We start from the raw sequence: 57,671 nt of genomic DNA, 5'->3' as shown, positions 1-57,671 counted from the left end.
GTCTGCGCAGGCCGGCAACCATGACGAAGCACGTAATGGTCCTGGGTCTGCTGGAGCACCTCACGGATGTCTTGATCGACCTCGGGGATGCTGCGTGTTTCATGGCTGGTCATCCGACAGCGCACCTGCGGTACATAGACGGGTACTACGGGCCCTATTACGAGTTCATCCAGGACGGCCAAGCGGTCAAGACGATCGATGCACGCTTGCTGGAGCTGTTGGTGGCCCCGGGGTCCGTGGACGGAATCCGCGCGGTGGTCGCGAACCTCAAACAACCGGGGGTCGCTTATGCGACAGTGGCCAAGCGCGTTCCTGGCCTGGACTACGTCAGCCGCGTCCAAGTCCCTGCCAACGAGCACTTACGGGACTTCGCGAACGGAGGGCCGCTACCGTTCAGTCAAGCGTGCCTGGATGCGGCGCGAGCCCAGGCCCTGTCGGAGCAAAAGGCCGACTCATCCTCGTCGGAGGCATATGACGGGCGCGAGCAGAACTGACCGCCCGGTAGAGCCTCGTGAGGTCCTCGTGGGCCACGTCCGTGCTCAACGCACGGTGCGCTTGGACTTGTTCCCGCGCAGCACCCGCACCACGTGGCGGACGCGTTCCACGTTGGAGGACACGGCGAGATAGCCGCTGAGTGCCGCTACCGTGGACATCCCACCCACAATCAACGGCGTGTGGTACTTCTTCCACCGCTCGGGGTCCGAGGCGATGATGTGCGCGGTGCCGTTGATGGTCGCGGCGATCACGCCGCCGGCCACGACCTGGTGGCCGATCTTGGCGCCGCTCTTGACCAGGGGATCCAGCTCGTCCGTGCGCAGGTGGACGTCGAAGCCGCCGCGTTCGAGCACCACCAGGAAGCGGCGCACGTACTCGGGCACGTCCACGCCCATCTGCACGGCTTCTTCGATCGTGGAGCGCAACCGGTTGAACAGCATGTCCGGGGAGAGCCGGTTGATGATGAACCGCTCCGCGTAGGGCTGCACGGCCGAGACCAGGTCGAAGCCGGGGTCCAGGCCGGTACCCATGGACTCGGCGGTGACGAGCATGCGCAGCAGCAAAGCGGACTCGCGCGGGAGCTGTAGCTTGTGGTGGCGCAGCACGGAGATCAGGTCCGCCATGAGCTCGCCCACCCGCACCTCTTCGAGCGGTTTGTTGGCGTAGCGGCGCATCATCACGGAGACGTCGCGTTCCAGGTCCCTCTTGGAGACGTCGTGCTGGCCGCTATCGGTCAAGCCCAGCAGTCCGGTCGCGGCGCGGCGCGGGTTGTTCTGCACGACGCCGAGCAGCAGGGTGATCAGGTGGTCCCGGAACTCCTCACTGAGGTTGCCGACCATCCCGAAGTCGATGATCGCGATCCGCCCGTCCGGCTCCACGAACAAGTTGCCGGGGTGAGGATCCGCGTGGAAGAACCCGTCCTCGAACACCATCTTGCAGATCGCGTCCGTGGCCTCCTTGGCCAGCAGGTGACGGTTGACGCCCTGGGCCTCGAGAGCGTCGTAGTCGTTGATCTTGACCCCGAACATCCGCTCCATGGTCAGCACGCGGGAGGTCGTGGCCTCCCAGTAGATCTCGGGGATGTGGATCCGCGGGTGGCCGATGAAGTTCTCGGCCATGCGCTGGGAGTTGCGGGCCTCCTGGATGAAGTCCAGTTCGTCCCGTAGGGAGGCGCTGAACTCCTCCACGAGCCCTTCGAGGTCGTAGTCCTGGGCGGCGGTCCAGTAGCGGGCCACCCACGAGGACATGTCCTGCAGGATCTCCAGGTCGCGATTGACCTCGTCGGTCACGCCGGGGCGGCGGACCTTGACGATGACTTCGTGTCCCTGGAACACGGCGGCGTGGGCCTGACCAATCGAGCCGGTGGCCACGGGCTCGGGGTCCATGTGCGTGAGGATCTCCTCCGCCTGGGAATCCGGTTCGGCCTCGATCATGGCCCGGATCTGCTCCACGGGGATCGGTGGGGTGTCGTCCTGGAGCTTGAGCAGTTCGTCCGCGTAGCCGGGGGGCAGCACGTCCGGGCGGGTCGAGACGAGCTGGCCTAGCTTGATGAACGTGGGTCCCAGTTCCTCCAGGGCCATGCGCAGGTGTTCGGGCTGGGAGTGGATGGTCTGCGGATCGATGAGTTTCACGCGCGCCAGGGGGGCCCGCCACTGCGGTTTCAACCCACCGAGAGCGAAACCGAAACCGTGCTTGGTGAGCACTTCGATGATCTGGAGGAACCGTTCGCGGCGAGAAATCATACGGGTGAAAGAACCCCTTACAGCGTTCTGTGCAGGTAGAAGGCCATGAATCCGGTGGCCACGGCCACGATCAACACGAGCGTCGTGGCCAATGGTTCCACACCCAGCAGGATGATGCTCACGAGTACCAGGATCATGGTGAGCGCGGCGAGCGCGGTGACCAGGGGCTTCAGCCCGCTCGTAAGTCCGCCCACCAGCCGGGCCGCACTGGACCCGCCGGTTGCGCGGCGGGGTTCACGCGCGGGGGCGGGTGCCGCAGGTCGGGTCTGGGCGCCGGGGCGGTTGCGAGCGGCGTCGTCGTCGGTGTGGGCGGCGCTGAAACCGCGGCGCCATTTCTTGGCGTTGCGCCCGCGGTCCGATTCCACGGGCACGTAGGCCGGGGGCACCTCGAAATCCTCGGCGTCCGGCAGCAGCTCGGGGACGTCGTTGGGCAGGTCCGTGAACCACTGCTGGGGGACCTCGGAGGCGCGGGCGGCCTGCAAGGTCATGGACACCTCGAACGAGGAACCACGAATCGTCCCCCACACGGCGGTGAGCAGATCCTGTTCGAACGCGTAGTGGATGATCGGGATGAACTGCTGGGACATCTGGGTAGAGAGCCGACCCACCTGTTTGCGTTCGTAGAGCACGTCCACGGTGTCGACGGTGAGCCCGTGGGAGTTCTTGACCTTGTTGACCTCGAGGGTGAGGATCACGCGGCCCTCACCGGAGGCTGGCACGATCGAGTGCAGATACTCGGCGAACTCCTGTTCGTCCAAAACCTTGATCGAGGAGCCCTGGGGCAGCACGGCCGATTGCGCGGGCGCGGTGTTGAGGGGGAACAGCAGGTCCGGGGGAGCGATGCCGATCGTCGCGCGCGCGGCGACCTCCGCCTGCCCGTCCTGGCGCTGCAACTCGGCCTCCAGGTGCAGCGGGACCACGGGGGTGTAGCCGGAGGCGATCACGCGTGAGAGGGGGTGCCAGTAACGGTGTGCGTCCCCGGAACTGAGGTGGGCCACCTTGTTCCCGCCCACGCGCACGGACACGGTGCGCGGGTCGAAGGGGTTGTCCGGTTCCAGGACCAGCGCGGCCGTCCCGGTCCACGTCTGCGCCCGGCCCACGGAGAGGCCTCCGAACACCCGCATGATCTCGGTGTCGTAGAAGTTCTCGGTGACGACGTCCAAGGACCCTCGGTCGTTGAGCGCGTAATCCCTCATGGTCTCCCTCGCAATAGCGCCGACGCGTGCTCCGCCGCGGCATCACACCACATGCTAACCGTTGATCTCAACGCATCGATGTTCATCCGCTCGGTGGAAAGCGGACCCCCAGGGTTCACCGGGACAGGCACGTCACCTGCAGTTCCACGGCCCTTTCGGCGTCCGCCGCGAGTTCCATGATGATGCGTCGCAGGGCCCCCGGGGCGTCCCGGTGGGCGTCCAACCACGCGTGGGTCTCCCGCACCACGGGGTGTTCCTTCGGGTCAGACGACGCCGCCCGCACCTCGATCGCGCGCGGGTACAGTCCGCGCACCATACGGGTCGCGATCTCCATGGAGTGGGTGTCCCACCATTCGGCGAAGTGGGCGAAGTACTCGGACTCGTAGCGATGCAGCACGGCAGGGGCCGCCAACTGGAAGCCGGAGATCGTGGCGCTCAGCTCGTCATTGGACAGCTCCCCGGCCACGATCCGCTGCCACGCCTCGTCCTTGGCCCGGTCCGAACGGATGGCGGCCACGGCCCGGGTGTAGCCCAACCGGCCGTCGCGGGTGGGATCCTGCGCGTGTTCGGTCTCCAGCTCGGAGACCGTGGCGTGACCCGTGGCGGTGAGCGCGGTGAGAAGGGACCAGCGCAGCTCGGAGGACAGGGGCAGACCGGCCACCGTGCCCTCGTCCCCGAGCCACTCCTGCACCTGACGGGCGTAGCTGCCGTCCCGCGCCGCTTCGCGGGCGAAAGCGCGCGCGAGTACCAGCTGCTCACCGGAACCCGCCTCCGCGGCCAGCAGGGCATTGCGCAGGGCCTCGAAGAATTCACGCCGCGAGGCGGTGCGGTACTGGTAGGGCACGTACTCGCCCAGGGCCTGACCCGCGTGGTCCAGCACGGTCGTGAGGATCGCCGCGTGACGCTCCGCACCGCACTCACGCGCCGCCATGGACACGTACTCCCGCGGGGACAGCCGGGCATCGCGCACCGCGGCCCACACCTGCGAGTGCGCCACCGCTCGCGCGAGCGGGTCCTCGATCGCCCCCACCAGGCGGGTGATGGCCGCAAGCGATTCCGGGTCCGGATGGGCCAGGCAGTACGTGAGGTCAGTGTCGTTGACCAGCAGGAACGACGCGCCGTCCTGGGCCTCGCTGCTCGGGGCGTCGCCTAGACCCGTGACGGGAACGGGCGTGTCCGAGGCCGGCACCCGTACCTCGGTGCGCGCCCTGTTCACCACGGCATCGCCATCCCGCGTGTACCGGCCCACGGTCAGCCCGTGCGGACGCAACGACGCCGCTCGCTGGGTCAGCGTGGCGCTCGCCGCCGCGGTGCCGTCCACTGCGGCGGGGTCGGCGGGGTCACCGGACCCCGCGCCGTCGTGCGTGGCGTGTGCACCCGGCGCCGCGGCGTCGCCGTCCACCGAGCCCGGGAGGCGGACCTCCAGGACGGGGACACCCGTGGTGTGCAACCACTGCTGGGCCCACGCGCGGACGTCGTGATCGCTGGCCTCGTCCAGGACCTCCAGGAAGTCGTCCAGGCTCGTGTTCTCGAACGCGAACCGGCGGAAGTACGCACGGCACGCGTCCATGAACGCTTCCTCACCCACGAACGCCACGAGCTGCTTCAGCACGGAGGCGCCCTTGGCGTAGGTGATGCCGTCGAAGTTCTGCCGCGCGGCCTCCAGGTCCGGGATGTCCGCGACGATCGGGTGCGTGGTGGGCAACTGGTCCTGGCGGTATGCCCACTCCTTACGGGCGAGCGCGAACGTGACCCACGCGTCCGTGTACTCGGTCGCGTGCACGGACGCGTACGCGCCCATGAACTCCGCGAAGGACTCCTTCAACCACAGGTCGTCCCACCACCGCATGGTCACCAGGTCCCCGAACCACATGTGGGACATCTCGTGCAACAGCGTGTTCGCCCGCCCCGCCAACTGCGCCCGCGTGGCACCCGACGGGAACAGGTACGCCTCCGTGAACGTCACGAGCCCCGGGTTCTCCATGGCCCCCAGGTTGTACTCCGGCACGAACGCCTGCTCGTACTTCCCGAACGGGTACGCGAACGCGAACAACCGCGGGAAGAAATCCAGACCCTGCTTGGTGAGCATGAACAGCTCCTGGGTGTCCATGTGCTCGGCGAGCGCCCGCCGGCAGTACAGCGTGAGGGGAATCGTCACGGCCTCGCCCTGGGGGTCGGTGCCGGACCACTCGTCGGTGAACCGGGTGTAGGGCCCCGCCAGGATGGCGGTGATGTAGCTCGAGATCCGCTGGGTGGGGGCGAAGTCGTGGGCCACCGCGCCGGGGACGTCGCAGTCGTCGGTGGTGTTCTGCCCCGTGGGGTCCGCGTTGGACGCCGCGAGCCACTCCGGGGGCGTGATCACGGTGAAGTGGTAGACGGCCTTGAGGTCCGGCTGCTCGAACACGGGGAACACCCGGCGGCAATCGGCGGGCTCGTACTGGGTGTAAAGGTAAACGGAGTCGTCCTGGGGGTCCACATAGCGGTGCATGCCCTCCCCGGAACGGGAGTACAGCGCGCGACCCACCACGTGCAGCTCATTGGCCGTGCCCAGCTCCGGCAACCGGATCCGCGAGCCCTCCACGACGTCGTCCACGTCCAACGACTCGCCGTTGAGTTCCACGGCGCTCACGGTGTCGTGGATGAAGTCGATGAACGTCTCCGCACCGGCCTCCGCGGTGAAGCGCACCGTGACCTCGGTACCGAATGTCGTGGCGCCCGGCTCCCGTGCTCCCGAAAGATCCACCGTGACCCGGTAGTCCTCCACCCGGATCTGCTCCGCGCGCGTCATGGCATCTTCTCTGGTCAGTGAGCTGGCTCCCATGACCCCAGTGTAGGCATCCGCCCGCCCGCGCCCGCTTGCGGCCCGCTGGGCATGCCGGGCAGACGGCGACGCTGCCGTCGGCAACCGCGCGATACGGCGTCGTCGTCCCCGCCCGGGCTCCCGACCGCGCCTACGACGGCGGCCCCGCTCGCGTGAGCGGGGCCGCCGAGTGGGTGTCACGGAACGAGAGCCGGACTCAGTTCTGGAAGCGGTAGTTCTTGGGCGCGATCGTCAACCCCGAATCCGTGACCGTGAGCCCACGGGCGAGGTCGCGCTCGCGGTCCAGGCCCACCGTGAACCCGGGCGGCACGATCACGTTCTTGTCCAGGATGGTGCGGTGCACGGTGGCCCCGGCGCCGATCTGCACGTTCTGCATGAGCACCGATTCGGTCACGCGGGCGTCGTGCTCCACCTTGACCTTGGGGGAGAGCACCGAGGAGCCCACGTGCCCGCCGGTGATCAGCACACCGGGGGAGACGATCGAGTCGAAGGCCACGCCGGCCTGACCGTTGGGCCCGCGCACCGTCCTGGCCGGCGGGGCCATGATCTGGTGGGTGTAGATGGGCCAGTCGTAGTTGTAGAGGTTGAACACCGGCAGCGGACGGATCAGGTCCATGTGAGAGTCGTAGTAGGAATCCAGGGTGCCCACGTCCCGCCAGTACTGGCGGTCGCGGTCGGTGGAACCCGGGACGTCGTTGTGGGTGAAGTCGTAGACCATGGCCTCACCGCGGTCCGCGAAGTGGGGCATGATGTCCCCGCCCATGTCGTGGTTGGTGTCCCCGCGCTCGTTGTCCGCGCGCAGCGCCTCCACGAGGGCGTCCCGGTCGAAGACGTAGTTGCCCATAGACGCGAGGAACGCGTTCGGGTCGTCCGGCAGGGGAGCGGTGGAGTCCGGCTTCTCCACGAACCGGGAGATTCGGGTGGGGTTCTGCGGGTCGGTCTCGATCACACCGAAGGACTTGACCATGTCCATGGGCTGACGCACCCCGGCCACGGTCGCCTTGGCCCCGGACTCGATGTGCTTGCGCACCATGTCCGAGAAGTCCATCCGGTACACGTGGTCTGCGCCCACGACCACCACGATGTCCGGATCGGCGTCGTCGATCAGGTTCATGGACTGGAAGATCGCGTTGGCCGAGCCCAGGAACCATTCCTTGCCGCGGCGCTGCTGCGCGGGCACCGAGGTCACGTAGTTGCCCAGCTGCGTGGACAACCGCCACGTCTCGGACAGGTGCCGGTCCAGGGAGTGGGACTTGTACTGGGTGAGCACCACGATCTGCAGGTACCCCGAGTTCACCAGGTTGGACAGCGCGAAGTCGATCAACCGGTACCCGCCCGCGAACGGTACGGCGGGCTTGGCACGGTCCTCCGTCAACGGCATCAGGCGCTTGCCCTCCCCACCGGCCAGAACGATGGCAAGGACTTTCTTGTGTCGTGACATTCGTACCCCTCACTTCCCGAGCCAGTCAGAGCCCTCGCGGACCACAACACGGCGTCGTCTTTGACTGGTCTTCCCCGTCATTGTGTCCCACTCGGCAAGGCGGAACACCGTGTCGCCGGAAGTTTCGCGAACTTTTGCGCACCTGTGTGCGAGCACCCCCGTGCAGTACGCTCGCAGTGTGCGAGTAGACATCCTGAGCAAAGAGTTCCCGCCGACCATCTACGGGGGAGCGGGGGTGCACGTGGCCGAGTTGTCCCGCGTGCTCGCACCGCTCGTGGACCTCAACATCCGCTGCTTCGGCGAACCTCGGGACCCGGACTTCCATGGCGCCCAGGTGCAAGCGTATCCCGTGCCGGGTGAACTGGCCGATGCCAACGCCGCCGTGCAGACCCTCGGGGTGGACCTCACCATGATCGGGGACATCCAGGGCGCGGATCTGGTGCACTCCCACACGTGGTACGCCAACATGGGTGGGCACCTGTCCTCCCTCATGTACGACATCCCCCACGTGCTCTCCGCCCACTCCCTGGAACCCCTGCGCCCGTGGAAGGCCGAACAGCTCGGCGGCGGGTACCGGGTGTCCAGCTTCGCGGAGAAGACCGCCTACGAGGCCGCCGCCGCGATCATCGCCGTGTCCGACGGCATGCGCCGCGACATCCTCGCCTCCTACCCGGACGTGGACCCCCAGCGTGTACGCACCGTGCACAACGGGATCGACGTCAGCCAGTGGGACCGAGACGAGAACACCGACGTCCTGGACGAGTACGGCATCGACCCCACCAAGCCCTCCGTGGTCTTCGTGGGCCGCGTGACCCGCCAGAAGGGCGTGCCCTACCTCCTGCGCGCCGCCCTGCAGCTGCCGCCCGAGGTGCAACTGGTCCTGTGCGCCGGCGCCGCTGACACCCCCGAGCTCGGCGCCGAGGTCAACGCCCTCATCGACCAGCTCAAGACCGAGCGCGAGGGCGTGGTGCTCATCGAGAAGATGCTGCCCCGCCGCGCCGTGATCCAGATCCTCTCCCACGCCACCGCCTTCGCGTGCCCCTCCGTCTACGAGCCCCTGGGCATCGTCAACCTCGAAGCCATGGCCTGCGGCGCCGCCGTGGTCGCCACTGCCACCGGGGGCATCCCCGAAGTCGTCGTCGACGGCGAGACCGGCCGCCTGGTCCCCATCGAACAGGTCACCGACGGCACCGGCACACCCCTGGACCCCCAGAAGTTCGTGGACGACTTCGCCGCCGCCCTCACCGACGTGGTCTCCGACCCCGACCGCGCTCACCGCATGGGTCAGGCGGGACGCACGCGCGCGGAAGAACACTTCTCGTGGGAGTCCATCGCGCAGCAGACCCTGGAGGTCTACCGCTCGGTGCTGTGAGCTCTCGATGCCTCGAGCCCGGTTGATATGGTGGAAGCGAGGCGTTTGCATCATACATACCAAATGTGAGGGGAATCATGGCCTACGAGATCCAGACCGCTGCCGCTAAATACGAGACGATCGCCCGCTTCCCCGATTACGCCGAGGCCCAGGCCGTCGTGGACACGCTCTCCGACCGCGAGTTCGATGTCTCCACCGTCAAGATCGTGGGCGAGGGCCTGCGCTCCGAGGAATACGTCACAGGTCGCCTGACCAAAGGCCGCGCCGCGCTCGCCGGCCTGGGTTCCGGTGCGTGGCTGGGCCTGTTCATCGGCATCCTGTTCGGCCTGTTCGCCCCGGCGTTCGGCTGGCTGTCCATCATCCTGTGGTCCGTGGTGATCGGTGCCGTGTGGGGCGTGATCTTCGGTTTCGTGGCGCACCTGGCCACCGGTGGAAAGCGAGACTTCATGTCCGTGCGCACCACGGCCGCGGACACCTACCTGGTGCAGGTCCGGGCCGAGCGCGCCCACGAGGCCATCACGGTCCTCAACCGCTGACTCCCTGCCGGTCCGCGCCCTCCGGCGCCCTCTCGACCGGTTTGAATAACTGACGACGACGGGCGGTCACCCTTCCGAGGTGGCCGCCCGTGGTCATGCTTGCGCACCGGCACATCGACTCCGTCGCCGCGCGGGCGGGGCCGCTTCGGCTGCAGAGTATGCGGGTTCGGATCGTCGTTCGCGCAGCAGGGCCCCGGTACAACGGTCAGGCCCGGCCGTCGGAGACGGACCATGGTCCCCAGCCCGTGGTCAGCCGTCGGCCGGGGCCGCAAGCACCCCGGAGAGTAGCGACTCGACGGCGACTGCGAACGCGTCGTGTGTCTCCTGCAGGGAGCGCGAGCGCACGCGGGGGATGGGGGAGCGGGCGACGTGTGTGTCGTTCTTCTCGCTTTCGCATGGCCCACGGCCACGTCCCGGGTGGAGAACCTGCCCGGGGCGGTAGTCGGTTCGCAGGAGCAGGTCGATGCTGTTACCCAGAAGATGCCCGAGCACCTGCTCGAGCTGCACCCGATGGCCAACAGTGAGGACGCGGTCAACGGGATCACGTCGCGGGAGGTGTGCGGCGGGATCGTGCTGGGGGAGCAGCCCGAGATCCTCACGGCGAGTGCGGCCAGCCCGGTGGCGTCCCAGATGCTCACGGGCGTGGAGACGAACATGCAGCGCTGGATCGACCAGCAAGTGATCGCGGGGATGCAACAGGCGCCGCAGAAGATGGCGTCGGGCGGCGGCGCGGCCCCGGTGGCCCTGGGGCTGCGGGACAAAGTGGGGGCGCTGCCTCCGGGGGTTTCGTGCAGGCCCAGCGTGGCTCGGGTGCGGGGCAGACGCCGGGAGCCACGGGGGCGACTCCGCCCACCGTGAGGGTCACGGACGTGGTGCCCCTGTCCGACGACGACCCGCGGGGGAGATCTGGGCACCGATCGGATGGCCGGCGCTGGGAATCATCCTGACGGTGCTGGGGCACCACAAGAAGGAGTGGGCGCTGCGGTCGGCCGAGGGCTGAGGGTGCCGGCGGGAGAGGCCCAGGGACCGTTCCGGCCACTCCACTTTCGGACTACTTTACATAATGTACATTATCGGTCATAGGGGTACGTTAGTAACGACGCGATATGGGGCGAACCCGATTCAGCCTATGGGAGGCCTCAGATGGCCGTGAGCTCAGGCGGCGACTCGGCCCCTCGTCCCATGGGTCACCGCCTGAACGACGCCATGCATAGTTACGGGACGGCGCGTTGCGTGACGCTTTTGTTCAACGGGTCCGGATACACATCTCGGGTTTCTGCTCGTGTATGTACTCAGTCCGGCGAAGTACGCCATGATGAGGGCACGCGACCCATACCGTCGATGCCACGGGTGCAGCCGGCGATTCCCCCGCGGTGTTCTCCGGCCCGCGGGTGAGCCCGGGGCCCGCTCTGGGTGGCTGCCGGATCGTGGAGGTCGCCAGTAAGGCCGGCGCTCTGAAACGTGCAGCCTAAGCATCCGCGGCATGTGGGCAGCCCCTGGAGGTTCGTGCGCTCGCGGGGTGAAGACCCCCCGCTGCGGCGACCTCAGCTGGCCCAGTCCATGAGAGCGTCATAGCGCCTTGGGCCGGTTCTTAAAGTTATAGGTGGAACTCGAACTAAATCCTGCGATTCTCACTGTGAAATTCATCCGTTCGGAAGCTTCCAGAACCCGCCATAAACTGGAGACATGAGCTCGCAACCCCGTCCCGGATCGGACTCCCGCACGTCAGTGGCCTCTCCCCCGCAATCGCCTGGATCAGCTCCTTCCGCCGAGCGAACCACGAGAGCCTGGCCCGTTTTCCTGGCCGTGGACCTGGGTCTGGTGATCGTCTTCGCCGCCATCGGGCGCTCGGCCCACGGTGAGGACGTCCTGGGCATGCTCACCACCGCGTGGCCCTTCCTAGCGGGGACGCTCATCGGGTGGCTCATGGTCCGGGGAGCGCGTCGTCCGGCGGCCGTGGTGCCCACTGGCGTGGTCGTATGGCTGAGCGCCGAACTCGTCGGGATGCTCCTCCGTGTTCTCACAGGCGATGGCACGGCGTGGTCGTTCGTTCTGGTCAGCCTGGCGGTGCTGGGAGTCTTCCTGGTGGGCTACCGCCTCGTCCTGGCGGGCGTGGCCCGAGTTCGTCGTCGCTGATACGGCCAGGACTCCCCTGCCACCGGCCGCTCCGAGACGCCCGCCGCGCCATCGACCCACCGATACAGTGGAGTGACACCGTGGAAAGGAACCCCATGTTCACCGCCATCGTTTTGATCAAGACCTCGTCGGACAGGATTCCCGAGGTCGCCCTGGAGGTCTCGGACATCCGCGGCGTGACCGAGGTCTATTCGGTGACCGGTGAGTGGGACCTGATCGCCGTGGTTCGGGTGCACCAGCACGAACGGCTCGCGGACGTGATCGCCGATCAGCTGTCCAAGGTTGAGGGCGTGGAGTCCACGAACACCAACATCGCCTTCCGCACGTACAGCACGCACGATCTGGATGCGGCCTTCTCCCTGGGGATCGACGACTAACTCCCCCGGCCGTAGCACGAACGACGCCGCTCCTCCGGAAACCGGGCGAGCGGCGTCGTCGTCAGATTGTGCGGTACCGCACGGACGGGCCGGGCGGGAGCGACGACCGGGTGGTCACCGCGCGGCGAACTCGACCCACCGGGTGAGGACGTCTCGCGCCGCACCCGAGTCGATGGACTCGGCCGCACGCCCAATGGCGGCCTCGAAACGCTCGGCGAAGGGAGCATCGGCGCTCTCGTCGATGGCGACGAGCCCGGCGGCGGCATTGAGCAGCACCGCGTTACGCACGTGCCCCTGCAATCCGTCGAGGACGTCGCGCACCACGCCGGCGTTGTAGGCAGCGTCCTGGCCGCGCAGATCCTCGATCGTGGCGCGCGGCATGTCCAGGTCCAGGGGCTCGAGCGTGTGCTCGGTGGTCCGGCCATCCCGCACCTCCCAGATCCGGGACGGCGCCGTGACGGTCAACTCGTCGAGCCCGTCACCGCCGCGGAAGACGAGCGCGCGGTCGCCACGGTTCTGGAACACGCCGGCCATCAGCGGCGCCAGGGCCTCGTCCGCGACGCCGATCGCCGATGCCTTGACCTTGGCCGGATTGGTGATCGGGCCCAGGAAGTTGAATGCAGTGGCGACCCCGAGGGCCTTGCGTGCGGCGGCCGCGAAGCGCATGGACGGGTGGAAGGTCTGCGCGAACAGGAAGGTGATCCCCACCTCGCGTGCGGCGCGCTGGACGCGCTCGACGGGCATGTCCAGCTGTACGCCCAGGGCCTCCAGGACGTCCGCCGATCCCGATTTGGACGACGACGCCCGGTTGCCGTGCTTCACGACCCGCACCCCCGCGCCCGCGCACACCAGGGCGGACATCGTGGAGATGTTGACGCTCGAGAGGCGGTCCCCGCCGGTGCCCACGATGTCCAGCGCCGGGCCGGGAACGGAGATGGGGCGGGCGTGAGCGACCATGGCGTCCGCGAGACCGTTGAGCTCGGCCACGCTCTCCCCCTTGGTGCGCAGCGCCATGAGGAAGCCCGCGACCACGGTGTCGGGGACCTCGCCCGCCATGATGTTGTCCATGGCCCAGTAGGACTGCTCCCATGACAGGTCCTCGCCGCGGGACAAGCTCGTCAACACGTCTGGCCAGTGGTTGTTCGTGCGGGAGGCGTTCGAGGTAGTCACGGCTTCGACTCTATCGCGCCGTCACTCCGCGTGACGCAGTACGGCGGCAGGCCGCGGCCCACCGCGGCCCGGCGGACGGGAGGGTCGTCCAGATCACACCTTGGGGACGCGACACGATGCGCTGCGGAGGCCGTGGTGGTTGGTTCGCCACGAGTTTTGGCGACATAATGTCTCTGTGACAACTGCGACTCATACCCCAGCCAAACCGGTGGGCGCGACCATCACTCGCCCCAACCTCACATCCGTGGGCACCATCGTGTGGTTGTCCTCCGAAGTGATGTTCTTCGCCGGACTCTTCGCCATGTACTTCACTCTGCGCGCCACCTCCCCGGAGGTCTGGCACGAGAACACACAGCTGCTCAACGTGCCCATGGCGTTGGCCAACACCATCGTCCTGGTACTGAGCTCCGTCACGTGCCAGTTCGGTGTCTTCGCCGCCGAGCGGCTCCAGCCCCGGCGCACCGGCGGCATCCTCCAATTCACCAAGTGGGGCATGACCGAGTGGTTCGCCCTGACCTTCCTCATGGGCGCCGTGTTCGTGTCCGTGCAGGTTTACGAGTACGTCGCTCTCGTTTCCGAAGGCGTCACGATCGCCGCGAACGCCTACGGCTCCGCCTTCTACATCACCACCGGTTTCCACGCCCTGCACGTGACCGGTGGCCTGATCGCATTCCTCTTCATCATGGGCCGCGCCTTCGTTGCCAAGCGCTTCGGTCACTACGAGGCCACCTCGGCCATCGTGGTGTCCTACTACTGGCACTTCGTCGACGTGGTCTGGATCGTCCTGTTCGTGCTGGTCTACTTCATCAAGTAGGCCCCCAGGACCGTTCGCCCATTCAAGTTCTAGAACCGAGTAAAAGGAACGTTTGACGTGAAGGCACTCTCACAAAAGCGCCGCCATCCCATGGCAGCCCTCGCGCTGTTGGTCATGGCTTTGCTTCTGACCGGTGGACTCTACGCAGTTGCCACAACCACCAATGAAGCCAAGGCCGACACCACCACGTACTCGGCTCAGGACGTCGAGGAGGGGCAGAAGCTCTTCCTGTCCAACTGCTCCACATGCCACGGCATGCAGGCCCAGGGCACCAACACCGGTCCCTCCCTGATCGGCGTGGGCGCTTCCTCCGTCGACTTCCAGGTGGGGACCGGCCGTATGCCCATGCAGATGCAGGGCCCCCAGGCGCAGGTCAAGCCGCAGCAGTTCAACGACGAACAGACCAAGCAGCTCTCCGCGTACGTGGCTTCCCTGGGCGCCGGCCCCGCCGTCCCAGAGGAGGAGTACCTCGACATCAGCGAGGGCAACTCCGCCAACGGCGCCAAGGTGTTCCTGGCCAACTGCGCCATGTGCCACAACGCCGCTGGCCAGGGCGGTGCCCTGACCCGCGGCAAGTTCGCCCCCTCCCTCATGGGCGTGAGCGAAAAGCACATCTACGAGGCCATGCAGACCGGCCCGCAGAACATGCCGGTGTTCAACGACGCCAACATCACCCCCGAGGAGAAGCGGGACGTCATCACGTACCTGAAGACCCTCGACAACAACACCAACGTGGGTGGCTTCAGCCTCGGCTCCCTGGGCCCCGTGTCCGAGGGGCTGTTCATCTGGACCATCGGCCTGGTGATCGTCATCGGCTTCACCGTGTGGCTGACCTCGCGCTCCGCCTGAGAGCGCCCCGCCGGTACCCACCGGCACCCGAAACAGTATTCACAGCACCAAGAGAAGAATGAGGGACCACATGGGCGACCATCGTGACGGCACTCCCCACAAGAGCGGGGCGGTTGTCACCTCGGACGGAACGGGCACGGAAAACTTCCCCAACCCGGGGCTTCCACCGCACCGCCCCCGCGTGACGGACGTAGATCCCAAGGCCGCGAAGCGAGCTGAACACCAGGTGGTCCTGCTGTTCCTGCTCTCCATCATTGGATCCATCCTGTTCTTCGTGGCGTACTTCGGTATCCGCGTGGACGGTCCTCTGTACGACGCCGTCAACACCGAGCCCACCGCGCAGCTGCGGTTGCAGAACCTGCTGCTGGGCCTCGGCATCGCCCTCGGCATGTTCGGCATCGGTATCGGGGTGGTCCACTGGGCCCGTACCCTCATGCCGGACCACGAGATCGTGGAGATGCGCCACGACCTGCGCCCGGAAGAGGACCGCGCCGAGGCGCAGGGCATCCTGAACACCATCTACGACGAGTCCGGTGTGCGGCGCCGCCCGCTGCTGCGCAACACGCTGATCGGCGCCGCAGTGCTCATGCCCCTCCCCTTCGTGGGTCTGCTCAAGGACCTCGGTCCCACCGACCTCAAGGTCCTGCGCCACACCATGTGGGACGAGGGCGTGCGTCTGGTACGCGACCCCTCCGGTACCCCCATCAAGGCGTCCGACGTGACTCTCGGTTCCGCGTTCCACGTGGTCCCGGAGAACCTCAGCAGCCTGAGCCACGAAGAGGGCTACCTGGACGAGAAGGCCAAGGCCGTGGTCCTGCTCATGCGACTGGCCCCGGAGGACGTCAACGTCTCCCCCGAGCGCAGTGACTGGAACGTGGACGGCATCTTCGCCTACTCCAAGGTCTGCACGCACGTGGGTTGCCCGATCGCCCTGTACGAGCAGCACACGCACCACTTGCTGTGCCCGTGCCACCAGTCCACGTTCGACCTCACGAAAGAGTGCGAGGTCATCTTCGGCCCGGCATCCCGCCCCCTGCCGCAGCTGCCCATTACCGTTGATTCCGACGGCTACCTCGTTGCCCGTAGCGACTTCCACGAGCCCGTGGGACCGACCTACTCGCAGCGCGATCTCGCCGTCCAAGACATGCAGGATGAGGCGAACTAATGTCCACATCAACAGACTTCGAATACCGCCCCACGACCACCACGGGCCGGATCGCCAACTTTGTGGACACGCGCGTGGGCGCCTCCGCGATGGTCAAGGAGTTCGGCCGTAAGGTCTTCCCCGACCACTGGTCCTTCATGTTCGGTGAGGTCGCCCTCTACAGCTTCATCATCCTGTTGCTGTCCGGCACCTTCCTGGCGTTCTGGTTCGACCCCACCATGACGTCCCTGCCCTACACCGGCAGCTACGTCCCCATGCAGGGTGTCGAGATGTCCGGGGCGTACGCCTCCACCCTGCACATCTCGTTCGACATCCGCGGCGGCCTCTTCCTGCGTCAGCTGCACCACTGGTCCGCGCTGCTGTTCGTCATGGCGCTGTCCGTGCACATGCTGCGCGTGTTCTTCACCGGCGCGTTCCGCCGCCCGCGTGAGCTGAACTGGGTCGTGGGTTGCGTGCTCTTCATCTTGGCGATCGTGGCCGGCTTCTCCGGCTACTCGCTCCCCGACGACGTGCTCTCCGGTAACGGTCTGCGCATCGCGGATGCGATCGCCAAGGCCGTCCCGATCGTGGGTACCTACATCTCCATGTTCATGTTCGGTGGCGAGTTCCCAGGCCACGCGATCATCGGTCGCCTCTACATCGTGCACGTGCTGATCATCCCCGCGTTGATCCTCATGATGATCGTGATCCACCTGTTCATGGTCGTGGTCCACAAGCACACCCAGTTCCCCGGTCCGGGTCGCACCGAGGACAACGTGGTGGGCTTCCCCGTGGGTCCCATTTACGCCGCGAAAGCGGGTGGATTCTTCTTCATCGTGTTCGGCATCCTGGCCGCCATCGCCGCGACCACCACGATCAACGCGATCTGGAACTACGGTCCCTACGATCCCTCCCCCGTGCAGGCTGGCTCCCAGCCCGACTGGTACATGGGCTTCTCCGACGGCGGTCTGCGCCTGATGCCCGGTCACTGGCCATTCTCGTGGGAGGTCAACATCTTCGGTCTGGCGGTTCCGCTGGCCATTCTGTTGCCGCTGATCCCCATGGCCCTGATGTTCGGTGTCATGTTCGCGTGGCCGTGGATCGAGCGTTGGGTGACCCGCGACAACCGCGTGCACAACATCCTGGACCGTCCGCGTAACGCGCCGTTCCGCACCGCCGTGGGAGCCGCCGGCGTCACCTTCTACGCCATCCAGATGATCGCGGCCAGCGGTGACCTTATCGCCACCCACTTCCATGTGGCCGTGAACGACGTCATCTACTGGCTGCGAGCCCTGTACTTCCTGGGCCCCATCCTGGCGTTCATCATCACCCGCCGCTTCTGCCTGTCCCTGCAGCGCAAGGACCGGGAGATCGTGCTCCACGGCCGTGAGTCGGGCCGCATCCAGGCCCTGCCCCACGGTGAGTTCGTGGAGGTCCACGAGCCCCTGGATGAATACCGTCGCTACAAGCTCGTGAACTTCGAGGACCGCGAGGTCCAACCCGCTCGTGCCAATGCCAAGGGCAAGGTCACGGCGAGTGAGAAGATGCGCGGCGGTCTGAGCCGGATCTTCTTCGAGGACCGTGTGGCCCCTGTGACGCCCGCCGAGCTGGAAGCGGCTCACGGTCATCACCACGCCGAGCCCGCCAGCGTCGGCGCCGGCTCGCACAGCGCACAGCGCACAGATCGAGAAGTAGGCCCCGGGCCCAGCTGACTCGATCGCTGATCGGGAGGGCCCGTTCGGATCACATAATCCGAACGGGCCCTTTCCTATGCCTCCAGCCCGGAGCCAGCTGGTCACTGTTCTATGCGCTGGCCTCGGCCTCCGTACGCGGCGTCCCGGAGCTGACGGGCACGGCAAGGGTGACGCTCCCATCCCCATGGATGGTCTGACGATACGGTCCCACGGCGGTGAGCCCCTTGCCTCGAAGTGCCGTGTCCAGCATGAGCCATGCGTCCCCGGTATTGACCGGCCGCTCCCCGAACCGAATGACAGCTGCCGTTCCGGCCCCCGGTAAGGTCACGGGGCGAGTACCCGTCATCGGCTCTCCGACGGCCACTGTGACCCGAATTAGCGTCCTGTCGCTCGTTCCGTCACAGCAGAGATGCACCTCCCGCGATTCGATGGCGCCCTGGCCGTTCAACCGCTCGAGAAGGCGAGCCACGGCCCTCGGGATCTCGGTTTCGTCCCGTACCGCTTCCGACATGCCGTGCAACTCGAGCTCCGGCAGGCCTACCAACGCGAGCCCGTGGGCCATCGCTCCCCCTTGCCCTGCAATTTTCCCCATGGGCTCCATGGAACCATTTAACCCATGACACGGTGTCAGCCAAAGCGTCAGCCTCATCCCCGCTCGATGGTGGCCGCCGCCACTGTGGACAAGAGAGCCCCCGTGACCTTCTTCGTGGCCCTTTCGTCCAGCAGGATGGAGGGGTGCTGACCGGTCGGTGCTCGGCATGATCGTTTGCCCCAGTCGTCGATGATCTGGGGGGGTGTTGTCACCGAGGGCCGGTCCGGTGGTCGTGGATCGCTGATAGGGGCGGGATCGCCCCTGGAGGGCCTTCGTAACGTGGATGCTGAGCGTGACCATCCCCCGGTCGGCCAGCATGCTCGTGCAGCAGGGGAGGACAAGGGACTCGGCCCTGTCAGAGCAACCACAACCACCGGTGTTCCTCGGCCTCAACGTCGGCGAGTCCGACCACCACGCCGTGACCGCGGCCGGGAAGACGGTCTACGACAAGGCACCGCCCAACGACGAAGCCCGGCTGCGCGCGATCCTGGATGACCTGGCCGCCCAGATTACCACCACCTCCAACCGGCTGCGCGGGATGCTCCCCCAGATCCACCCGGCCCTGGGACGGGTCTTGGGGCCACGGGTCGCCCACCCGGCGGTAGCCGACCTGCTCAGCCGCTACCCGACCCCGGCCACACTGGCCGCGGCCGGTGGCGGGCACGTGCGGGCCAGGCTCAAGAAGCACGCACCCAGGCTGGCCGAGCCCCTCACGAATGAGATCTTCGATGCACTGAGCCAGCAGACCGCGGTGGTGGCCGGGACCGAGGCAGCTGCCCGCTCGGCCCGGCGCATCCACCGTCACCTGCTGGATCTCGGGCACCAGATGCACCTGCGCACCGTGGGTCGGTGTCTGGCCCGCCTGGGGATTTCCCGCCTGCGCGACCTCACTCCGCACGGGGACGACCTGCGGCGGCCGCCGCGACGGATCCGTGCAGCATAGCCCGGGCACATTGTCCATCTCGATGGCGTCATGAATTCACCTCTGCTTCCGCGCGGTATCCAGCGCATCGGCGTCACCGCGCCCGATCTCGACGCCGCCACCCGGTTCATCGTCGACAGATTCGGTGCCGGGGTCGTGTACGACGGCCTGACCGCGGACGACGAACCACGCCGAGGGCAAAGGGCCGGTCCACGTCAAGACACCGTGGGGAATGCTCGTCGAGCTCCAGAGCATCCCCGCCGGCCATTACTACCTTGAGGGCTCCACGACGCGCGTATCGATGCCGGACCCCCGCCCACAAAGCTCGGGGCTGATCACGAACCTTGCCCCGGTTGGGAGATATGACGAGGCCCGCACCATCCCATGATGGTGCGGGCCTCGTCGTATGGTCAGCGGATGCGGATCAGTGAGCGTGCTCCCCGCGGGAGTGCTCGAAGACCAGGCCCAGCAGACCGAGAGCGGCCACCGGGACCGCCAGGCCGATGATCCACCAGCCGACCGCCAGCGCCGTCACGAACAGCGCCGAGCCGATGCCGAGCAGCAGGGGCCACCAGCTCCACGGGGAGAAGGCCCCGTAGTCACCGGACATCTCCACGATCTCACCGTCCTCGCGGTCCTCCGGGAGCGTGCCCCCGGTGGACCGCTGCACGAGCCAGAGGTAGACCACGAGCATGAAGCTCATCGCGGCCACGGCCAACAGTGCGGGGAACCCGGCGAGTTCCTGGAACTCGGTGACGAATCCGTAGACCAGGCCCACCACGGTGCAGAACACACCAAGCAGCAGGAACGTCTTGATAGTTGCGCTCATCGTCCGTTCCTTCCGGTGCCGCCCACCAGGGGGGTCTCGGCTTCATATTGCTGGCTGGAGAACGCCGAGAGCTCCGGGTGGTGGAGATCCAGCGCGGGGCGCTCGGAACGGATCCGAGGCAACGAGGTGAAGTTGTGACGCGGGGGCGGGCAGGAGGTGGCCCACTCGAGGGAACCACCGAAGCCCCACGGGTCGTCCACTTCCACCTTCTTGGCGTTGCGGTGGGTGGTGTACACGTTCCAGAAGAACGGGATCATGGACACGCCCAGCAGCATGGAGCCGATGGTCGAGAACTGGTTCATCCAGGTGAACCCGTCCTCGGGCAGGTAGTCGGCGTAACGACGCGGCATGCCGTCCACACCCAGCCAGTGCTGGATCAGGAACGTCATGTGGAAGCCCACGAACAGCAGCCAGAAGTGGATCTTGCCGATCCGCTCGTTGAGCATCTTGCCGGTGAACTTGGGCCACCAGAAGTAGAAGCCCGCGAACATGCCGAACACGATGGTTCCGAAGATCACGTAGTGGAAGTGCGCCACCACGAAGTAGGTGTCGGACACGTGGAAGTCGAGCGGCGGGGTCGCCAGGATAATGCCCGTGAGACCACCGAACAGGAAGGTGAAGAGGAAGCCGAGCACCCACAGGATGGGCGTCTCGAACGTCAGCGACCCCTGCCACATGGTGCCAATCCAGTTGAAGAACTTCACGCCGGTGGGCACCGCGATCATCATGGTCATGAAGGAGAAAAAGCCCAGGGCCACCGCGCCGGTCACGTACATGTGGTGCGCCCACACGGTCACGGACAGCGCCGCGATTGCGATGGTCGCGAAGACGAGACCCTTGTACCCGAAGATCGGCTTGCGGGAGAAAACCGGGATGATCTCCGAGACGATGCCGAAGAACGGCAGGGCCAACACGTAGACCTCGGGGTGACCGAAGAACCAGAACAGGTGCTGCCACAGGATGGCGCCACCGTTCTCGGCGTCAAACACGTGGCCGCCGAGTCGCCGGTCCATACCCAGCGCGAACAGGGCGGAGGCCAGCGGCGGGAAGATCATGATGATCAGCATGGAGGTGATCAGCGTGGTCCAGGTGAAGATGGACATGCGCCACATGGTCATACCCGGCGCACGCATGCACACGATGGTCGTGATGAAGTTCACGCCACCCATGATGGTGCCGAAGCCCTGCAGGCCCAGGCCGAAGACCCATAGGTCACCACCAACGCCCGGACTGAATGTCGTGCTGTTCAGTGGCGCGTAGGCGAACCATCCGAAGGAGGCCGCGCCCTGCGGGGAGATGAACCCGGATACCGCGATGAGCGAGCCGAAGAGGAAGAACCAGAACGCGAGGGCGTTCAGACGGGGGAAGGCCACGTCCGGCGCACCGAGCTGCAGGGGCACGATCACGTTGGCGAAACCGATGAACAGCGGGGTGCCGAACATCAGCAGCATGATGGTGCCGTGCATGGTGAACAGCTGGTTGTACTGTTCCTTGGTCTCGAGGATCTGCATGCCCGGCTGGAAGAGCTCGGCGCGGATCAGCAGAGCCATCACGCCACCGGCGCAGAAGAAGATGAAGGACGAGATCAGGTACATGTACCCGATGGTCTTGTGGTCGGTCGAGGTGAGCCAGTTGACGATCACCCGGCCCTTGGACCGTGGGACAACGCGGGGTGCGGTCGTGGCCGCGTCGTCCCGCGAATATTCGAGCGTAGACATTGCCTATCCCCTAGTTGTTGGACGTTTCGTTGAGGTTCGGGTTGCGGTTGTACTCGTCCCCGAGGATGCCCGTGTTGCCTTCGTCGCGCAGGCGCTGCATCTGGGCGTCGTACTCCTGCTGGCTCACGACGGCCACGTTGAAGAGCATCTCGGAGTGGTACTCACCGCACAGCTCAGCGCACTTGCCGGCGAAAGTACCCTCGCGGCCGGTGGTGAAGCTCATGTAGTTGGTGCGATCCGGGATCATGTCGATCTTCTCAAGGAAGGCGGGCACCCAGAACGAGTGGATGACGTCGCGGGACGTGATCTCCAGCTCGACCTTGCTGTCGGCCGGCAGGTACAGGGTGGGCAGGGTTTCCTCGACGCCGGGCTCGCCCGTGAGGTGGGCCTGGATGCCCTGGTAGTGGACGTTGTCGTCCAGGTAGTTGAAGTCCCACGCCCACTGCTTGCCGTACACCTGGATCTTGACGTCCGGGTTCTCGAAGCGGTCCGTGATGGCCGTTTGCGCGCGGAACGAGAAAAAGAAGAGGGTCACGATCAGGGCGATCGGGACGATCGTGTAGAAGATCTCCAGCGGGGCGTTGTACGCGAGCTGGCGGGGGTAGCCGGTCTCGTTCTTACGACGCCGGTAGGCGACCATGCACCAGAGCATCAGACCCCACACCACGAGACCCACGCCGAGCGCCGCGATCCACGATCCGATCCACAAGTCGATGACCTGATCGGCGTTGTCGGTGGTGCCCCGTTCGGTGGGCAAGAAGCCCAGCTTCGATTGCTCCGAGCAAGCGGTGAGCGAGATCGTCGCCAGGACTGCCACTGCCGAGGCCTTGAGCGCTCGGCCGCGGCGGCTGCCGGTTCGAGTTTGCGAACTCACAGACGGCCCTTCCTCTTTGTGTGTGTGGGTTCCGCATCGGTCCTGCGCGTGGGCACAATGGACGCGTTGCCCGTGGATGGTTCTCCCTAGGAAGCTTACCCCTCCGCCCCCGGATCCGCTGACACTGTGTCAGCACGCCGTGTCGCGAGCGGGGCCGTCCGCAGACCCCGCCGATCCCCTCCCCTGCGTGCACCGATGAGCCCCTCGAGCGGGCACGGAAAAGGGGTGCGCACGGACCCCCGTGAGGATCCGAACGCACCCCTGTTCGGTGCGGTCGATCAGTGGAACGAGTCACCGCACGCGCATGAGCCCTGCGCGTTGGGGTTGTCGATCGAGAAGCCCTGCTTAGAGATGGAGTCCTCGAAGTCCACGGTGGATCCGCTCAGGTACGGGACGCTCATCTTGTCCACGATGACCTCCACGCCGTCGAAGCCGCGGACGTGGTCGCCGTCGAGGACGCGCTCGTCGAAATACAGCTGGTAGATCAGACCGGAGCAGCCGCCCGGCTGCACGGCGACGCGCAGCCGCAGGTCGGTGCGCCCCTCCTGCTCGAGCAGGTCGCGGACCTTCTGGGCCGCGGTGTCCGTGAGCAGGACCTCGTGGGTGGGCATGTTCTGGGTGGTCTCGTTGTCGGTGGTGACGCTCATGGTGCTCACTTTCTGTGCGACGCGGGGCTGCGACCCCGGGTTCGGTGGATCCCTTCTGCCTGGTGGAACGCGCCGGCGCGGGGAATCATTCCGCGCTGCGCTCTCCCTGTTCGGCCAGCGCCGCGAGCACGAGGGCCTCGGCGGTGACGGCGTGCAGGAAGTCCCCGATGTGCAGGGATTCGTTGGCGCTGTGGGCCCGGGTGTCCGGGTCCTCGATACCGGTGATCAGGATCTGCGCCTCAGGGTACGCCCGGGTGAGGGTCGCGGTGAAGGGGATGGATCCGCCCATCCCCGCCGTGACGGCCGGACGTCCCCACGCCTGTTCGAAAGCCCACAGGGCGATCTGCGAGCTCACGGCGCCGGTGTCCGCACGGAAGGCGGGGCCGGTCTCCTCGAGCGCGAAGCTCACGTGCGCGCCGAACGGGGCGTTGTCCTCCACGTGCTTGCGCAGCGCCTCCCCCGCTTCCCGCTCGTCCTGGCCAGGAGCGATCCGCAGGCTCAGCTTGGCGCGCGCGGTGGCCGCGATGGTGTTGGAGGCGGTCGCGACATCGGTGACGTCGATCCCCGTAACGGACAGCGCCGGCTGGGTCCACAGCCGCGACGAGATCGAGCCGCGCCCGGCAAGTTGCACACTGTCCAACACGCCGGCGTCCTCGCGGAAGCGGTCCTCGTCGTAGTCCACGTCCGTGTCGTCCTCGCTCAGCAACCCAGCGACGGCCACGGCGCCGTCGTCGTCGTGCAGGGTCGCGATCAGTCGCGACAGCAGCGTGGGTGCGTCCAGAACGGGCCCGCCGAACATGCCGGAGTGCACCGAGTGGTCCAGCACGCTGACCTCCACGATCCCTCCGACGACGCCGCGCAGGCTCGTCGTGAGTGCCGGGACGCCCACTTCCCAGTTCGCGGAGTCCGCGATCACGATGACGTCCGCGGCGAGCTTGTCCCGGTGCGCGGCCAGGAAGTCCTCGAAGCCGGGCGAACCGGCCTCCTCCTCGCCCTCGATAAACACGGTCACACCCAGGCCCGGGTGCTCGCCGATGCGCTCGAAGAACGCGCGCAGCGCGCCCACGTGCACCATAACGCCGGCCTTGTCGTCGGCCGCGCCGCGACCCCAGAGCCGACCGTCCTTCTCCACGGCCTCGAAGGGCTCGGTGTTCCACAGTTCGCGCTTGCCCGGGGGTTGGACGTCGTGATGGGCGTACAACAGGATCGTGGGGTACCCGGGTGCCGCGGCCTTGCGAGCGACGACGGCGGGGTGCCCCGGAGCGTCCCCGCGGGGCTCGCGCAGGATCTCCACGCTGTCGAAAGGCAGGCCCCGGAGCAGACCGGCCACGGCCTCGGCACTGCGCTCGAGGTCGGCGGCGTCGAACGAGTCCCACGCGATGCCGGGGATCGCCACGAGAGAGCCGAGTTCTTCCAGCAGGATGTCCCGGGAACCGTCCACGCTCGCCCGGAGGGCGTCGACGGTGTCGGAGCTGGGACGTGTGAAGTCAGTAGCCATGGGCCCAGCCTAACGGCGGGAGCTCGGCGCGCACCGTGGCAAGCCCGTTCGGTTGTCTCCTGTCACGCGCGCGGTGACGTCGTGGCACTCCGGTAGGCTTGTCGGGTGTTTCGACGCAAGAAGTCAGCTGAATCCTCGGGATCCACCGCCGTGGGCGCGCGCGCCACGGCCGATCCCGCCGTCCCCACCGACCGCGGTGGGCAGCCCGGTGGCGGGAGGACGCCCGAGGGCAAGAAGGGCCGCCCCACCCCCACCCGCAAGGAACAGGAGGCCGCGCGTCGCCGACCCCTGATCCCGGAGGACCGCAAGGCCGCCAAAGCCGAGTCCAGGATCGCGGAACGGGAACGGCGCGCCCAGGCACAGGCCGGCATGGCCGCCGGAGACGAACGCTACCTGGGCCCGCGGGACGCCGGGCCCCAGCGCCGTTTCGCCCGGGACTGGGTGGACTCCCGGTTCAACATCGGCGAGTACGTGCTGATCTTCCTGCTGCTGATCCTGGTCCTGATGTTCCTGCCGGTGCAGTCCGTGGCCATCACACTGATCTGGATCGTGTACGGCTACATCATCCTGTGCGTGATCGACGCGATCATCATGTCCAACCGACTGCACGCGGCACTGCGCCGCACGTTCGGCACCGTCCAGCCCGGCACCCGCTGGTACGCCGCGATGCGTACCTTTACGATGCGCCGCATGCGTCTGCCCAAGCCGCAGGTGCGCCGGGGCGAGCGTCCCGAGTAACACCCGCAGAACCCGTGAGGGGTCGGCCCACCATAGTGGGCCGGCCCCTCGTTCCATCGGTTCCGTGGGTACTCAGTGCGAGGTGCGCCGTGCGGCCCGGCGCAGGCCGCGGTTGATCCGCGCCGCCCAGAACGGCCCCTCGTACAGGAACGCGGTGTAGCCCTGCACCAGGGAAGCACCGGCGTCCAGTCGCTCGATCACGTCCCGGGCACTCGTGGCCCCTCCCACGGAGATGAGCACGAGGTCCTCCCCCACGTGACCTCGCAGCAGCTTGAGCACCTCGAGGGAACGACGCCGCAGGGGCGCCCCCGAGAGTCCGCCGGCTCCACACGCGACCACGTCCTGTGCGTCGCTGCGCAGGCCGAGCCCCTCGCGGGCGATCGTGGTGTTTGTCGCGACGATGCCGTCCAGCCCCAGGTCCCGGGCCAGGTCCGCGACCGCGAGGACGTCCTGGTCCGCGAGGTCCGGGGCGATCTTGACGAGCAGCGGCACGTGCCACGACGTGACCCGGTCCGCTTCCTCCCGCACGGCTCGCAACAGCGGTCGCAGCGCGTCGAGCTCCTGGAGTTGGCGTAGTCCGGGGGTGTTCGGGGAGGAAACGTTGACCACGAGGTAGTCCGCATACGGGGCGAGCACGCGGGTGCTGCGCACGTAGTCGTCCGTGGCGTCCTCGAGACCCACGGCCTTGGTCTTGCCGATGTTGACGCCCACCACGGGGCGCGCACGATGCGTACGGGCGGCGTCCTGGGCGAGGCTCTGCAGTGCCGAGGCCACTCGCGGGGCCACGGCCTCCGCGCCGTCGTTGTTGAAGCCCATACGATTGATCACGGCGCGATCCTCGACCAGGCGGAACAGCCGCGGACGGGGATTGCCCGGCTGACCCTGGCCCGTGACCGTGCCGATCTCCACGTGGCCGAAGCCGAGGTTCGTCAACGCGTGGGTACCGGTAGCGCCCTTGTCGAAACCCGCGGCCAGACCGAATGGGGACGGGAAGGTGAGCCCCATGACATGGACCTCGTTGCCCGGATCCGGGCGGGTGAGGCGGTGCAGCACCCGCCCCAGGCCCACACGGCGGGCCAGCTTGATCCCCGCGAACCCCACGGTGTGGGCGAGTTCCGGGTCCATCCAGGAGAAAACGAGATTGAAAAAAGCGGGGTACACGCGCATGGGGCCAGTTTTTCACACGGGATGCCCGCTCCCGGACCACCTCGGGCGCATCACCGGCGGGTTCGCCAGGTGGGCGCTGATACGACGGGAAGACGAGTTCAGGTTAGATACAGTCTCAATCTAAACTCGAATTATAAGTATCAACATTCAATTGAAACTCTACATAGTGAGGACCCAATTCGGTGGTTACTCCCCCGTGGCCGGGGCCGTCTGATCCATCGCTCCCCCGTATCGTCGGTTGCGGTGAGCGTAATCCTCTACCGCACGCCACAGCACACGGCGGTCCATGTCCGGCCACAGGATATCCAGGAACATCATTTCCGCGTATGCGGACTGCCACAGCATGAAATTGGACAGCCGCTGTTCTCCCGAGGACCGCAGGAACAGGTCCACGTCCGGCAACTGGGGCTCATTCAGGTACCGCTGGACCATGTCCTCGGTAATCGACCCGGGCGTGAGCCGCCCCTCCTGGACGTCCCGAGCCATCGCGACCGCGGCGTCGGCGATCTCCGCGCGACCGCCGTAGTTCACGCACATGGTCAGCGTGATGACATCGTTGTCCTGGGTCTCGCGCTCCGCGGTCTCCAGTCGGTTGATCACGGACTTCCACAGGCGGGGGCGCCGCCCTGCCCACCGCACCTTGATCCCCCATTCCTTGAACGTGGGCAGCTGGCGGGACATCACGTCCCCCGTGAAGTTCATCAGGAACGCGACCTCGGCCGGGGACCGTTTCCAGTTCTCCGTGGAGAACGCGTACGCGGACACGTACGGGATCCCCAGGTCGATGGCTCCCGCGACGACCTCCATGAGGGCTCGCTCACCCTCCCGATGCCCCTCGGTACGCGGCAGTCCGCGGTCGTTGGCCCAGCGGCCGTTGCCGTCCATCACGAGGGCCAGATGTCGGGGAATGGCATCGCGATCCAGGGCGGGCACCGTGGCACCGCTGGGATGGGGCGGCGGCGGGGCGAAGCGGCTCATGCGGGGATCCTTTCGAGAAGCGACGGGGTGGTCCTCCCCCACCCTAGAACTTCCCGCCGAGTAGCGGGCACTGCCCGCCTCAGCCGTCCCCTCGATCCACGAGGGCCAGGGAGCGCACCGTGCGCTCCATGTGCCATTGGATGTACGCCGCCACGAACCCGGCAGCTGCGCGCGCGGTCTTGGTGTCGGCGGCGTCGATCGTGGACCAGTCCCCGCGCAGCAGCCCGTCCAGCAGCACGAACGTGGCCGCACTGGGCGCGGCGGATCCCGGCGGACGGCACTGAGGACACACCGCACCGCCGAGGGCCGCGGAGAACGAGCGATGGGGCCCGGGAGCCCCGCACCGTGCGCAGTCCACGAAACTGGGCGTCCAACCAGCCAGGGCCACGGCGCGTAGCAGATAAGAGTCCAGGATGCGCCCCGGCTCGTGCAGACCACGCGCGAGGGCGGACAGCGCTCCCACGAGCAACTGGTAGTGCTGGACTGCGGTGTCGTAGTCGTCTGCGGTGAGTTTCTCCGCGGTCTCGACCATGGCCGCCGCGGCGGTGTATTTTTCGTAGTCGGCCACAATGCTCTGCCCGTATGCCCGTTTGCCGATGGCCTGCGACACGATGTCCAGGTTCCGTCCGTGCACGAGCTGCACCTGGGCCACGTGGAAGGGTTCCAGACGCGCACCGAACCGCGACTTGGTGCGCCGCACCCCCTTGGCCACCGCCCGGACCTGGCCGTTCTCGGCCGTCAGCAGGATCACGATCCGGTCCGCTTCACCGAGGTCGTAGGTGCGCAGCACCACGGCGTCGTCCCGATAGCTGCGCGATGCGAAGGTTGAACGGGCCATCGGGTCATTGTGTCACCTACCCCGGACACGACTCCGCTGCGGCGCACCCGGGTGCCCGCAGCGGAGTCGTCGGAGAAGGGAAGGAGCGCGCTCAGTCCTGCTGGGCCAACTGCGCGTCACGCACGGCGCGGTTGACCGCGGAGATCACGGCCTTCAGGGACGCTCGCGTGGTGTTGTTGTCCATCCCCGCACCCCACAGCACGCGGTCACCCACGGCGAGCTCCACGTAGCTCGCGGCCTGCGCGTTCGCGGACGCGGACAGCGTGTGCTCGGTGTAGTCCAGGAGGCGCACGTCCACGCCCTCCGCGTTGAACAGCTGAATCAGCGCGTCGATGGGCCCGGTGCCGTGCGCGGTGCGCTCGTGGTGCTCGCCGCCCACGTCCAGGCCGATCTCCAGGACCGTGTTGCCCTCGTCCTCGGCATGGGTGGAGATGGACGTGATGCGGTAGTGACCCCACAGCTCGCCGCCGTCCTTGGCGGGCAGGTACTCGTCGGTGAAGATCTTCCACAATTGCTGCGCGGTGACCTCCGAGCCCGAGGTTTCGGTGTACTTCTGCACGACCCCGGAGAACTCGATCTGGGCCCGGCGGGGCAGGTCGATGCCGTACTCGCTCTTGAGCAGATAGGCCACGCCACCCTTGCCGGACTGGGAGTTCACGCGGATCACGGCCTCGTAGCTGCGGCCCACGTCCTTGGGGTCGACCGGCAGGTACGGGACGGCCCATTCCATGTCATCGATGTCCACGCCCCGCTCCTGCGAGTCCCGCTGCATGGCCTCGAAGCCCTTCTTGATCGCGTCCTGGTGGGAACCGGAGAACGCGGTGAAGACCAGGTCACCGCCGTAGGGGCTGCGCTCGGGCACGGGCAACTGGTTGCAGTACTCCACCGTGCGGCGGATCTCCTCGATGTCCGAGAAGTCGATCTGCGGGTCCACGCCCTGGGTCAAGAGGTTCAACCCCAGGGTCACCAGGTCCACGTTGCCGGTGCGCTCGCCATTGCCGAACAGGCACCCCTCGATCCGGTCCGCCCCGGCCAGGTAGCCCAGCTCAGCGGCGGCCACACCGGTCCCGCGGTCGTTGTGGGGGTGCAGCGACAGGATGATGTCGTCGCGGTGGTACAGGTGCCGGCCCATCCACTCGATCGAGTCGGCGTAGATGTTGGGAGTGGCCATCTCCACGGTCGCGGGCAGGTTGATGATCATCTTGCGACCGTCACCCACCTCGAAGGTCTCGGCGACCTCGTTGCAGATCCGCGCGGCAAACTCGAGCTCGGTGCCCGTGTAGGACTCCGGGGAGTACTCGTACGTGACGTCGGTGTGCTTGAGCTGTTCCTCGTACTTGCGGCACAACCTGGCACCGGTCAGGGCGATGTCCACGACGCCGTCCATGTCGCGGTCGAAGACCACGCGTCGCTGCAGGGTGGACGTGGAGTTGTACAGGTGCACGATCGCGTGCGGTGCGCCCTCGATCGCCTCGTACGTGCGCTCGATCAGGTGCTCGCGGGACTGCGTGAGCACCTGGATGGAGACGTCCTCCGGGATCAGGTCGTCCTCGACCAGGGTGCGCACGAAGTCGAAATCGGTCTGCGAGGCGGACGGGAAGCCCACCTCGATCTCTTTGTAGCCCATCTTCACCAGCAACTGGAACATCTTCAGTTTGCGCTCGGAGTCCATGGGGTCGATCAACGCCTGGTTTCCGTCCCGCAGGTCCACGGCGCACCAGCGCGGGGCCGTGGTGGCCACCTTGTCCGGCCACGTGCGGTCGGACATGTCAAACGGGAAGTTCTGGTGGTACGGGGTGTACTTGTGGACGGGCATTCCGGAGGGACGCTGCAAATTCTTCATGGGAAGGGGGCCTTTCGATCAGAAGCTTGTGGGCCGGCACCACGGAACTCCGCAGCGGGTGGTCGGCCGTGAGGATCGGTTCAGGCCCCGCTGCGGCACGTAAGCAGGAGTAGCGTCTTCCCTTGCCGCATGTGATCCAACGTACCACTAGGTCGCCGGCACACCGGATCGTTACCCCGCCGCGGTCTCCTGGCACGTGAACTGCTCCGCAGTCTGGCCCTGCAGGTCGTCCGGCAGGGCGGCGTTGCGGTCCATCGTGTCACCGCTACGGAAGTCCTGGCCCACCGCGACCTCGATCCCGGGCACATCGTAGCTCGCCACGAGTTGGCTCGGTGAGACGTTCAGGACAGCGGCGACGTCGTCCGCGGCCAGCGCCCAGTTGGGGTTGTAGAACATCTGCGTGGCCGCGAGCTGCGTGCCGGAGGACGCGGTGCGCGCCTGGTCGTAGCCGGCGCGTTCGAGCACGCTCACGAGCTGGTGGTCCCGGCCCCCGGCGTCCGTGCGGTTGCTCACCGTGATCGGCACGAGCGACGGGTCCACGGCGGGGCCGGTCGCGGTGGGCGATGCCGCCGGCTCGGTGGGGTGCGCGGCACTCGGCGCGGGGGTGGCGGTCTCCCCCATCGCGTGGGAGGGCCCGGGGGACGCCGACGGCGCGTCGCGGGCCTCCGTGACGGACACGTCCCGACGCAGGGTCTCGAAGAGCCGCTCGGCGGGCGTCTCGTCCAGTTGCAACCGGTTGGGGTCCTGCGGGTAGGGCTCGGACGGCGCGGTCACGAACGCGATCCGGCCGGGATCGATGCCGTTGAGCGCACCGGCCATGCCCACGAGGGTGGGGATGGAGGTCAACCCCTGGTCCACGTGCAGGTTTTGGGTCATCACCTCGGCGATGTGGTAGAGCTGCGGGAGGTTGGTGAGCGTCCCGTCCGCCTGGATCTTGCGCGTGAGGGACGCCAGGAACGACTGCTGCGAGCGGATGCGAGCCTCGTCCCCACCGTTGCCGAACGCCGCGCGGGAACGCAGGAACGCGAGTGCCTGTTCGCCCTCCACGGAGGAGATCCCGGCGGGCAGGCGCAGCCCGGACTTGGGGTCATCCACCGGTTCGTTGACGCACACCTGCACGCCGCCCACGGCGCTGGAGAGTTCCTTGACGGCGTTGAAGTCGGCGAGCATGAAGTGGTCGATGTTCACGCCGGTGAGTCGGTTGATCGCGGCCACGGTGCACCCAGGGCCGCCGTGTTCCACCGCACTGTTGAGCATGCCGGTCGTGGCCGGGTACACGGTGCCGCTCTTGGGGTCCGTGCACTGCGGGATCCTGACCATGAGGTCCCGGGGAAAGGAGACCACGGTGACGGCGTCGCGGTTCTCGGTCACGTGCACGAGCATCATGACGTCGGTGCGGCCCTCGGCGTCATCCTCGCTGCCGTATTCGCTGTTGCCCTGGCCGTGGCGAGTGTCCGAGCCCATGACGAGGATGTCCAGGGGGCCGTCGTCCACGTTCTCGGCACCGTCGGAGAGGTTCAGGGGGCTCGAGGTGAGGTTGCCGGTCAGGCGCAGCGCGGCGATCCCGCCGATGCCGAGTACGGCCAGCAGCCCGAACACGGCCAGGATCACGGCGATCCTGCGCACCGAGGAGCGGTGGACATGGGCGCGGTGATGACGTCCGGTCTGGCGCAGGTCATACGCCTCGCCGTCGCGATCCGTGCGGCGGGCGGGGTGCGTACTCCACGGCGCGCTCGTACGCGAACTCCGGCGGCTCCGGCGTGGTGCTGAGCTGGGATCCACCGGTGACGTCTCCTGGGGTCTCGGATCGGGGGGGCGTGCGGCCCTGACTGGTGGGTCAGGCTACGGCACCGGGCTGACGTGTGGTGTGTGTCCGGTCAGAACCCGAGCTTGGACAGCTGTCGGGGGTCCCGTTGCCATTCCTTGGCGACCTTGACGTGCAGGTCCAGGTAGATCCGGGTGCCCAGTAGAGACTCGATCTGGGCTCGCGCGCGCGTTCCGATCTCGCGCAGTCGCGCACCGCGCTTGCCGATCACGATGGCCTTCTGGGAGTCCCGTTCCACGTACAGGCTCGCGTGGACGTCCAGCATGGGGTTGTCCGGTGAGCGGCCTTCACGTTCGGAGACCTCGTCCACGACTACGGCGAGCGAGTGGGGCAGTTCGTCCCGCACGCCCTCGAGCGCAGCCTCGCGGATGAGTTCGCCCATCATGGTGACCTCCGGCTCGTCGGTGAGGTCCCCTTCCGGGTACAGGGGCGGGGAGACGGGCATCAGCGACACGAGCAGCTCGGCGACCTCGTCCATCTGGAAGCCGTCCGCCGCGCTCACGGGGATCACGTGGGCCCATCCGGCAGGCGTGTCCTCGCTGCGCTGCGCGGCCGGGCGACCGCCGGTGCCCTTGGCGGACGGCGCCGCGTCGCGACGTCGTCGTCGTGCCTCGCGCTGGGCGCGCTCCTCGGTGACGACCTCGCGCCCGAGCTCGCTCACAGCCACGAGCTGTTCGGCGAGGCGCTGCTGGGGGACGAGGTCCGCCTTGGTCACGATCGCGACCACGGGGGTGCGCCCGACGGCGGCGACGACCTGCTGGGCGATGTACCGGTCCCCCGGGCCCACCTTCTGATCCGCGGGCACGCAGAACCCGATCACGTCCACCTCACCCAGGGTCTGGGCCACGACGTCGTTGAGCCGCTGACCGAGCAGCGTGCGCGGACGGTGCAGGCCGGGGGTGTCCACGAGGATCAACTGACCGTCGGTGCGGTGCACGATCCCGCGGATGGTGTGCCGCGTGGTCTGCGGACGGTTGGACGTGATCGCGACCTTGCGCCCCACGAGCGCATTGGTCAGCGTGGACTTGCCCACGTTGGGCCGGCCCACGAACACGGCGAAACCGGCGCGGAAGTCAGCGGGCTGTTCAGTGGGCTGGGTCATCGCGGGTCCTCGGTCGTTCAGTCGGTGCGGGGGTCGGAGGCGGTGCGGCGCCTCACGTCATGGTCTCCACGGGCGCGTCCCGGCCCAGGAACTCCTCGAGCAGCGAGCGTTGGGCGGTGAACATGCGGGCGCGTTCGTCCTCGTGGGCGTGGTCGTGGCCCAGCAGGTGCAGCAGGGAGTGGGTGGTGAGCAGGCACAGTTCGTCCTGGGTGCTGTGGCCGGCGGCCGCGGCCTGGCGTTCGGCCACGGGTGGGCACAGTACGACGTCCCCGAGGACGCCCAGGCTAGGGTCGTCGGGGGTGCCCTCGCGCAGTTCGTCCATGGGGAAGGACATGACGTCGGTGGCTCCGGGCAGGTCCAGCCACTGTTCGTGCAGTTCGGCCATGCGGGTCTCGTCCACCACGGCGATGCTGACCTCGGTGTCGGGGTGCAGGTGCCAGCGGGTGAAGGCGAGGTCCACGAGGGCCTCGAGCTGGTCGGTGTCCACGGCGCGGTAGGCGGTGGGCAGCTCGGCCTGTTCGGCGGGGGTGTCCCAGGGCAGGTCGAAGGCCACGCTCACGGGGTGTCTCCCCCGGTGCGCTCGGACGACGCCGCTCGGCGTTCGTCCTTGCGGCGGGCTCGTTCCACGCGGTGGCGGTTGGTGGTGTCGAACTGGTCGTAGGCGGCCACGATCTCGCCCACGAGTTCGTGGCGCACTACGTCCGCGGAGGTCAGTTCGCAGAACGCGATGTCGTCGATCTTCCCGAGCACGTGTTGGACTTGGCGCAGGCCGGACTTGATGGTCCCGGGCAGGTCCACCTGGGTCACGTCACCGGTGACCACGATCCGTGAGCCGAAACCTAGACGGGTGAGGAACATCTTCATTTGTTCCGGGGTGGTGTTCTGGGCTTCGTCGAGGATCACGAAAGCGTCGTTGAGGGTGCGCCCGCGCATGTAGGCCAGCGGGGCGACCTCGATGGTCCCGGCCTCCATGAGCCGCGGAATGGACTCGGGGTCCATCATGTCGTGCAGGGCGTCGTAGAGGGGACGCAGGTAGGGGTCGATCTTGTCGTTGAGCGAACCCGGGAGGAAGCCCAGTCGCTCGCCGGCCTCCACCGCGGGACGCGTGAGAATGATCCGGTTGACCTCCTTGGCCTGCAGGGCGCGCACGGCCTTGGCCATGGCCAGGTACGTCTTGCCGGTACCGGCGGGCCCGATCCCGAAGACCACGGTGTGCTCGTCGATCGCGTCCACGTAGGTCTTCTGGTTCACGGTCTTGGGCCGGATGGTCTTGCCCCGGGTGGAGAGGATGCTCGTGGACAGCGCGCTCGACGGGCGCAGGTCCTGGGCGTCACGCATCATGCGGGCCACGCGCAGCACCGTGCGTTCGGTGATCTCGGCGCCGCGCAGCGCCATCGTGAGAAGTTCCTCGAGCAGGGAGGCGGCCAGGCGGGTGTCGATCACGGGCCCCTCGAGGGCCACGTCCAGGTCCCGCACGGTCATCCGCACGGCCGGGAACTGCTGCTCGAGCAGACGCAAGGTCGCGTCCCCGTGACCCAAGGTCCGGACGGCGGTCTCCCGATCCGGTACGTGCACGGTGACGCGGGTTCGTTCGGTGGGCGGAGTGCTCAGTGCCTCGGTCCCTTCGGTTGGTTCGCTCATCGGGTCCAGCCTACCGGTGCGCGCGGACCCGGACCCGCCGGGACCGACGGGCTCGCACGCCGCAGGTTGCAATCCCATAACGGTCCGCCCGGATCCACGTGCGACGTTAGCGCCCGTGGCTTCCGGTGGGTAAGTTGTGTAGCCGTGAAAAATCCCGCAGGAACGACCGAGCCGCAGCGTCGTCGCGCCACCGCGCCCGGCGGACTTCGGCGCGCCGCGACGGGGGCGCTCGCCGTGTCGCTCGCCGCGGTCGTGGCCTCGTGTGGGACCGCCGCCGACCGACCGGACCACAACTCCGAAGCCGCCCCCGGGATCGCCTCCGCGCCCATGAACACGGACACCGCGATGGAAGGCGTGGCCACCGAACAGGCCCCCGTGTACTGGGTGGGCACCGGGGACCAATCGCGCTACCTGTTCCGCGAGTTCCGCACCCCGACCTCCCAGGACACGACCGACCCCGTGGCCCAGGCGGCGCTCATGGTCACCTCGGCCACCCCCGCGGACCCGGACTACCGGTCCCTGTGGTCCGCCGTGGACACCGTGGGCACCTCCGTGTCCCCGGACGGAACCATCACCGTGGACCTGCCCGCCGCCGCGTTCGCCTCCCAACTCTCCCCGCAGGACGCGCGGGTCGCACTGCAGCAAATGGTGTACACGGTCTCCGCGGCGGCCGTGACCGCCGGGCTGTTGGACTCGTCCACGGCCAAGGAGGTGCGGGTCCTCGTGAACGGGCAGAGCGGGTACAAGGCCTTCGGAGCCGTGGAACTTAATGCCCCGCTCACGCGTGACCCCGCACTGGCCGCGCCCGTGTGGCTCGTCGACCCCCAGACCGGGGCGGAACCCAAGAGCCCCGTGACGGTCTTCGCCCGCGTGCTGCCCTCGGTGCGTGACGCCCTCTGGGAGGTGCTCGAGGACGACCGCGTCGTGCACAGTGGGAACATCGCACCCGCTTCCCCCGGCTCGGATCCGACCACGGGCACGGAACTACGCACGAGCGTCACGCTCGACCCCGGGACGTACACCGTGCGCGTGAGCGGCACGGACGATTCCGACACCACCGTGTCCGACGATCACACGATCACGGTGCGCGCCGGGGACTGAGCCCTCCCCGTTGGGTCCCGGGTCAGTCCCAGAGCCCGAGCACCGCGTGCAGCGCGGCCAGTGCCGCGGGTCCCGCGGTGGACGATCGCATGACAGCGGTCCCCAGGCGCATCGGCTGAGCACCGGCGGCGCACAACGCCTCGAGCTCCCCGTCACCGATCCCTCCCTCCGGGCCCACGATCACCGCGATCCGGGACCGATCACCCCACCGGGTCGCGTCCGGGGTGGACCAACGTGGGCTCGCCGATTCATGCAGCACGAGCCACAGCGTCTCGGGTTCTGCAGCGATCAGCCGGGCCAGACCCGCGGTGTCCACCCAGTCACCGCGTTCGGGCCAGCGGGCGCGCCGGGACTGCTTGGCCGCCGCGGCCAGGGTGGAGTCCCACTTGGCCATGAGTTTGGCCGCGCGGTCCGCGTGGACGCGCACGATGCTGCGCTCCGCCTGCCACGGGATCACCCGGGAGACCCCGAGTTCCGTGGCGGCCTCCGCGGCCTGCAGGTCCCGGTCCCCCTTGGCGAGTGCCTGCACCAGCGTGAACTCCGGCTGCTGCGCGGCGTCGTGGTGGATTTCGTGGACGGTCACGCTCATCCGGTCCTTGGCCCCGGAGTCGAACGTGCACACCGCACGGGTGCCGTGCCCGTCCACGAGGTCCAGGGCCTCCCCCGCGCGCAGGCGCCGCACGGTCACCGCGTGCTTGGCCTCGGGACCTGCGACGTCCAGGACCTCCCCCGGGTGCGCCCGGGAGAGGTCCTCGGCGGGGACGTGGAAGACGGGGTTGGTCACAGGTCGTTGAACCGGTCCCGCAACCGGGAGAAGAACCCACCGGAGTGGTTGGTGTTCACGGTCGTACCGTCCGCTGCTTCCTCACCGCGCAGCTCGGCGAGTCGCTCGAGCAGTTCGCGCTGTTCGGAGGAAAGGTCCTTGGGGGTCTCCACCTCGAAGTGCACCTTGAGGTCCCCGCGGCCCTTGCCCCGCAGGTGGGTGACACCCAGGTCGTCGAGCGTGACGGTCGCACCGGACTGGGTGCCGGGATCGACGTCCACCGTGCGAGCGCCGTCGAACGTCTCGAGGCTCACGGTGGTGCCGAGCGCGGCGGCGGTCATGGGAATACGCAGGCGGGCGTGGAGATCGTCGCCCTCGCGGAGGAAGGTGGGGTCCGGATCCACCTTGAGTTCCACGAAGAGGTCGCCGTTGGGTCCGCCGGCGGTGCCGGCCTCACCCTGGCCGCCCAGGCGGATGCGGTTGCCGGACTGGATGCCGGCGGGGATCTTCACGGTCAGGGGGCGGCGGTCGCGCACGCGGCCCTCGCCGTAGCACTCGTGGCAGGGGCTCTCGATGACGGTGCCGAAACCGTTGCACTGGGAGCACGGGGCCTGGGTGGTGACCATGCCCAGGATGGACTGGCGCTGGTACTGCATGTGGCCGGAGCCGCGGCACATGGTGCACGTCACGGGGCTCGTGCCGGGCTGGCAGCACGTGCCCTGGCACGTGGGGCACACGACGGCGGTGTCCACCGTGATGTCCTTCTCCATGCCGAACACGGCGTCCTTGAGGGAGATCCGCACGTTGATCAGGGCGTCCTGGCCCTGGCGGGTGCGGGACTGGGGGCCGCGCTGGCCACCGGCTCCCGCGCCCTGGAAGAACGTCTCGAAGATGTCGGAGAAGCCGAAGCCCGTGCCGGGGAAGCCCCCGCCGAAGCCGGTGTCCGTGCCGTTTTCGTTGCCTGTGGCGTCGTAGACACGGCGCTTGTCCGGGTCGGAGAGGACGTCATTGGCGTGGGAGACGCGCTTGAACTCCTCGGCGGCCTCGGGCGAGGGGTTCACGTCCGGGTGAAGTTTGCGGGCCTTCTTGCGGTAGGCGCGCTTGATCTCTTCGGCGCTGGCGTCCCGGCTCACGCCGAGGGTTTCGTAGTGATCGCTCACGATATCGTCGTTTCTTCTTTCGTCGGTTCTACGGTTCTACGGTCGAGCGGGGCGGGCGGCGCTCACGTGCGCTCAGCCCCCAGGTTCTTGGACAGGTAGCGGGCCACCGCGCGCACGGAGGCCATGGTCGTGGGATAGTCCATGCGTGTGGGCCCCACGACTCCCACCTTGGACGCGGCGTGCGGACCGTAACCCGTGGCCACCACGGACGCCTCCGCCAGGGGGTCGTCGCTGTGGTCGGAGCCGATGCGCACCGCGACCCCGCGTTCGTCCTGCTGCATCTCGGACAACAATCGCAGCATGGTCACTTGTTCCTCAAGCGCCTCGAGCACCGGGGAGATGCTCTGAGGGAAGTCCCCGCTGAAGCGCGCGAGGTTCGCGGTCCCGGCCATCACCAGGCGGTGTTCGTCCGACACCGCTGCGAGCACCGCGAGCGCCCCGGTCACCGCGGTCCCGGCGTCGCGCAGTTCCTCGGGCAGGGCCGGGGGCAGGGTCACGGCGGCGTCGGGGACGTCTTCCACGGGCGTGCCGAGCAGGCGTGCGAGCACGTGGGCGCGCAGCTCCAGCAGCTGGGCCTCGGTCAGGGTGACGGGCAGTTCCACGGTGCGTTGGGCCACGCGTCCGGTGGTGGGGATCAGGATCACGAGTACGCGGGCGTCCCCCACGTCCACGAGTTCCACGTGGCGCACGGTGATCCCGGTGCGCACGGGATACTGGATCACGGCCACCTGGTGGGTGAGCTGGGCGAGCAGGCGCACGGTGCGCTCCATGATGTCGTCCAGGTCCTGGGCGCCGTCCATGAACACCTGGATCGCGCGGCGCTGGGCGGAGGTGAGGGGCTCCAGGGCTGCGATCTGGTTGACGAACTCGCGGTAACCTCGGTCCGTGGGGATCCGCCCCGAGCTCGTGTGCGGGGCCACGATCAGCCCGTCCTCCTCGAGGGCGGCCATGTCGTTGCGCACCGTGGCGGAGGAGACGGGTAGGCGGTGGCGTTCCACGAGCGCCTTGGACCCCACGGGTTCACGCGAATGGACGTAGTCCTCCACGATGGCGCGCAGGATCTGCGCTCGGCGCGGATGCTCCATGTGTCTCACCTCCCGTTGCTGGCAATTCTGGCACTCAAGAGTTCACAGTGCTAATCCTGGCCGTCCGGGGCCCGTGGCTCAGGGGCCGATTTTGATACGCTCGCGGCTGATTCGCCTGCCCGGCGGCGCGCTCGCGCCGCGGCACGACGTCGAGGAGTCGCCCGTGAACGCATCCGGCTGGTCCTGGGGTCCCCAGGACCTAGGCAGTCCCGACGTCGCCCGCACCGGTGCCGTCTCCCGGGACGTCCCCGTGGCCCGGGACATGGTGCTCGAGGACGTGGAGACCGGGTGGGTGGGCGCCGTCGTGGGCGTGGAGACCATCGGCGGGATGCGCGTGGTGGGTCTGGAGGACCGGCACGGGCGCGTGAAGTCCTTCCCCCTGGGCCCGGGCTTCCTCCTGGACGGCGAACCCGTGCGGCTGGGCCCGCCCGAGACCCGCAGCGCCCCGGCCAAGCCCCGGATCACGCGTTCGGGGTCGGTCGAGGTCGAGAACCTGCGCGCGTCGGTGGCCAAGGAGTCGCGTGTGTGGGTCGAGGGGTACCACGACGCCGAGCTCGTGGCCAAGGTGTGGGGCCACGACCTCGCGGTCGAGGGCACCGTGGTGGAACCCCTGCACGGGATCGACGACCTCCCCTCAGCCATCGCCGAGTTCCACCCCGGCCCGCAGCGCCGGCTCGGGATCCTCGTGGACCACCTGGTCGCGGGCTCCAAGGAGTCCAGGATCGCCCAGGAGGCGCTCGCGGTCCCGGGTGCCCGGGACAACGTGCTCATCCTCGGACACCCCTACGTGGACATCTGGCAGGCCGTGAAGCCCAGCGCCCTGGGGATCCGGGAGTGGCCCGTGATCCCGCGCGGGGTGGATTGGAAGACCGGGATGGCACGCGCGCTGGGCCTGCCGCACCGCACACCCCAGGACGTGGGGCGGGCGTGGCAGGCGATCCTTGCACGAGTGAACACGTACGCAGACCTCGAACCGGCCCTGCTGGGCCGCGTGGAGGAGCTCATCGACTTCCTCACCGCCCCGGACGCCGCCGATTCCTGACCCGGGCTGCGCCTGACCTGCGGTGACCCACGACGTCGACGGCGCTCGCAGCCGGTGGTCTACGGCTTCGGTGACCCGCGTTAGCGGTAACCCCCAGCGTGGGTGACGCCTGGTGTCGTCGTCCGGCGCGAGCCACGCGGGAACGACCGTAGGATGGGAGCACCGGCGTCCTCCGACCCGGATGGCTACCGCCCGTGAAAGGCACACCCGCTCGTGACTGACGCTGCTCCCTCCCCCTCCACTCGCTCCGCCGAGACTCCGTTCGAGTCCGTGGCCCCCGTGGCGCAACCCCTGGACGTGTCCCAGGACCGGCAGTGGGCCACCCTCGCCCACCTGGGTGGCGTGGTGGGCGTACTGCCCAGCTACATGATCCACCGGGTGTTCAAGGACCGCGGTCCCTTCACCGCTCAGGAATCCCGGGAAGCCGCCAACTACACCATGCTGCCCACCCTGGTGATCCTCGCGGGCATCGTGCTTTCACTCATCCCGTTCATCGGATGGCTCTTCTCGGTCATCGCCGCCGTGACCTGGCTGTTCCTGGCCATCACCTCCGTGCGCGCGGGCGTGAAGGTCAACCGCGGCGAACCGCATCAGTACCGGTTCAACACCCACCTCTACGACAAGTTCGCGGCCCGCAACTCCTGACACGGTCACCAGTCGAGCAAGCGGCGCGTCACGGCGTCGGCCATCAGACGCCCCGCGTCCGTGAGGACCGCGGACCCGCGGAGGGCGGCGGTGCCGTCCAGCCAGCCGTCGGCGATCAATCCGGCCACCGCGTGCCGCCCCTCCGGGCGCAGCCCCTCGAGCGGGAGTCCCTCACGGATCCTGATCCCGAGCATCACGTGTTCCACGTACTGCGTCTCGCCATTCAAGGTCTCGCGGCCCACGGCCGGTGAGTCACCCCGGCGCACGGCGGCCGTGTAGGGCAACGGGTGCTTGAGGTTCCACCAGCGCACGCCGTCACTGTGTGAGTGCGCCCCCGGGCCGATCCCCCACCAGTCCTGATTGCGCCAGTACGCGAGGTTGTGCACGCTGCGGTTCTGCACCGCGCTGCGCCCGTGGGCCGCGCGGGACCAGTTGGACACCTCGTACCACTCGAACCCGGCCTCGCGCAGCAGCGCGTCCGCGAGCGTGTACTTCTCCGCCTGGTCGTCCGGATCCACGCCCGGCACCTCACCGCGGCGGATCTGGGCGGCCAGCTTGGTGCCGTCCTCGATGATCAGGGAGTACGCGGAGACGTGGTCGGGGTCCATGGCCAGCGCGGCCTCCAACGAGGTGCGCCAGTCGGCCACGCTCTCCCCCGGTGTACCGTAGATCAGGTCCACGCTCGCGCCCAGTCCGCGGTCCTTGGCCCAGCCGACGGCGCGCGGGACGTTCGTCGGCGTGTGCGTGCGTTCCAGCACGCGCAGCACGTGGGGCATCGCGGACTGCATCCCGAAGGACACCCGGGTAACCCCGGCTGCGGCGAGCACGTCGAACGTCTCCTCGCTCACCGAGTCGGGGTTGGCTTCCACGGTGACCTCGGCGTCCGGGGCCAGCCCGAAGCTCTCCCTGGCCTGCTCGAGCATGAGCGCGAGCTCCCAGGCGGGCAGAAGGGTGGGCGTACCCCCGCCGAAGAACACGCTGTGCAGCGCGCGCGGCGGTGCCCCGGCGGCGTCGAGCACGGACCGGGCGAAGCGGACCTCCGCGGCGGCGTCGGCGTGGTAGTCGCGCTGGGAGACGCCGTCCCCGAACTGGTCCATGGTGTAGGTGTTGAAGTCGCAGTACCCGCAGCGCACCGCGCAGAACGGGACGTGGACGTACAGGCTCAGGGTGCGATCGGTGGCGCGGGCGACCGATGCCGCGGGGAGCGCGCCGTCCCGGGGTGCGGGATCACCCTCCGGTTGGGCGGGCATTACTTCTTCTTGTCCTTCCCGGTGTCCTCGTCCGAGGACAGCGCGGCCACGAAGGCCTCCTGGGGGACCTCCACGCGGCCCACCATCTTCATGCGCTTCTTGCCCTCCTTCTGCTTCTCGAGCAGCTTGCGCTTACGGGAGATGTCACCGCCGTAGCACTTGGAGAGCACGTCCTTACGGATCGCGCGGATGTTCTCGCGCGCGATGATCCGGGAACCGATCGCGGCCTGGATGGGGACCTCGTACTGCTGGCGCGGGATGAGCTTCTGCAGCTTGCCCGTCATGAGCACGCCGTACGAGTACGCCTTGTCCTTGTGGGTGATCGCGCTGAACGCGTCCACCTGCTCGCCCTGCAGGAGGATGTCCACCTTCACGAGATCCGCGGCCTGCTCGCCGTCCGCCTTCCAGTCCAGGGACGCGTAGCCCCGGGTCTTGGACTTGAGCTGGTCGAAGAAGTCGAAGACGATCTCCGCGAGCGGCAACCGGTAGCGCAGCTCCACGCGGTCCTCGGAGAGGTAGTCCATCCCCTTCATCTCACCGCGCTTGGACTGGCACAGTTCCATGACCGCGCCGATGAACTCGGACGGCACCAGGATGGTGGCCGAGACCATGGGTTCGCGGATCTCCAGGATCCGCCCCTCCGGGAACTCGGACGGGTTAGTAACCTGCTCCTCCGAGTTGTCCTCGAGCGTCACGTTGTAGGACACGGACGGCGCGGTGGAGATCAGGTCCAGGTTGAATTCGCGTTCGAGCCGGTCGCGGGTGATCTCCAGGTGCAACAGCCCCAGGAAACCGCAACGGAAGCCGAAGCCCAACGCGGCGGAGGTCTCGGGTTCGTACACCAGGGCGGCGTCGTTGAGCTGGAGCTTCTCGAGGGCGTCCCGCAGCACGGGGTAGTCCGAACCCTCCACGGGGAACAGCCCCGAGAACACCATGGGCTTGGGGTCCTCGTACCCACCCAGGGACTGCTGCGCGGGCTTGGTCTGGCTCGTGACCGTGTCACCCACGCGGGACTGGCGGACGTCCTTCACGCCCGTGATCAGATAGCCCACCTCCCCCACACTCAGCCCCTGCGAGGGCACCGGCTCCGGGGAGATCACACCGAGTTCGAGCAGCTCGTGGGTGGCCCCGGTGGACATCATCTGGATCCGCTCTCGCGGGGACAGCGTCCCGTCCACCACGCGCACATAGGTCACCACGCCGCGGTAGGTGTCGTACACCGAGTCGAAGATCATGGCACGCGACGGCGCGTCCTTGACCCCCTGAGGCGCCGGGACCTGGCGCACGATCGTGTCCAGCAGCTCCTCGACGCCCTCACCGGTCTTGCCCGAGACCTTGAGCACGTCCTCGGGTTCCACGCCGATCAGATTGGCGAGTTCAGTAGCGTACTTCTCCGGCTGCGCGGCCGGCAGGTCGATCTTGTTGAGCACCGGGATGATCGTGAGGTCGTTCTCGATCGCGAGGTACAGGTTGGCCAGCGTCTGCGCCTCGATCCCCTGGGCGGCGTCCACGAGCAGGATCGTGGCCTCGCACGCGGCCAGGGACCGGGAGACCTCGTACGTGAAGTCCACGTGCCCGGGCGTGTCGATCATGTTCAGCGCGTAGTCCGTGCCGTCCACGTTCCACGGCATCCGCACCGCCTGGGACTTGATGGTGATCCCGCGTTCGCGTTCGATGTCCATGCGGTCCAGGTACTGGGCCTTCATCTGCCGGGGCGTCACCACGCCCGTGGCCTGCAGCATCCGGTCCGCGAGGGTGGACTTGCCGTGGTCGATGTGGGCGATGATGCAGAAGTTCCTGATCACCGAGGGGTCGGTCGAGGCGGGAGCCGGTGGATTGACGGCCAACGGTGACACGGGCGGTCCTTTCGATCGGATGACTCCCCAGTTTCCCACGTTCCGCGGCAACGGACGAACCGCTGCCCCTACGATGAGCACATGGCTGACTTCATGCGCCTCGCGCGCCAGGGCCTGCGGGCCTACCGGATGTATCAGCGGGTCTCGCGGACCCTGCGCGGGCGGCGGGACGCCGGCCGCGCGCCGTTGCCCCGGGACGCTTCCGGGCACGCGCGCCGCGATCGGGCCGCCGCGCCCACCGCTCCGGGGACGACGACGTCGCCCGCCGGCACCTCCCGGCCCTACCCCGGTGACTGGACGGGGCCGGTGACCCCGCACTACGACCCCCACCCGGATGGTCGCCCCGATCCGGGCGAGGTCGTGTGGACCTGGGTCCCCTACGAGGAGGACCCCTCACGCGGCAAGGACCGTCCCGTGCTGATCGTGGACCGCGCCGGGGAGTACGTGCTGTGCGTGATGCTCACCTCCAAGGACCACGACACCGCGGCCCACGACGATCCCGACTTCGTGGACGTGGGAACCGGAGACTGGGACCGTTCGGGCCGCCCGTCCGAGGCCCGGATCGATCGGATCATCCCCGTGCGCCCCGAGGACGTGCGCCGGGAGGGCGCGGTGCTCGCCCGCTCACGCTTCGACGGGGTGGCCGCGGAGCTCGCCGCCCGCGCCCGCCACTGACCGGCGTCACGGCCGGTGATCTGCTAAAGTGGATCGCTGTGTGTCCGCGCTGGTCGTCGGGCACAGCGGATGGTTGCCACCGAGCATCCCCACTCTCACAACTCAGTCGATGATCATCCGTGAGCCCTCACTGACCTACTTCCGCAAACGTTCTAGGAGTTTTACGTGGCCAACATCAAGTCGCAGAAGAAGCGCATCCTCACCAACGAGAAGGCTCGCCTGCGCAACAACTCTTACAAGTCCGAGCTCAAAACCCTGATCCGCAAGGTGGACACCGCGGTCGAGTCCGGCAACAAGGAAGCTGCGACCGAGACGCTGCGCAACGCGTCCCGCAAGCTCGATAAGGCTGTGTCCAAGGGTGTGCTGCACAAGAACACCGCGGCCAACAAGAAGTCCGGTCTGGCCAAGAAGGTCGCCAAGATCTGAATCGACTGACCCCGTCCGCACAGGACGCCTGCGGGCCCGGCACCGTTTCTCGGTGCCGGGCCCGCAGTCTTTCCCCGGATCTTCCGGGATCGCAATGGTGGCCCCCAGAGATGGCCCCTCAGTGGTGGCCGGACGTCGCGATCACGGTGATCGCCCGCTCCACCGCGAAGTACGGGGACCGGGACGCACCCTTGACCTGGGCGTCGGCCTCGGCCACGGCCTGCAAGGCGGCGGCCACGTCCCCGGCGGTGAACCGGCGGGCCTCGTTCTGCGCGCGCTCCACTTGCCACGGTGCCGCGCCCACGTCCCGCGCAAGTGCTCCCGCTCCCCCGCGGGATCCCGCGGTCAGCGCGATCAACCGCATCTTGGAGCCCAGCGCGGCGACCATGGGGACCGGGTCCACTCCCACGTCCACGGCTTGCCGCCACAGCTTCAGTGCCTGATCCGCGTTACCGGCCACCGCGGCGTCCGCGACGCGGAACGCGGTGACCTCCACGCGCCCGCCGTAGTACTTCTCCACGAGGTCGTGATCCACCGTGAGCGGGCCGTCCGCGATCAACTGCGCGCACGCGGCGGCGAGCTCCGCGGTGCTCGTGCCCACGGCCGCGGCAAGGGCGCGGGCGGCGTCCGGCTCGATGCGTTTGCCGTGCGCGCGGAACTCGGCCAGGACGAAGGCCGTCTTGTCGCGGTCCGATTTGGGCGGCGTGCAATCGAGGACGAGCGCCGACTCCTTGAGAGCGTCCAGTAGTTTCTTGCCGCGGTTACCCCCCGAGTGCTGCCACAGCACGGTCACGTCCGGGTCCGGATTGGCCACGTACGACAGGCCGTCCGCGAGGAGGTTCTCGTGCATGCTCGCGAGGTCGTGGACGCACACGAGTTTGGGATCGTCGAATAGGGAGGGGCTCGTGACCACGGCCAAGCTCCCGCTCTCGTAGTCGGCGGCGGAGATGTCCGTGACCTCGCACGACCCGCGTTGCTCCCGGGTCTGGTCCCGCAGGGAGTCCTTGATGCGCTGCAGGATGTACTCGTCGGAACCGGAGGCCAGCACGAGCGGCTGCGGGGTGACGTCCCGCCACGAGGTCTGCGGCGGCGCGGCGGCCTTGCGACGGGCTGGGGGCATCGGAACTCCTCAGGTGCGCGCGGCATGGGAGGGCGCCGCTGTGGTCCTCATGCTAGCGCCGGGCGGGGACATGCCGTGGCCCGGTGTGGACGGGTGAGGCATCGGAACAAGAAACGTGAGCCACACGCGACGAACCCGGTGCACCCAGTGGCTTGATGCGCGGTCACCGTGTCGAGACCACGAGCTGATTGCCTTCCTTACGGATCCACAACGAACCGCTGAGGTCCGTGCGCGCCACCGCCGCCCCAGTCTCCTGTAGGGCCGCCACTGTTGCGGGGTGGGGATGGCCGTAGCTGTTGCCCTCCCCCACCGAGATCACCGCCAGGGCGGGATCTGAGTCCCTGATGATGTCGGTCCCACCGTTGCGCGCGCCGTGGTGGGAGACCTTCAACACATCTACGTGTGGGGCGGCTGCTGTTGGCAGGAGCCTGGTGGCCGCTCGGTACCCATCGGCTTCGAGGTCCCCCGCGGTCAACCAGGTGGTGGTCCCCTGGTCAGCGGTGCGGGTGATGAGCAGGACGAGGGACGCATTGTTCTCGTCCTCCGAACTCACCCGGCTGTGCTCGGGAGCGCGCGTGGTTCCGCCCGTTGCAGTAGGCGTAACCCGCGGGGCGAGTACCTCGACCGTGAGCGGTCCGGCGGTTAGTCGTGCCCCGGGCGCAGGCTGCTCGGCCTTCTCCGCGAGCGGTGCCAGTTCGCGTGGTAGCTCCGTCCCGGCCGTGGAGTACCACACCCGCTCCACATCCACCGCATCGGAGAGCCCCTCCAGGCCGGCCACGTGGTCGTCGTGGTTGTGCGTGGCGATCACCGCGTCCAGGTGCGTGATGCCCGCCTGGTCGAGACAGCGATGCAGAGCCCTGGGGTCGGGCCCGCCATCCACGAGCACCGCGCTGTGCTCCCCGGTGCGGTGCAGCACGGCATCTCCCTGCCCGACGTCGCACACCACGGACTCCCACGCGGGCGCCGGTCGGAACCACCACACCGCACCCAGGACGACCAACACGACCACCGCGAGGGACGCGATCACCGCGAGCGCGCGACGTCGTATCCGTAGCCTGCGCGCGCGAACGCGCCATACGGCATCGGGCTCGGGCGGCGGGGCCGATGAGGCGTCGACCGTGCCCGCGATGGGTGATGCCTGACGCAGGCGGTGGTCCACCCCGTGCAGGACGCCGAGGAACAGCAGTGTGACCGCGGTGAGGATGACAATCCCCGGGACACCGCCCGGCCAGGGCAGCTGCGCGCCGGGCAGGGCGGCGAAACCGTCCGCGAGCCACGCAATGACCCGCGCGGGAACCGAGGCGGCGCCCACGGGCAGGGAGGCGGCGCGCTCCCAGCCGGCGAGCGCCGCGGCGTCGTGGGCGCCGGGGAGCAGCCAGCTCAGAGCGGGTGAGGCCAGGTGCCCCGCGAGCAGGACGCATACTGCAAGCAGACCGGCGACGGTGACCACGGGAACGAGAGGGGCGGCGGCCATGTTGGCGGGCAACGAGTACAGGGGCAGAGCGGGGTTGAGCACGAGCAGGGCGGGCCCGCACCACAGTTGGGCGACGAGGGGCACGGCTATGCACGCGGCGAGCGCTGTGGGGATCCGGGAGGCGAGGACGCGGGTCACGGGGCGGGCGCTCACGACGATGCCGGCGGTCGCGAGGACGGAGAGGATGAAGCCGAAATCGATGGCGAGGGGCGGTTGTACGAGCACCAGGCCGGTGACGGCGGCGCACAGGGCATTGAGGCTGACGCCGGCGCGGCCGCTGAGCATGGCGGCCCCGCCGAGTGCACCCATGACGCCGGCGCGCAGGACGGAGGGGTCGGGGCCCACGAGCAGCACGAACCCGGCGAGTGCGGCGAGCCCGATACCCACGCACAGTCGCCGCCCAGCGCCCAGGGTCAGGGCGGCGTACCCGGTCAGGGTCATCACCACGGTGCAATTGGAGCCGGAGACGGCCGTGAGGTGGGTCAGTCCGGTGTCCTTCATGCTCTGCGCCAGCGCCTCGGGCAGCTGGGAGGTGTCTCCCACGGTCATGCCGGGGACCAACCCGGCGCTCACTGCACCGAACCGTCCGGACACCCGGGTCAGGTTCGCGCGCACGGTGTCCAGCAGTCCGGGCCGGGCTCCCCGGCAGCCGTGATCGCATCCGGTGGGTGGGGAGGTGGCCCGGGCAGTGAGCCGCGCCGGGTTCGCGGTGCGCGTCACGTTCACCACAGCGTTGACGGTGTCCCCGTCGCGCAGGCCGTCCCACCCGGGGTGGGCGGCGAACACCGTGAGTTCGGCGGTTGCGGCCTTCCCGTCCGCGGCGTGGACGGCCAGGGGTACGACGACGCCGCGCGATGCCTCCTGCTCCCCTGGCGCCGGTGAGCCCGTGTATTCGCGGGGCATCCCGGTGACCGTGGCGTTGACGCGGACCGCGGAACCGGGAGGATGCTCGGTCAGGAAGTCGCGGGACGGTGCGGTGGCGGCGAGCGCCGTCGTGATGGCCGCGGCGGCACTCAGCGCCACGACCCCCGCCAGAACGGCCAGGCTGGGCAGGAGGAACCTCATCAGGACGCGGGGCTCGCCGGATGATGGCCGCGGGCATCCATGGGAGGAGGAACCCCCGTGCGCGTCCGACGCATGCGTCCAGGATCGCGCGCGGCTCGGCTGCCCGGCCGGCGGACAGCTGCGTTGTGCCGAGGCGGGCGCCTTCCCTCGTGGCCCGCGGTTCGCCCGCCGGATGCGAAACCGGTCGAGAAGAGCGGGTGCGCACCACGCGAGGCCGAAGACCAGGACGCAGCCGAGAGCCCCCACGGCCCCCACTGTCCACCCGGCAAGTAGTGTCAGCGATCCGCACACCCACGCGGTGATGGCGACAGGGACCAGGCGCAGGTCCCATCGCACGCTCACACCGTGACCAGTGGTAGCAGTGCCTCCAGCATGGCGGGACCCACCCCGCTGACGTCGTCGAGCTGTTCCGCGGAGGTGAACGGGCCGTGCTGGGTGCGGAACTCCACGATCCGCTGTGCGAGGACCGGTCCCACGCGAGGCAGGGTCTCGAGCTCCGCTTGCGAGGCCGTGTTGAGGTTGACCGGGGCGCCGCCGGGCAGGGCGGCCGCACCACCCGCCTTAGCCGCAGCGCCTGATCCGGACGATGAACCTCCCGTGGCCGCGCCACCCTCGGAAGCACTACCGCTCACTCCAGTCTTAATGCTGGCGCTGTTCGCTGCTCCCTCGGCCGGGACACCGGTCCCGGCGCCATTCACGGAACCGCCCTGCGCGGCAGCCTCGGCCACCCGATCGACATTCTCCGCATTGGGAATCGTGATCTGGGCGCCGTCGCTCACGGGCTGCGCCAGGTTGATCCGGTCCTTCACCGCACCCTTCGTGAATCCACCGGCTGCCGCCACCGCATCCATGACGCGCGCACCCGGGGACAGCGTCACCACGGATGGGTCCTTGACCTCCCCGATCACGTGGACCGTGAGCACCCCGGCTTCTTCAGCGGAGGCGGTACCGTCGCCCGCTGAACCGGCTCCGGCTCCCCCGACGAGCCCTGAGGACGTCGCGGATCCGGACACCCCGTGAGGTGCTGTGTCGTCCCGGCCGGTGGCTTCAGTGCCCTCACGGGCGGCGTCAGCGCGGTCGGAACCCTCATCTGCCCCCGCGTCATCCGTACCGGCGACGGCGCCCTCCGATTTCACGGAAGTGGACGTGACGACGTCGTCCCCCTGTCCATCGGGGAGCAGGTTCCAGCCCCCGATCCCGAGCGCCACCAACAGCACGGCGCACAGTGCTACCAGCGCGGGGCGAGCAATGTGCCGACGGACCACGACGTCCTCGCGATGCCGGGAGTGCTCGGACACCGGGTCTGCACTGAGCGACGGACCGGTGGCACCATCGGCGGCGTCGTCGGCCGGTTCCGCACCACCGTCCGGAGCCAGATCGGCGCCCTCTTCATTATGGCCAGCAGCACGGCGACCCGTCGCACCACGGCCGGCCACATCACCATTCCGATCGGGTCCTGGCTCCGCCCATGGCAGCCCCGCACCCGACTGCCGGTCTTCCCGCAAGAGCGCCGTCAACCGCTCCGTGGCCTCACTGTCCCGGAACCGGCGCCGTCCCCTGAAATCGATTCCGCTCATGCGCCCACCCCACCGCACTGGCGACAGGGCTCGTGGGTGCGCGACGCCACCGGTGGATCACTCGGGCGACACGCGGATCAGGGGTGCGCTTGTGCAGCCCGCCCGCCGTGCCACACGGGCCGGGACGTGGGGCCCTCGATGACCGCGGCCTTCGTCCCGAGCCCCACGTGCGCGCTGAGCACCGGGGGCAGGTCACTGATCACGAGCTCCGCGTCCGGGCGGTAGCGATCCATGAGCACCTCACCGATCTCGCGCGCCCCGTGCGGGTCCGCGACGTGGTGAATACACAACACCGGCCGGTCGGTCTCTGCGTGGGCCAGAGCCTCCCCCGCCAGCACCATGAACCGCGCCTTAGCCCGCGACAAGGACACCGGCCGTTCCACGGTCACGATCTTGCCCTCGGCCATGCTCAGCAGCGGTTTGAGCTGGAACATGGAACCGACCATCGCCGTGGTCGGATTCACCCGTCCACCCCGGCGCAGGGTTTCCAGCGAGCGCACCTGAATCAGTACCTGTGCCTGGGCGGCGGTCTCACAGGCGGCCGCAGCGACGTCGTCGATCCCCGCCCCCGACGCCACTGCCCGGAGTGCCGCGCGCACCCCCAGACCCTGCCCCAGACCGGCGCTCGCGGTGTCGACGATCCGCACGGGGATCCCGATGTCCTGGCGAGCAATCCGGGCGGCGCCCACCGTCCCGGACAGCTCCCCCGACAGGTGCACCGAGACGATGGCGTCGTACCCCTCCTCCTCGAACCGCCGGTACGCGGCACGCAGCTGCCCCGGGGCCGGCCGGGACGTGGTCACGGGTGTGCCCTCCGCGAGCGCAACGACGAGCGAGGACAGGGTGTCGGATTCACAGGCCGTGTAGAGCTGACCGGAGATCAGCACGGGCATGTCCACGAGCGCGAAGCCCGGTGCGTCCTCGAACGCGCGCAGCCAGGAGTCCGGCAGGGCGGCGGCACTGTCGGTGACGACGGCGACGCGGGGCGGCGCGGCGGCGTCGACCGAGGACGCGGAGGCGGACTCAGACGGGGACGCTGACGGCGCGCCGACAGGAATAGAGGCCGCATCTCCGAACGGGCGGAGCCCGCCCTCCCGCTCGGTGGAACGGGGGGACGGGCTCCGGGGCTCGCGGGGGAACATCAGACCACGATGTTCACGAGCTTGGGGGCGCGCACGATGACCTTGCGCACCGTGGCCTCGGACAGCAGGCGCTGGACGGCCTCCGATCCCATGGCCGCGGCCTCGAGGTCCTCGTCGGTGATGTCCGCGGGGACCTGCAACCGGTCACGGACCTTGCCCTTGATCTGCACGATCGCGGTGACGGTGTCCTCCACGAGCAGCGCGGGGTCCACGGTGGGCCACGGGGCGCGCACCACGGAGTCCTCGTGCCCGAGCAGGTGCCACATGTCCTCGGAGGTGTACGGCGCCACGAGGCTTAGCAGGATCGCCACGGCCTCGGTGGCCTCGCGCACGGCGGGATCGGCCGGACCGCAGCCCGCGTCGATGGCCTTGCGCACGGTGTTCACGAGCTCCATGGTCCGGGCGATCACCACGTTGAACTTGTGCGCGTCGAGCAGCTGTTCGGCGTCCGCGACCGTCTTGTGGGTCGCACGGCGCAGCGCCTGGTCCCCGGTGGTCACGTCCGCGTCCCGGGCGGCCGTGCAGTCCTTCGCGAGGCGCCACGCGCGGGCCAGGAACTTCTGGGCGCCCTGCGGGGACACGTCCGCCCAGTCCACGTCGTCCTCGGGCGGTGACGCGAAGACCATGGTCAGGCGCACGGCGTCCACGCCGAACTCGTTCAGCTGCTCACCCAGGTCCACGCCGTTGCCCAAGGACTTGGACATGGCCTTGCCCCCGTTGAGGACCTGACCTTGGTTCAGCAGCGCCTTGAACGGCTCCTGGAATCCGATCAACCCGAAGTCGTAGAGCGCCTTGGTGAAGAACCGCGAGTACAGCAGGTGCAGGATCGCGTGCTCCACACCGCCCACGTACTGGTCCACGGGCAGCCACCGGTCCACCTCGGCGCGGTCGAACGGCGCAGCGTCGTCGTGCGGGGACGCGTAGCGCAGGTAGTACCACGAGGAGTCCACGAACGTGTCCATGGTGTCGGTGTCGCGCGTGGCCTGCCCGCCGCACGCGGGGCACGCCACGGTGACCCAGTCCGACGCCGCTGCGAGCGGGCTCCTGCCCTTGGGCGCGAGTTGCTCACCGCGCAGGTCCTCGGGCAGCCGCACGGGCAGCTGGTCCTCGGGTACGGGCACCTCGCCGCACGAGGGGCAGTGCACGATGGGAATCGGTGCACCCCAGAACCGCTGCCGGGACAGCAACCAGTCCCGCAGTCGGAAGTTCACGTGATGCTCGCCGGTCCCGGCCTCAGTGACGATCTCGATGGCCTTGGCCACCGCCTCCGCCTTGGACAGCCCATTCAGCGGTCCGGAGTTGATCAGGGTGCCGTCACCGGTGGTGGCGACCCCCGTGCTCGCGGGGTCCTCCTCGCCGGTGTCCAGGACCGCGCGCACGGGCAGGTCGAAGGCCCGGGCGAAGTCCAGGTCCCGTTGGTCGTGGGCGGGCACCGCCATGATCACGCCGGTGCCGTAATCAGCCAGGACGTAGTCCGAGGCCCACACCGGCAGCTTCTCGCCCGTGAGGGGGTTGACCGCGTAGCGGCCCAGGAACACACCGGTCTTCTCCCGGTCGGAGGCCTGGCGTTCGATGTCCGACAGTGCCTTGACGTCCTCCCGGTACGCGGCGAGCGCGTCGGCGTGTTCGGGGGCCACGATCTCCTGGGCGATCGCGGCGTCCGCGGCGACCACGCAGAACGTGGCGCCGTGGAGGGTGTCCGGGCGGGTCGTGAACACGGTGACGGTACGCCCGGAGGTGTCCTCGGGGTCCGCGCCCTCGGCGGGGGCGCCCTCGATCACGAACTTCACGTGCGCGCCCTCGGAACGCCCGATCCAGTTGCGCTGCATGGCCAGCACACGCTCGGGCCAGTGGCCCTCCAGCTCACCCATGTCGTCCAGCAAGCGCTGGGCGTAGTCGGTGATCTTGAAATACCACTGGTTTAGGGACTTCTTGGTCACAGGGGTGTGGCAGCGCTCGCACGCACCGTTGACCACTTGCTCGTTGGCGAGCACCGTCTGGTCCTTGGGGCACCAGTTGACCGGGGAGTCCTTCCGGTACGCCAACCCGTGCTTGTAGAACTGCAGGAACAGCCACTGCGTCCAGCGGTAGTACTCGGGGTCGGACGTGTGGATCTCCCGGTCCCAGTCCACGCTGATCGCGTAGCGCTTGAACGAGGCGCGCTGGGTGTCGATGTTGCGGTAGGTCCACTCCGCGGGATGGGCGTCACGCTTGATGGCGGCGTTCTCCGCCGGCAGGCCGAAGGAGTCCCAGCCGATCGGGTGCATCACATCGTACCCGCGGTGCAGCCAGTAGCGGGAGACGACGTCCCCCATGGCGAACGCCTCCGCGTGGCCCATATGCAGGTCCCCCGAGGGGTAGGGGAACATGTCCAGGACGTAACGCCGCGGAGCGGAACCGTCGTCCCGGGGCGCGAAGACCCGGTTGTCCTCCCAGTAGCCGGACCAGGTGGCCTCGATGCGCTGGACGTCGTAGTCCGTGCCCGCATCCGGGGTGCTGTGCTCGCTCACGTGCCTCGCCTTCAAAGTTCACGGGGATGGGCCGGGGATGCTCGCTCGCCCCGGTACCGGCGCGGTGACAGCCTGGTCCCCCGTTCTGGTGTGGGGATTTCTCCCAGTTTAGACCAGCCCGCCACCGCGCCTCTCCCGGCTAGCATGGATGCGCCGACGCCGCACGACTGGAGGACCCGTGGAGAACACCTACGCCGAACGCCGCAGCGTGCAATTGGACGGGTACCGCGTGCGCTACTGGTTCTACGACGCTGACAAGAAGCACAAACCGTTGCTCGTGATGCTCCACGGGTTCCGCGGGGACCACCACGGTCTGCAGCTGATCGCGACCGCCCTACGCGAGAAATACCACGTGGTGCTACCGGACCTGCCCGGTTTCGGACGCTCGGAGCCCTTCCCTGACCGAGAACACTCGGTGCCCAGCTACGTGGAGTTCGTGCGCGAGTTCCTCGAGGCACTGACCGATAACGCCGTCCATCCGGGCTGCGAGACGGGCATCGTGCTCGCGGGGCACTCCTTCGGGTCCACCCTGGCCGCGCACTTCGCCGTGGAGTACCCCGCCATGGTGGAACGGTTGATCCTGCTCAATCCCATCTCAGAACCCGCCCTGGCCGGACAGCAGAAGCGGCTGACCAAGCTCACGGAGCTCTACTACTCCGCGGGCGCGTCCCTCCCCCGGCGGCTGGGCACCAAATTGCTGGCCTCGAACGCCGTCGTGAAACTCATGACGGACGTGATGGTCAAGTCCGAGGACCCGGGGATCCGCAACTACGCGCTGCGCCAGCACCAGGCCTACTTCAACACCTTCGCCAACCGGGACGTGCTCACCGAGGCCTATCAGGCGTCGATCTCCCACACCGTCGCGGAGGTCGCGATGAACCTGACCATGCCCACCCTGCTCATCGTGGGCGACCAGGACGAATTGGGCTCCGTGCGCTCGCAGCGCACCATGGCCTCGTGGATCCGCAGCCACAGCCTCAAGATCATCCCCGGGGTGGGTCACCTGATCCACTACGAGACCCCACAGCTCGCGGCGGATTACATCGAAGACTTCCTGGCGTCCCCCGCGCCGGAACCCCTCGATGGCTACGACCAGTTACCCCACGCGGACACGACCGCCTCCACCCCGGACCAACTCACCGGGATGATCCCCGCGGTGGACCCCGGCTCCGGTGAGCACCAGCTCACCAAAGAGGCCACCGCGCGCGGACTCTACGGGACCCACGAACGGTGAAGCTGCTCTTCGACGCCCGCTACATCCGCACCGATTACCACGATGGGATCAGCCGCTACAGCGCCGAACTGCTCGCCGCCACGGCCCGGGCAGTTGCCTCCGATCCGCGCGTCCGCCTCGCCGCACTGATCAGCGATCCCGCCCAGGCTGCCCTGATCTCCGACGGTCTGCCCACGCTGCTGGGCCCGTCCGTTACGTCCCCGGCCGAGGTGCTCACGGGCGCCCTGCTGAGCCGGTACGCACCCGACGTCGTGTTCTCCCCCATGCAGACCATGGGCTCGCTGGGGCGCCGCCACAAGCTGATCCTCACGCTGCACGACCTGATCTACTACGAGCACCCGCAGCCCCCGGGCGATCTCCCGTGGCCGGTGCAGTGGGGCTGGCGCGCGTACCACAAGGCCTGGTGGCCCCAGCGGCTCACGCTCAACCGCGCCGACGCCGTGGCCACGGTCTCCGAGACCTCCCGGCAGCAGATCCTTGCGCACCGCCTCACAAAACGGGACGTGCGCGTGATTGCCAACGCGGCGCCGTCGGCGGGGGTCCCCGAGGACGAGGCGCTCGCGCGGCTTTCACGCCGCGGCACGGACCTGGTGTACATGGGCTCGTTCCTGCCGTACAAGAACGTGGAGACCCTGCTGCGGGCGATGGCCCACCTCCCGGGGCGCACCCTGCACCTGCTCTCGCGCATCTCCCCCGCGCGCCGCGCCGAGCTTCAGGCCCAGGTGCCGGCCGGGGCCCGCGTGGTCTTCCACGGCGGAGTGGGCGAGGAGCAGTACCGCGAGCTGCTGTCCTCGTGCGCCGCGCTGATCACGGCCTCCCGCGCGGAGGGCTACGGCCTGCCGCTCGTGGAGGCCTTCGCCGAGGGTGCGCCTGTCGTCTGCTCCGACCTGCCGATCTTCCGCGAGGTCGCCGGCGATGCCGCCGGCTACGCCCCCGCGGACGACGACGCCGCGTTCGCCGCCCGGGTGCGCGAACTCACGAACCCCACCATGGCCCACGAACGCGTGCTCGCGGGGTTGGAGCGGATCTGCGAGCACACCTGGGAGGACTCCGCGCAGGACCTGCTGGACCTGGCGTGGGAGCTACACCAGCGCGGTTGAACCGCTGTGCACAGTTCCCCCGTACTCGCCCCCCCGGTTCTTGGCCCTGGGGTCTTCAGCCCGGAAGGTTTCAGCAGCCAGCGCCCCGGACGGTGACCGGGGGTGACCGGGGGCGACGTCGCCGACCCCCTCAGGTGCGCACCACCCGTTCCCGCAGCAGCCACTGGGCGAGGGCGTCCAGCGCGATGCCGAGCAGCCCGATGACGAGGATCACCACGAGCATCTCGTCGTAGGCCAGACGGTCCCGCGCGTTGAGGATCTCGTAGCCCAGCCCGGTGCTGACCCCAAGCATTTCCGCGGGCACCAGCACGACCCACGAGATGCCCAGCGCTAGGCGCACCCCGGTCATGACGTAAGGACGGATGCTCGGAAACACCACCGTGAGCAGCCGCTCGAACGGTGTTGCGCCCAGGGTACGTGCCACCCGGAGGTGGGCCGGGTCCAGCGCGGCGACCCCCGCCGCGGTGTTCAGGGTGATCGGCCACACGGCGGCGGCCGCCACGAGGAAGACCACCGGCGCACTGCCCACTCCGAACAGGGCCACGGCCACCGGTGCCCACGACAGCGGCGAGACCATCCGCAGGAACTGCACCACGGGCGCGCTCGCCCACCGCACCCGTTGCCAGGAACCGATCACCAGTCCCAGCGGCACGCCGATCGCCGTCGCCAGCAACAGACCGCCGAGCAGGCGCCACAGACTCGTGACTGCGTCCTGGACCACAACTCCCCGTTCCAGGAGCGAACCGACGGCACCTGGCAGCTGCTCGGGGCGGAAAGCCGCGATCATCGTGGACCCGCCGGCGGCCGCGTGGGTGAACGCCCACCACGCCGCCACGGTCACGAGGACGCCAAACGTGCCCCAAGCCACGGCCGCACCTCGTCCGGCGCCCCCGCCCGCCCGTCTCCGGGACGTGGACGGCGATGTCGCTCGGTCACTGTGCGCACCCGCTCTGGAGTCTCGGACAGGGGCTGGGCCGGTGCCACCCGCTGACGGTGCGGCGGCGAGATCCGTGCCCGTCTCGGGCCTGCTGCGGGATGTGGGACTCATGCCTGGATCTCCTCGGTGCGTGTGGGGCCGTGCATCCCGAACGCACCCCAGCCGCCTGCCCTTGCGATGCTCCGGGTCACCAATGCGTCGTCCACCAGCTCGCGGTGCGCGGTGGCAGGATCGAGCCCGGTGAGGAACCCGGCGGGGGCATCCACCACCGTCTCCTGCATCGCGCGCACCAGCTCCTGCGTGAAACTCGGGTACGGGTAGGGCCGGAAGTCCAGGGACTCGCCGTGCCAGTCAGGGTGGTGCAGCGCGTCGGCGTGCGCGGCCGCGGTGTAGGTCAGGGCCCGCTGGATCACGGGCTTCGGCTGCGGGAGGTAGCCGGAGGCCAGCACCGCCGCGGTCTCGGGGCGGTTTGTCCGCGCCCACGCCTGCGCGCGGACCAGCGCGTCCATG

At 68.4% G+C, this 57,671-nt stretch carries 49 protein-coding genes and 2 pseudogenes (2 of these 51 running past the window's edge); 20 read left to right on the top strand and 31 right to left on the bottom strand.

The window, feature by feature from the left end; all coding sequences use genetic code 11:
• A protein-coding gene (locus RF646_RS04370) for a hypothetical protein (protein ID WP_368835301.1) crosses the window boundary here: on the top strand, positions 1-494 show its 3' portion. The gene continues 262 nt to the left of window position 1, outside the view; the window shows 494 of its 756 coding nt (coding positions 263-756); its start codon lies off the left edge, out of view; its stop codon occupies positions 492-494.
• Between the two features lie 45 nt (positions 495-539).
• On the opposite strand, the gene RF646_RS04365 is transcribed toward RF646_RS04370, so the two are convergent.
• The 4 genes from RF646_RS04365 to glgC form a co-directional block, all read right to left on the bottom strand.
• Positions 540-2,237, bottom strand: coding sequence for an ABC1 kinase family protein (locus RF646_RS04365; RefSeq protein ID WP_368835300.1), 1,698 nt, complete (start codon positions 2,235-2,237; stop codon positions 540-542).
• 17 nt (positions 2,238-2,254) lie between these two features.
• Complete coding sequence (locus RF646_RS04360; protein WP_368835299.1) at positions 2,255-3,433, bottom strand: hypothetical protein; 1,179 nt, start codon at positions 3,431-3,433, stop codon at positions 2,255-2,257.
• Positions 3,434-3,548: 115 nt separating this feature from the next.
• Positions 3,549-6,254 (bottom strand): aminopeptidase N, encoded by a 2,706-nt coding sequence (gene pepN / locus RF646_RS04355; protein WP_368835298.1) that lies wholly within the window; start codon positions 6,252-6,254, stop codon positions 3,549-3,551.
• Between the two features lie 196 nt (positions 6,255-6,450).
• Complete coding sequence (glgC, locus tag RF646_RS04350; RefSeq protein WP_368835297.1) at positions 6,451-7,695, bottom strand: glucose-1-phosphate adenylyltransferase; 1,245 nt, start codon at positions 7,693-7,695, stop codon at positions 6,451-6,453.
• Positions 7,696-7,873: 178 nt separating this feature from the next.
• On the opposite strand from glgC, the gene glgA reads away from it, so the two are divergent.
• The 5 genes from glgA (at position 7,874) to RF646_RS04325 (ending at position 12,116) form a co-directional block, all read left to right on the top strand.
• A complete protein-coding gene (gene glgA / locus RF646_RS04345; RefSeq protein WP_064845206.1) occupies positions 7,874-9,067 on the top strand; it encodes a glycogen synthase in 1,194 nt (397 codons plus the stop codon).
• A gap of 77 nt (positions 9,068-9,144) precedes the next feature.
• On the top strand, positions 9,145-9,603 hold the full coding sequence (locus tag RF646_RS04340; protein ID WP_368835296.1) for a general stress protein: 459 nt from the start codon (positions 9,145-9,147) through the stop codon (positions 9,601-9,603).
• 369 nt (positions 9,604-9,972) lie between these two features.
• A complete protein-coding gene (locus RF646_RS04335) occupies positions 9,973-10,461 on the top strand; it encodes a hypothetical protein (RefSeq protein ID WP_085106052.1) in 489 nt (162 codons plus the stop codon).
• A gap of 828 nt (positions 10,462-11,289) precedes the next feature.
• Positions 11,290-11,739 carry a DUF3054 domain-containing protein gene (locus RF646_RS04330; RefSeq protein ID WP_368835295.1) on the top strand — a complete coding sequence of 150 codons (450 nt, stop codon included), beginning with the start codon at positions 11,290-11,292 and terminating at the stop codon, positions 11,737-11,739.
• A 95-nt stretch (positions 11,740-11,834) separates the two neighbouring features.
• On the top strand, positions 11,835-12,116 hold the full coding sequence (locus RF646_RS04325) for an Lrp/AsnC family transcriptional regulator (RefSeq protein ID WP_368835294.1): 282 nt from the start codon (positions 11,835-11,837) through the stop codon (positions 12,114-12,116).
• 114 nt (positions 12,117-12,230) lie between these two features.
• On the opposite strand, the gene trpD is transcribed toward RF646_RS04325, so the two are convergent.
• Positions 12,231-13,286, bottom strand: coding sequence for an anthranilate phosphoribosyltransferase (gene trpD / locus RF646_RS04320; RefSeq protein ID WP_368835293.1), 1,056 nt, complete (start codon positions 13,284-13,286; stop codon positions 12,231-12,233).
• 175 nt (positions 13,287-13,461) lie between these two features.
• On the opposite strand from trpD, the gene RF646_RS04315 reads away from it, so the two are divergent.
• From RF646_RS04315 to RF646_RS04300, 4 genes are read left to right on the top strand one after another with little or no spacing between them, the layout of a single operon-like run.
• Positions 13,462-14,100, top strand: coding sequence for a heme-copper oxidase subunit III (locus RF646_RS04315; RefSeq protein ID WP_064845194.1), 639 nt, complete (start codon positions 13,462-13,464; stop codon positions 14,098-14,100).
• A gap of 57 nt (positions 14,101-14,157) precedes the next feature.
• Complete coding sequence (locus RF646_RS04310) at positions 14,158-14,949, top strand: c-type cytochrome (RefSeq protein WP_167318503.1); 792 nt, start codon at positions 14,158-14,160, stop codon at positions 14,947-14,949.
• A 58-nt stretch (positions 14,950-15,007) separates the two neighbouring features.
• A complete protein-coding gene (locus RF646_RS04305) occupies positions 15,008-16,114 on the top strand; it encodes a ubiquinol-cytochrome c reductase iron-sulfur subunit (RefSeq protein ID WP_085106049.1) in 1,107 nt (368 codons plus the stop codon).
• Positions 16,114-17,805 carry a cytochrome bc complex cytochrome b subunit gene (locus tag RF646_RS04300; protein ID WP_368835292.1) on the top strand — a complete coding sequence of 564 codons (1,692 nt, stop codon included), beginning with the start codon at positions 16,114-16,116 and terminating at the stop codon, positions 17,803-17,805. The genes RF646_RS04305 and RF646_RS04300 overlap by 1 nt, the downstream gene beginning before the upstream one ends.
• A 627-nt stretch (positions 17,806-18,432) precedes the next feature.
• Here the strand turns inward: RF646_RS04300 and RF646_RS04295 are convergent.
• Entirely contained in the window at positions 18,433-18,591 is a 159-nt protein-coding gene (locus RF646_RS04295) for a hypothetical protein (RefSeq protein ID WP_368835291.1), read from the bottom strand.
• A gap of 104 nt (positions 18,592-18,695) precedes the next feature.
• On the opposite strand from RF646_RS04295, the pseudogene RF646_RS04290 reads away from it, so the two are divergent.
• Together RF646_RS04290 and RF646_RS04285 are read left to right on the top strand one after the other, a co-directional pair.
• Positions 18,696-19,154 (top strand): annotated as a pseudogene (locus tag RF646_RS04290) (IS110 family transposase); the annotation flags it as partial.
• Positions 19,155-19,160: 6 nt separating this feature from the next.
• Positions 19,161-19,319, top strand: a pseudogene (locus RF646_RS04285) (IS481 family transposase); the annotation flags it as partial.
• Between the two features lie 406 nt (positions 19,320-19,725).
• Here RF646_RS04285 and RF646_RS04280 read toward each other — a convergent pair.
• The 5 genes from RF646_RS04280 to RF646_RS04260 form a co-directional block, all read right to left on the bottom strand.
• Complete coding sequence (locus RF646_RS04280; RefSeq protein WP_064845200.1) at positions 19,726-20,130, bottom strand: cytochrome c oxidase subunit 4; 405 nt, start codon at positions 20,128-20,130, stop codon at positions 19,726-19,728.
• On the bottom strand, positions 20,127-21,848 hold the full coding sequence (ctaD, locus tag RF646_RS04275; RefSeq protein WP_368835290.1) for a cytochrome c oxidase subunit I: 1,722 nt from the start codon (positions 21,846-21,848) through the stop codon (positions 20,127-20,129). The genes RF646_RS04280 and ctaD overlap by 4 nt, the downstream gene beginning before the upstream one ends.
• A gap of 10 nt (positions 21,849-21,858) precedes the next feature.
• Positions 21,859-22,722 carry a cytochrome c oxidase subunit II gene (coxB, locus tag RF646_RS04270; protein ID WP_186368796.1) on the bottom strand — a complete coding sequence of 288 codons (864 nt, stop codon included), beginning with the start codon at positions 22,720-22,722 and terminating at the stop codon, positions 21,859-21,861.
• A 278-nt stretch (positions 22,723-23,000) separates the two neighbouring features.
• The gene (locus tag RF646_RS04265; RefSeq protein WP_368835289.1) at positions 23,001-23,369 is read right to left on the bottom strand and encodes a HesB/IscA family protein; all 369 of its coding nucleotides are present in this window, start codon (positions 23,367-23,369) and stop codon (positions 23,001-23,003) included.
• A gap of 85 nt (positions 23,370-23,454) precedes the next feature.
• Positions 23,455-24,867 (bottom strand): dipeptidase, encoded by a 1,413-nt coding sequence (locus tag RF646_RS04260; RefSeq protein ID WP_368835288.1) that lies wholly within the window; start codon positions 24,865-24,867, stop codon positions 23,455-23,457.
• 105 nt (positions 24,868-24,972) lie between these two features.
• Between RF646_RS04260 and RF646_RS04255 the strand changes: the two genes are divergently transcribed.
• Positions 24,973-25,605: a DUF3043 domain-containing protein gene (locus RF646_RS04255; protein WP_144996682.1), complete on the top strand. Its 633-nt coding sequence runs from the start codon at positions 24,973-24,975 to the stop codon at positions 25,603-25,605.
• Between the two features lie 72 nt (positions 25,606-25,677).
• Here RF646_RS04255 and RF646_RS04250 read toward each other — a convergent pair whose 3' ends face one another.
• The 8 genes from RF646_RS04250 to RF646_RS04215 form a co-directional block, all read right to left on the bottom strand.
• Positions 25,678-26,772, bottom strand: a complete 1,095-nt coding sequence (locus tag RF646_RS04250) for a quinone-dependent dihydroorotate dehydrogenase (RefSeq protein WP_144996684.1) — start codon at positions 26,770-26,772, stop codon at positions 25,678-25,680.
• A gap of 186 nt (positions 26,773-26,958) precedes the next feature.
• Entirely contained in the window at positions 26,959-27,750 is a 792-nt protein-coding gene (locus tag RF646_RS04245; RefSeq protein WP_368835287.1) for an isoprenyl transferase, read from the bottom strand.
• A 79-nt stretch (positions 27,751-27,829) separates the two neighbouring features.
• Positions 27,830-28,588 carry a DNA repair protein RecO gene (recO, locus tag RF646_RS04240; RefSeq protein ID WP_064845846.1) on the bottom strand — a complete coding sequence of 253 codons (759 nt, stop codon included), beginning with the start codon at positions 28,586-28,588 and terminating at the stop codon, positions 27,830-27,832.
• A gap of 91 nt (positions 28,589-28,679) precedes the next feature.
• On the bottom strand, positions 28,680-30,431 hold the full coding sequence (gene leuA / locus RF646_RS04235) for a 2-isopropylmalate synthase (RefSeq protein WP_368835286.1): 1,752 nt from the start codon (positions 30,429-30,431) through the stop codon (positions 28,680-28,682).
• A gap of 171 nt (positions 30,432-30,602) precedes the next feature.
• A complete protein-coding gene (locus tag RF646_RS04230) occupies positions 30,603-32,057 on the bottom strand; it encodes an LCP family protein (protein WP_368835285.1) in 1,455 nt (484 codons plus the stop codon).
• A 251-nt stretch (positions 32,058-32,308) separates the two neighbouring features.
• Positions 32,309-33,358 (bottom strand): GTPase Era, encoded by a 1,050-nt coding sequence (locus tag RF646_RS04225; RefSeq protein WP_368835284.1) that lies wholly within the window; start codon positions 33,356-33,358, stop codon positions 32,309-32,311.
• 52 nt (positions 33,359-33,410) lie between these two features.
• Entirely contained in the window at positions 33,411-33,866 is a 456-nt protein-coding gene (ybeY, locus tag RF646_RS04220; protein ID WP_231885507.1) for an rRNA maturation RNase YbeY, read from the bottom strand.
• A 47-nt stretch (positions 33,867-33,913) separates the two neighbouring features.
• Positions 33,914-34,999: a PhoH family protein gene (locus RF646_RS04215; protein WP_368835283.1), complete on the bottom strand. Its 1,086-nt coding sequence runs from the start codon at positions 34,997-34,999 to the stop codon at positions 33,914-33,916.
• 144 nt (positions 35,000-35,143) lie between these two features.
• Between RF646_RS04215 and RF646_RS04210 the strand changes: the two genes are divergently transcribed.
• Complete coding sequence (locus RF646_RS04210; protein WP_368835282.1) at positions 35,144-36,100, top strand: GerMN domain-containing protein; 957 nt, start codon at positions 35,144-35,146, stop codon at positions 36,098-36,100.
• 22 nt (positions 36,101-36,122) lie between these two features.
• Here the strand turns inward: RF646_RS04210 and RF646_RS04205 are convergent, their stop codons facing one another.
• From RF646_RS04205 to hrcA, 3 genes are all read right to left on the bottom strand, one after another.
• On the bottom strand, positions 36,123-36,884 hold the full coding sequence (locus tag RF646_RS04205) for a 16S rRNA (uracil(1498)-N(3))-methyltransferase (protein WP_368835281.1): 762 nt from the start codon (positions 36,882-36,884) through the stop codon (positions 36,123-36,125).
• Positions 36,881-38,023, bottom strand: a complete 1,143-nt coding sequence (dnaJ, locus tag RF646_RS04200; protein ID WP_144996703.1) for a molecular chaperone DnaJ — start codon at positions 38,021-38,023, stop codon at positions 36,881-36,883. The genes RF646_RS04205 and dnaJ overlap by 4 nt, the downstream gene beginning before the upstream one ends.
• Before the next feature lie 62 nt (positions 38,024-38,085).
• Positions 38,086-39,108 (bottom strand): heat-inducible transcriptional repressor HrcA, encoded by a 1,023-nt coding sequence (gene hrcA / locus RF646_RS04195; RefSeq protein WP_368835280.1) that lies wholly within the window; start codon positions 39,106-39,108, stop codon positions 38,086-38,088.
• 163 nt (positions 39,109-39,271) lie between these two features.
• Between hrcA and RF646_RS04190 the strand changes: the two genes are divergently transcribed.
• Positions 39,272-40,150 carry a DUF3097 family protein gene (locus tag RF646_RS04190; RefSeq protein WP_085106033.1) on the top strand — a complete coding sequence of 293 codons (879 nt, stop codon included), beginning with the start codon at positions 39,272-39,274 and terminating at the stop codon, positions 40,148-40,150.
• 213 nt (positions 40,151-40,363) lie between these two features.
• Positions 40,364-40,795, top strand: a complete 432-nt coding sequence (locus tag RF646_RS04185) for a DUF4870 domain-containing protein (protein ID WP_239318428.1) — start codon at positions 40,364-40,366, stop codon at positions 40,793-40,795.
• Positions 40,796-40,800: 5 nt separating this feature from the next.
• Here RF646_RS04185 and hemW read toward each other — a convergent pair whose 3' ends face one another.
• Positions 40,801-42,045 carry a radical SAM family heme chaperone HemW gene (gene hemW, locus RF646_RS04180; RefSeq protein ID WP_368835279.1) on the bottom strand — a complete coding sequence of 415 codons (1,245 nt, stop codon included), beginning with the start codon at positions 42,043-42,045 and terminating at the stop codon, positions 40,801-40,803.
• Positions 42,045-43,901 (bottom strand): translation elongation factor 4, encoded by a 1,857-nt coding sequence (gene lepA, locus RF646_RS04175; RefSeq protein WP_206478259.1) that lies wholly within the window; start codon positions 43,899-43,901, stop codon positions 42,045-42,047. Before lepA ends, hemW begins: the two co-directional genes overlap by 1 nt.
• Before the next feature lie 81 nt (positions 43,902-43,982).
• On the opposite strand from lepA, the gene RF646_RS04170 reads away from it, so the two are divergent.
• Together RF646_RS04170 and rpsT are read left to right on the top strand one after the other, a co-directional pair.
• Entirely contained in the window at positions 43,983-44,576 is a 594-nt protein-coding gene (locus tag RF646_RS04170; RefSeq protein WP_368835278.1) for a type II toxin-antitoxin system PemK/MazF family toxin, read from the top strand.
• Between the two features lie 165 nt (positions 44,577-44,741).
• Complete coding sequence (rpsT, locus tag RF646_RS04165) at positions 44,742-45,002, top strand: 30S ribosomal protein S20 (RefSeq protein WP_368835277.1); 261 nt, start codon at positions 44,742-44,744, stop codon at positions 45,000-45,002.
• Between the two features lie 118 nt (positions 45,003-45,120).
• On the opposite strand, the gene holA is transcribed toward rpsT, so the two are convergent.
• The 5 genes from holA to leuS form a co-directional block, all read right to left on the bottom strand.
• The gene (gene holA / locus RF646_RS04160; protein WP_085106029.1) at positions 45,121-46,122 is read right to left on the bottom strand and encodes a DNA polymerase III subunit delta; all 1,002 of its coding nucleotides are present in this window, start codon (positions 46,120-46,122) and stop codon (positions 45,121-45,123) included.
• A 163-nt stretch (positions 46,123-46,285) separates the two neighbouring features.
• On the bottom strand, positions 46,286-48,661 hold the full coding sequence (locus RF646_RS04155) for a ComEC/Rec2 family competence protein (protein WP_368835276.1): 2,376 nt from the start codon (positions 48,659-48,661) through the stop codon (positions 46,286-46,288).
• 338 nt (positions 48,662-48,999) lie between these two features.
• Positions 49,000-49,959, bottom strand: a complete 960-nt coding sequence (locus RF646_RS04150) for a helix-hairpin-helix domain-containing protein (protein WP_368835275.1) — start codon at positions 49,957-49,959, stop codon at positions 49,000-49,002.
• A gap of 356 nt (positions 49,960-50,315) precedes the next feature.
• Positions 50,316-51,380, bottom strand: coding sequence for a DegV family protein (locus RF646_RS04145; protein WP_368835274.1), 1,065 nt, complete (start codon positions 51,378-51,380; stop codon positions 50,316-50,318).
• A complete protein-coding gene (leuS, locus tag RF646_RS04140; RefSeq protein ID WP_312794258.1) occupies positions 51,380-53,890 on the bottom strand; it encodes a leucine--tRNA ligase in 2,511 nt (836 codons plus the stop codon). Before leuS ends, RF646_RS04145 begins: the two co-directional genes overlap by 1 nt.
• Positions 53,891-54,068: 178 nt before the next feature.
• On the opposite strand from leuS, the gene RF646_RS04135 reads away from it, so the two are divergent.
• Positions 54,069-55,124 carry an alpha/beta fold hydrolase gene (locus tag RF646_RS04135; RefSeq protein WP_368835273.1) on the top strand — a complete coding sequence of 352 codons (1,056 nt, stop codon included), beginning with the start codon at positions 54,069-54,071 and terminating at the stop codon, positions 55,122-55,124.
• Positions 55,121-56,224, top strand: a complete 1,104-nt coding sequence (locus tag RF646_RS04130) for a glycosyltransferase family 4 protein (RefSeq protein WP_368835272.1) — start codon at positions 55,121-55,123, stop codon at positions 56,222-56,224. Before RF646_RS04135 ends, RF646_RS04130 begins: the two co-directional genes overlap by 4 nt.
• A 130-nt stretch (positions 56,225-56,354) precedes the next feature.
• Here the strand turns inward: RF646_RS04130 and RF646_RS04125 are convergent, their stop codons facing one another.
• Complete coding sequence (locus RF646_RS04125; RefSeq protein WP_229566321.1) at positions 56,355-57,092, bottom strand: ABC transporter permease; 738 nt, start codon at positions 57,090-57,092, stop codon at positions 56,355-56,357.
• Positions 57,093-57,268: 176 nt separating this feature from the next.
• On the bottom strand, positions 57,269-57,671 hold the end of the coding sequence (locus RF646_RS04120; RefSeq protein ID WP_368835271.1) for an ABC transporter substrate-binding protein. It continues 776 nt past the right edge of the window; only the last 403 of its 1,179 coding nucleotides appear in the window; its start codon lies off the right edge, out of view; the stop codon is at positions 57,269-57,271.

Origin of the sequence: Kocuria sp. CPCC 205261, from assembly GCF_040981025.1 — a bacterium.
Classification (GTDB): Bacteria; Actinomycetota; Actinomycetes; order Actinomycetales; family Micrococcaceae; genus Kocuria; species Kocuria marina.
Note: the sequence above shows the minus strand (reverse complement) of the source record. Positions and strands in the feature narration are given on the sequence as shown.

Coding starts and splice junctions, on each gene's coding strand:
- RF646_RS04365 (WP_368835300.1), bottom strand. CDS start 2,237: ATGATTTCTCGCCGCGAACGGTTCCTCCAGATCATCGAAGTGCTCACC.
- RF646_RS04360 (WP_368835299.1), bottom strand. CDS start 3,433: ATGAGGGATTACGCGCTCAACGACCGAGGGTCCTTGGACGTCGTCACC.
- pepN (WP_368835298.1), bottom strand. CDS start 6,254: ATGGGAGCCAGCTCACTGACCAGAGAAGATGCCATGACGCGCGCGGAG.
- glgC (WP_368835297.1), bottom strand. CDS start 7,695: ATGTCACGACACAAGAAAGTCCTTGCCATCGTTCTGGCCGGTGGGGAG.
- RF646_RS04340 (WP_368835296.1), top strand. CDS start 9,145: ATGGCCTACGAGATCCAGACCGCTGCCGCTAAATACGAGACGATCGCC.
- RF646_RS04330 (WP_368835295.1), top strand. CDS start 11,290: ATGAGCTCGCAACCCCGTCCCGGATCGGACTCCCGCACGTCAGTGGCC.
- RF646_RS04325 (WP_368835294.1), top strand. CDS start 11,835: ATGTTCACCGCCATCGTTTTGATCAAGACCTCGTCGGACAGGATTCCC.
- RF646_RS04305 (WP_085106049.1), top strand. CDS start 15,008: ATGAGGGACCACATGGGCGACCATCGTGACGGCACTCCCCACAAGAGC.
- RF646_RS04300 (WP_368835292.1), top strand. CDS start 16,114: ATGTCCACATCAACAGACTTCGAATACCGCCCCACGACCACCACGGGC.
- RF646_RS04280 (WP_064845200.1), bottom strand. CDS start 20,130: ATGAGCGCAACTATCAAGACGTTCCTGCTGCTTGGTGTGTTCTGCACC.
- ctaD (WP_368835290.1), bottom strand. CDS start 21,848: ATGTCTACGCTCGAATATTCGCGGGACGACGCGGCCACGACCGCACCC.
- RF646_RS04265 (WP_368835289.1), bottom strand. CDS start 23,369: ATGAGCGTCACCACCGACAACGAGACCACCCAGAACATGCCCACCCAC.
- RF646_RS04260 (WP_368835288.1), bottom strand. CDS start 24,867: ATGGCTACTGACTTCACACGTCCCAGCTCCGACACCGTCGACGCCCTC.
- RF646_RS04250 (WP_144996684.1), bottom strand. CDS start 26,772: ATGCGCGTGTACCCCGCTTTTTTCAATCTCGTTTTCTCCTGGATGGAC.
- RF646_RS04245 (WP_368835287.1), bottom strand. CDS start 27,750: ATGAGCCGCTTCGCCCCGCCGCCGCCCCATCCCAGCGGTGCCACGGTG.
- recO (WP_064845846.1), bottom strand. CDS start 28,588: ATGGCCCGTTCAACCTTCGCATCGCGCAGCTATCGGGACGACGCCGTG.
- leuA (WP_368835286.1), bottom strand. CDS start 30,431: ATGAAGAATTTGCAGCGTCCCTCCGGAATGCCCGTCCACAAGTACACC.
- RF646_RS04225 (WP_368835284.1), bottom strand. CDS start 33,358: ATGACCCAGCCCACTGAACAGCCCGCTGACTTCCGCGCCGGTTTCGCC.
- RF646_RS04215 (WP_368835283.1), bottom strand. CDS start 34,999: ATGAGCGAACCAACCGAAGGGACCGAGGCACTGAGCACTCCGCCCACC.
- hrcA (WP_368835280.1), bottom strand. CDS start 39,108: ATGGAGCATCCGCGCCGAGCGCAGATCCTGCGCGCCATCGTGGAGGAC.
- hemW (WP_368835279.1), bottom strand. CDS start 42,045: ATGCCCGCCCAACCGGAGGGTGATCCCGCACCCCGGGACGGCGCGCTC.
- RF646_RS04170 (WP_368835278.1), top strand. CDS start 43,983: ATGGCTGACTTCATGCGCCTCGCGCGCCAGGGCCTGCGGGCCTACCGG.
- holA (WP_085106029.1), bottom strand. CDS start 46,122: ATGCCCCCAGCCCGTCGCAAGGCCGCCGCGCCGCCGCAGACCTCGTGG.
- RF646_RS04155 (WP_368835276.1), bottom strand. CDS start 48,661: ATGAGGTTCCTCCTGCCCAGCCTGGCCGTTCTGGCGGGGGTCGTGGCG.
- RF646_RS04145 (WP_368835274.1), bottom strand. CDS start 51,380: ATGTTCCCCCGCGAGCCCCGGAGCCCGTCCCCCCGTTCCACCGAGCGG.